50 protein-coding genes and 2 tRNA genes are annotated in these 54845 nt (G+C 61.4%); 33 read left to right on the forward strand and 19 right to left on the reverse strand.

The genetic code is table 11. From position 1 onward, the window contains the following. Positions 1 to 1112: 1112 nt before the first annotated feature. Together VBE63_RS09305 and VBE63_RS09310 are read left to right on the forward strand one after the other, a co-directional pair. Positions 1113 to 4328, forward strand: coding sequence for a M4 family metallopeptidase (locus tag VBE63_RS09305; RefSeq protein WP_323682741.1), 3216 nt, complete (start codon positions 1113 to 1115; stop codon positions 4326 to 4328). Positions 4329 to 4463: 135 nt separating this feature from the next. Then, positions 4464 to 5669, forward strand: coding sequence for a TraB/GumN family protein (locus VBE63_RS09310; protein ID WP_323682742.1), 1206 nt, complete (start codon positions 4464 to 4466; stop codon positions 5667 to 5669). 62 nt (positions 5670 to 5731) lie between these two features. Here VBE63_RS09310 and yacG read toward each other — a convergent pair whose 3' ends face one another. Beyond that, on the reverse strand, positions 5732 to 5953 hold the full coding sequence (gene yacG / locus VBE63_RS09315; protein WP_323682743.1) for a DNA gyrase inhibitor YacG: 222 nt from the start codon (positions 5951 to 5953) through the stop codon (positions 5732 to 5734). Positions 5954 to 5960: 7 nt separating this feature from the next. Next, positions 5961 to 6728, reverse strand: coding sequence for a cell division protein ZapD (gene zapD, locus VBE63_RS09320; RefSeq protein WP_323682744.1), 768 nt, complete (start codon positions 6726 to 6728; stop codon positions 5961 to 5963). Positions 6729 to 6923: 195 nt separating this feature from the next. Between zapD and VBE63_RS09325 the strand changes: the two genes are divergently transcribed. From VBE63_RS09325 to VBE63_RS09360, 8 genes are all read left to right on the forward strand, one after another. Beyond that, the gene (locus VBE63_RS09325; protein ID WP_323682745.1) at positions 6924 to 7673 is read left to right on the forward strand and encodes a YebC/PmpR family DNA-binding transcriptional regulator; all 750 of its coding nucleotides are present in this window, start codon (positions 6924 to 6926) and stop codon (positions 7671 to 7673) included. A gap of 140 nt (positions 7674 to 7813) precedes the next feature. Continuing rightward, positions 7814 to 8347, forward strand: coding sequence for a crossover junction endodeoxyribonuclease RuvC (ruvC, locus tag VBE63_RS09330; protein ID WP_323682746.1), 534 nt, complete (start codon positions 7814 to 7816; stop codon positions 8345 to 8347). A gap of 10 nt (positions 8348 to 8357) precedes the next feature. Then, positions 8358 to 8975 carry a Holliday junction branch migration protein RuvA gene (gene ruvA, locus VBE63_RS09335; protein ID WP_323682747.1) on the forward strand — a complete coding sequence of 206 codons (618 nt, stop codon included), beginning with the start codon at positions 8358 to 8360 and terminating at the stop codon, positions 8973 to 8975. Positions 8976 to 9070: 95 nt separating this feature from the next. Beyond that, positions 9071 to 10168, forward strand: coding sequence for a Holliday junction branch migration DNA helicase RuvB (gene ruvB / locus VBE63_RS09340; RefSeq protein WP_323682748.1), 1098 nt, complete (start codon positions 9071 to 9073; stop codon positions 10166 to 10168). Between the two features lie 306 nt (positions 10169 to 10474). After that, complete coding sequence (locus tag VBE63_RS09345; protein WP_323682749.1) at positions 10475 to 12433, forward strand: dynamin family protein; 1959 nt, start codon at positions 10475 to 10477, stop codon at positions 12431 to 12433. Further along, positions 12426 to 14309, forward strand: coding sequence for a dynamin family protein (locus VBE63_RS09350; RefSeq protein WP_323682750.1), 1884 nt, complete (start codon positions 12426 to 12428; stop codon positions 14307 to 14309). Before VBE63_RS09345 ends, VBE63_RS09350 begins: the two co-directional genes overlap by 8 nt. Next, complete coding sequence (locus VBE63_RS09355) at positions 14306 to 16003, forward strand: dynamin family protein (protein WP_323682751.1); 1698 nt, start codon at positions 14306 to 14308, stop codon at positions 16001 to 16003. The genes VBE63_RS09350 and VBE63_RS09355 overlap by 4 nt, the downstream gene beginning before the upstream one ends. Beyond that, positions 15978 to 16334 carry a hypothetical protein gene (locus VBE63_RS09360; RefSeq protein ID WP_323682752.1) on the forward strand — a complete coding sequence of 119 codons (357 nt, stop codon included), beginning with the start codon at positions 15978 to 15980 and terminating at the stop codon, positions 16332 to 16334. Before VBE63_RS09355 ends, VBE63_RS09360 begins: the two co-directional genes overlap by 26 nt. Positions 16335 to 16392: 58 nt before the next feature. Here the strand turns inward: VBE63_RS09360 and VBE63_RS09365 are convergent, their stop codons facing one another. The 3 genes from VBE63_RS09365 to VBE63_RS09375 all read right to left on the reverse strand — a co-directional run bounded on the left by VBE63_RS09365 (position 16393) and on the right by VBE63_RS09375 (position 18438). Beyond that, positions 16393 to 16656: a type II toxin-antitoxin system HicA family toxin gene (locus VBE63_RS09365; protein WP_323682753.1), complete on the reverse strand. Its 264-nt coding sequence runs from the start codon at positions 16654 to 16656 to the stop codon at positions 16393 to 16395. After that, entirely contained in the window at positions 16653 to 16985 is a 333-nt protein-coding gene (locus tag VBE63_RS09370; RefSeq protein ID WP_323682754.1) for a hypothetical protein, read from the reverse strand. The genes VBE63_RS09365 and VBE63_RS09370 overlap by 4 nt, the downstream gene beginning before the upstream one ends. 169 nt (positions 16986 to 17154) lie before the next feature. Further along, positions 17155 to 18438 carry an ATP-binding protein gene (locus VBE63_RS09375; protein ID WP_323682755.1) on the reverse strand — a complete coding sequence of 428 codons (1284 nt, stop codon included), beginning with the start codon at positions 18436 to 18438 and terminating at the stop codon, positions 17155 to 17157. A gap of 245 nt (positions 18439 to 18683) precedes the next feature. Here VBE63_RS09375 and ybgC point away from each other — a divergent pair, with 245 nt between their 5' ends. The 11 genes from ybgC (at position 18684) to VBE63_RS09430 (ending at position 30044) form a co-directional block, all read left to right on the forward strand. Next, positions 18684 to 19151 (forward strand): tol-pal system-associated acyl-CoA thioesterase, encoded by a 468-nt coding sequence (gene ybgC / locus VBE63_RS09380; RefSeq protein WP_323682756.1) that lies wholly within the window; start codon positions 18684 to 18686, stop codon positions 19149 to 19151. Further along, entirely contained in the window at positions 19141 to 19815 is a 675-nt protein-coding gene (tolQ, locus tag VBE63_RS09385) for a protein TolQ (RefSeq protein WP_200240277.1), read from the forward strand. Before ybgC ends, tolQ begins: the two co-directional genes overlap by 11 nt. A 56-nt stretch (positions 19816 to 19871) precedes the next feature. Continuing rightward, the gene (tolR, locus tag VBE63_RS09390; protein WP_323682757.1) at positions 19872 to 20324 is read left to right on the forward strand and encodes a protein TolR; all 453 of its coding nucleotides are present in this window, start codon (positions 19872 to 19874) and stop codon (positions 20322 to 20324) included. Between the two features lie 10 nt (positions 20325 to 20334). Then, positions 20335 to 22011: a cell envelope integrity protein TolA gene (tolA, locus tag VBE63_RS09395; RefSeq protein WP_323682758.1), complete on the forward strand. Its 1677-nt coding sequence runs from the start codon at positions 20335 to 20337 to the stop codon at positions 22009 to 22011. A 23-nt stretch (positions 22012 to 22034) separates the two neighbouring features. Then, positions 22035 to 23414, forward strand: coding sequence for a Tol-Pal system beta propeller repeat protein TolB (tolB, locus tag VBE63_RS09400; protein ID WP_323682759.1), 1380 nt, complete (start codon positions 22035 to 22037; stop codon positions 23412 to 23414). Positions 23415 to 23489: 75 nt separating this feature from the next. Beyond that, on the forward strand, positions 23490 to 24008 hold the full coding sequence (gene pal / locus VBE63_RS09405) for a peptidoglycan-associated lipoprotein Pal (protein ID WP_323682760.1): 519 nt from the start codon (positions 23490 to 23492) through the stop codon (positions 24006 to 24008). Positions 24009 to 24021: 13 nt separating this feature from the next. Next, a complete protein-coding gene (ybgF, locus tag VBE63_RS09410) occupies positions 24022 to 24882 on the forward strand; it encodes a tol-pal system protein YbgF (protein WP_323682761.1) in 861 nt (286 codons plus the stop codon). 109 nt (positions 24883 to 24991) lie between these two features. Further along, positions 24992 to 25897 carry a D-hexose-6-phosphate mutarotase gene (locus VBE63_RS09415; RefSeq protein ID WP_323682762.1) on the forward strand — a complete coding sequence of 302 codons (906 nt, stop codon included), beginning with the start codon at positions 24992 to 24994 and terminating at the stop codon, positions 25895 to 25897. A 22-nt stretch (positions 25898 to 25919) separates the two neighbouring features. Beyond that, positions 25920 to 28754, forward strand: a complete 2835-nt coding sequence (gene glnE, locus VBE63_RS09420; RefSeq protein ID WP_323682763.1) for a bifunctional [glutamate--ammonia ligase]-adenylyl-L-tyrosine phosphorylase/[glutamate--ammonia-ligase] adenylyltransferase — start codon at positions 25920 to 25922, stop codon at positions 28752 to 28754. Positions 28755 to 28864: 110 nt separating this feature from the next. Next, entirely contained in the window at positions 28865 to 29785 is a 921-nt protein-coding gene (locus VBE63_RS09425; RefSeq protein ID WP_323682788.1) for a branched-chain amino acid transaminase, read from the forward strand. A 28-nt stretch (positions 29786 to 29813) separates the two neighbouring features. Further along, positions 29814 to 30044, forward strand: coding sequence for a zinc-finger domain-containing protein (locus VBE63_RS09430; RefSeq protein WP_323682764.1), 231 nt, complete (start codon positions 29814 to 29816; stop codon positions 30042 to 30044). Between the two features lie 39 nt (positions 30045 to 30083). Here the strand turns inward: VBE63_RS09430 and VBE63_RS09435 are convergent, their stop codons facing one another. Next, complete coding sequence (locus VBE63_RS09435) at positions 30084 to 30545, reverse strand: DUF2177 family protein (RefSeq protein WP_323682765.1); 462 nt, start codon at positions 30543 to 30545, stop codon at positions 30084 to 30086. Positions 30546 to 30728: 183 nt separating this feature from the next. Here VBE63_RS09435 and VBE63_RS09440 point away from each other — a divergent pair, with 183 nt between their 5' ends. Further along, a complete protein-coding gene (locus VBE63_RS09440; protein ID WP_323682766.1) occupies positions 30729 to 31298 on the forward strand; it encodes an H-NS histone family protein in 570 nt (189 codons plus the stop codon). A 28-nt stretch (positions 31299 to 31326) separates the two neighbouring features. Here VBE63_RS09440 and VBE63_RS09445 read toward each other — a convergent pair whose 3' ends face one another. Beyond that, positions 31327 to 32217, reverse strand: coding sequence for a cobalamin biosynthesis protein CbiX (locus VBE63_RS09445; RefSeq protein ID WP_323682767.1), 891 nt, complete (start codon positions 32215 to 32217; stop codon positions 31327 to 31329). Positions 32218 to 32372: 155 nt separating this feature from the next. Continuing rightward, positions 32373 to 32684 carry a cupin domain-containing protein gene (locus VBE63_RS09450; protein WP_323682768.1) on the reverse strand — a complete coding sequence of 104 codons (312 nt, stop codon included), beginning with the start codon at positions 32682 to 32684 and terminating at the stop codon, positions 32373 to 32375. A gap of 140 nt (positions 32685 to 32824) precedes the next feature. Here VBE63_RS09450 and VBE63_RS09455 point away from each other — a divergent pair, with 140 nt between their 5' ends. The 3 genes from VBE63_RS09455 (at position 32825) to VBE63_RS09465 (ending at position 35550) form a co-directional block, all read left to right on the forward strand. Beyond that, a complete protein-coding gene (locus VBE63_RS09455) occupies positions 32825 to 33823 on the forward strand; it encodes a zinc-dependent alcohol dehydrogenase family protein (protein ID WP_323682769.1) in 999 nt (332 codons plus the stop codon). 13 nt (positions 33824 to 33836) lie between these two features. Next, positions 33837 to 34619 carry an ATP-binding protein gene (locus tag VBE63_RS09460; protein WP_323682770.1) on the forward strand — a complete coding sequence of 261 codons (783 nt, stop codon included), beginning with the start codon at positions 33837 to 33839 and terminating at the stop codon, positions 34617 to 34619. Between the two features lie 298 nt (positions 34620 to 34917). After that, complete coding sequence (locus tag VBE63_RS09465; RefSeq protein WP_323682771.1) at positions 34918 to 35550, forward strand: chemotaxis protein CheW; 633 nt, start codon at positions 34918 to 34920, stop codon at positions 35548 to 35550. An 11-nt stretch (positions 35551 to 35561) separates the two neighbouring features. On the opposite strand, the gene VBE63_RS09470 is transcribed toward VBE63_RS09465, so the two are convergent. Further along, positions 35562 to 37049, reverse strand: a complete 1488-nt coding sequence (locus VBE63_RS09470; protein ID WP_323682772.1) for a phosphomannomutase — start codon at positions 37047 to 37049, stop codon at positions 35562 to 35564. A gap of 188 nt (positions 37050 to 37237) precedes the next feature. On the opposite strand from VBE63_RS09470, the gene VBE63_RS09475 reads away from it, so the two are divergent. Together VBE63_RS09475 and VBE63_RS09480 are read left to right on the forward strand one after the other, a co-directional pair. Then, a complete protein-coding gene (locus VBE63_RS09475) occupies positions 37238 to 37999 on the forward strand; it encodes a hypothetical protein (RefSeq protein WP_323682773.1) in 762 nt (253 codons plus the stop codon). A 171-nt stretch (positions 38000 to 38170) separates the two neighbouring features. Further along, positions 38171 to 38749, forward strand: a complete 579-nt coding sequence (locus VBE63_RS09480; RefSeq protein ID WP_323682774.1) for a DUF302 domain-containing protein — start codon at positions 38171 to 38173, stop codon at positions 38747 to 38749. A gap of 89 nt (positions 38750 to 38838) precedes the next feature. Here the strand turns inward: VBE63_RS09480 and yihA are convergent, their stop codons facing one another. From yihA to VBE63_RS09495, 3 genes are all read right to left on the reverse strand, one after another. After that, positions 38839 to 39507 carry a ribosome biogenesis GTP-binding protein YihA/YsxC gene (gene yihA, locus VBE63_RS09485; RefSeq protein ID WP_323682775.1) on the reverse strand — a complete coding sequence of 223 codons (669 nt, stop codon included), beginning with the start codon at positions 39505 to 39507 and terminating at the stop codon, positions 38839 to 38841. Continuing rightward, entirely contained in the window at positions 39504 to 40037 is a 534-nt protein-coding gene (gene moaC, locus VBE63_RS09490; protein ID WP_323682776.1) for a cyclic pyranopterin monophosphate synthase MoaC, read from the reverse strand. Before moaC ends, yihA begins: the two co-directional genes overlap by 4 nt. Before the next feature lie 114 nt (positions 40038 to 40151). After that, positions 40152 to 40225 (reverse strand) — tRNA-Cys (locus tag VBE63_RS09495). Between the two features lie 147 nt (positions 40226 to 40372). Between VBE63_RS09495 and VBE63_RS09500 the strand changes: the two genes are divergently transcribed. Then, positions 40373 to 40449, forward strand: a tRNA-Arg gene (locus VBE63_RS09500). A gap of 32 nt (positions 40450 to 40481) precedes the next feature. On the opposite strand, the gene VBE63_RS09505 is transcribed toward VBE63_RS09500, so the two are convergent. Both VBE63_RS09505 and VBE63_RS09510 read right to left on the reverse strand, forming a co-directional pair. Beyond that, a complete protein-coding gene (locus tag VBE63_RS09505) occupies positions 40482 to 41987 on the reverse strand; it encodes a L,D-transpeptidase family protein (RefSeq protein WP_323682777.1) in 1506 nt (501 codons plus the stop codon). Positions 41988 to 42597: 610 nt separating this feature from the next. Further along, positions 42598 to 42852 (reverse strand): tetratricopeptide repeat protein, encoded by a 255-nt coding sequence (locus VBE63_RS09510; RefSeq protein WP_323682778.1) that lies wholly within the window; start codon positions 42850 to 42852, stop codon positions 42598 to 42600. 297 nt (positions 42853 to 43149) lie between these two features. Here VBE63_RS09510 and VBE63_RS09515 point away from each other — a divergent pair, with 297 nt between their 5' ends. Continuing rightward, positions 43150 to 43959 (forward strand): DUF4198 domain-containing protein, encoded by an 810-nt coding sequence (locus VBE63_RS09515; RefSeq protein WP_416274531.1) that lies wholly within the window; start codon positions 43150 to 43152, stop codon positions 43957 to 43959. Positions 43960 to 43976: 17 nt separating this feature from the next. Here VBE63_RS09515 and VBE63_RS09520 read toward each other — a convergent pair whose 3' ends face one another. Genes VBE63_RS09520 through VBE63_RS09535 form a run of 4 tightly spaced genes read right to left on the reverse strand, consistent with a single transcriptional unit; the run spans position 43977 to position 50745 of the window. Then, positions 43977 to 45794: a DUF4340 domain-containing protein gene (locus tag VBE63_RS09520; protein WP_323682779.1), complete on the reverse strand. Its 1818-nt coding sequence runs from the start codon at positions 45792 to 45794 to the stop codon at positions 43977 to 43979. Positions 45795 to 45797: 3 nt separating this feature from the next. After that, on the reverse strand, positions 45798 to 48767 hold the full coding sequence (locus tag VBE63_RS09525; protein ID WP_323682780.1) for a Gldg family protein: 2970 nt from the start codon (positions 48765 to 48767) through the stop codon (positions 45798 to 45800). Further along, positions 48760 to 50040, reverse strand: a complete 1281-nt coding sequence (locus tag VBE63_RS09530; RefSeq protein ID WP_323682781.1) for an ABC transporter ATP-binding protein — start codon at positions 50038 to 50040, stop codon at positions 48760 to 48762. The genes VBE63_RS09525 and VBE63_RS09530 overlap by 8 nt, the downstream gene beginning before the upstream one ends. 57 nt (positions 50041 to 50097) lie before the next feature. Continuing rightward, on the reverse strand, positions 50098 to 50745 hold the full coding sequence (locus VBE63_RS09535; protein WP_323682782.1) for a tetratricopeptide repeat protein: 648 nt from the start codon (positions 50743 to 50745) through the stop codon (positions 50098 to 50100). A gap of 553 nt (positions 50746 to 51298) precedes the next feature. On the opposite strand from VBE63_RS09535, the gene VBE63_RS09540 reads away from it, so the two are divergent. From VBE63_RS09540 to serS, 4 genes are all read left to right on the forward strand, one after another. Further along, positions 51299 to 51772, forward strand: a complete 474-nt coding sequence (locus tag VBE63_RS09540) for an AMP-binding protein (RefSeq protein ID WP_323682783.1) — start codon at positions 51299 to 51301, stop codon at positions 51770 to 51772. A gap of 143 nt (positions 51773 to 51915) precedes the next feature. Further along, on the forward strand, positions 51916 to 52293 hold the full coding sequence (gene crcB / locus VBE63_RS09545; RefSeq protein ID WP_323682784.1) for a fluoride efflux transporter CrcB: 378 nt from the start codon (positions 51916 to 51918) through the stop codon (positions 52291 to 52293). 110 nt (positions 52294 to 52403) lie between these two features. Continuing rightward, a complete protein-coding gene (locus VBE63_RS09550) occupies positions 52404 to 52715 on the forward strand; it encodes a DUF190 domain-containing protein (protein WP_323682785.1) in 312 nt (103 codons plus the stop codon). A gap of 127 nt (positions 52716 to 52842) precedes the next feature. Further along, entirely contained in the window at positions 52843 to 54129 is a 1287-nt protein-coding gene (serS, locus tag VBE63_RS09555) for a serine--tRNA ligase (RefSeq protein WP_323682786.1), read from the forward strand. Between the two features lie 159 nt (positions 54130 to 54288). Here the strand turns inward: serS and VBE63_RS09560 are convergent. Further along, a partial coding sequence (locus VBE63_RS09560) for a Uma2 family endonuclease (RefSeq protein WP_323682787.1) occupies positions 54289 to 54845 on the reverse strand: 557 nt, incomplete at its 5' end.

Here is a 54845-nt window from a genome sequence, read left to right on the forward strand (position 1 = left end):
AATCAGGAGCAGCAACAGCAGTACGGCTAGCTGATCGATCACGCCGGGCTTCCTCGAGCAACGAACCGTCGGGTGGCAAATTCAGGATCGAATTGTACGTTTCGCCGTATGCCATAGCGATCTCTTTCATGGCGATCATGAGTTACTCCGCGATAGCCTCCTATTTTTATCAGAGCGCCTTCTTGCATGCAAACCTAAATCTATCCAGGAAAAGAACATAAATTCAATAGCTTACAGAGTAAAGCAATTGCTTCGTTAAGTTACTTTTGATCGATATCAAAAATAAACCATAATAAATATAGGGAGAAACCCGCTTTGAACTATACTGAGCATTCGGTGGAATGCCTTGTACGCCTCGTACCTCGTTGGCCGTAGCAGTTGCACATGGTCAACAAACACTAAGCGTCAGCGATACCCATGCAGCCACCATGCGGCATCGAATATCGTTGCCGCCGCGTCGGTTATCGCGCGTTAACCGAAGGCACAAACTAATGTCCCATTTGCGAGCGTTCAGTTACTTTCTTCTTGCTCTGGGTCTAACCACTCAAATCGGTTTAGCCAGCACCCAGGGTGTAACGGGAAGCACTCTTCCGTCTACTACAGCACCATCGATCAAGCCCCGAGCGGCGTTACCTCTAGCCGACAATGTGACCGAGCGGCTTCGGTTGCTACCGATTGCGGTGTGGCCACAGTCATTGGCCCCACCTCAGAACAAAGTCGATGACAACGATCAGACTGCCTCGCTCCACCCGCAAGCACAGGCCTTACGCGATCAACTCAAGTCATTGCTGGCCGGCGAAGCCGTTGGTGATCCTCCGGCCAGCCTATCGACCCCACACCATGCGCAGCAGCAACCGGCATCCTCCGGGCCAACTGGGCTGCCGCCCGGAAAACCAGTGCCCCACGGACTGGCCAGCGGTCAATTGGTTTCCCACGCAGCCACACAAGCCAATGGCGATGATTGGAAGGCTATTAGGCCACTGACTCCGGCGCGGGAACTACATGTGACTCCGGGGCCTGCGGGGACACCACGAGAACTGTCTCGAATACCGGGCAAGACAGTGCTCAACAACGCTAGACAGGTGACTGGTCGCGGCATTTTGCAACCATCGGTGAGCACCACCCGCGCCGCGCGTATCACCGAGTCGGAACACCTAGCGACCGCGCGCGCCTTTCTCCTCGCCTATCAGGCTTATCTACGCCTAGACGCCCCCGATGCAGAGCTGGTGGTGGAACGCGTCATCACCGACGAACTGGAGCGTACTCATATAGGCTACAGCCAACAATATCAAGGCATCCCGGTCTGGCCCGCCGGTTTAACCGTACATCTTGATCCAGCTGGAAATGTCGATCTATTCAACGGCACCTATATTCCGACGCCGTACCAGGTCGATATCGAACCTCGTATCGACGTGGCAACAGCCGAGGCCACGGCACGCGCAACGGTTCCGGAGGGCGAACAAGCCAACCTGTACCAAGACGACCTGATCATCTACGCCGAAGAAGATGCCCCACCCCGTTTAGCTTGGCGTTTGCGCCTTGCAGCGCGATTAGACGCCGACTGGCTAGTGCTGGTAGACGCCCACACTGGCGCGGTTTTACAGGCTGGCAACGAGGTGCGCTTCAGCCCGGTCAGCGGCTCGGGGGTCGATCACCAAGGTGCCACTCGGCCATTGGACGTCTGGCTCCACAGTGATGGGCGCTATTATATGATTGATACATCGAAAGCGATGTACGATCCAGCCTCAAGACCACCTGATATCAGAATGACTCAGGGCACTATCGAGATTTACGACCACAGGAATCAGCCTGATGAGTTGATTCCTGTAGTGCCTTTGTCGTTGGCATTTTCGACTAGCCTGAATTCGGGTTGGTTGGGCGATGCAGTGAGTGCTGCTGCTAACCTATCGTTGATCTATGATTATTATCTGGAACGTCATGGCTACAGTTCCTTTGATGATGCGGGCACTAAGGTAGCAACCTTTGTTCGAATCGGTGAAGATTTTGCTAACGCCTATTGGAATCCTAACTTTAAAATAATGGGCTATGGGGATGGCATGACTTTGTTGGATACCGTTGCCCACGAATTCCATCACGGGGTAACTCAGTCCACTGCTAATCTAGAATACCGTAATCAATCTGGAGCCCTCAACGAAGCATTTTCTGACATCTTCGGCGAAAATGTCGAGGCCTACGTAAGAGGCGATGCCGACTGGGTCCAAGGTGGTGACCTTGGAAGCCCGGTGCGTTCTCTACGCGATCCTGGATCATTAATTGAAGATCGGCAAACGATGCTTCCTTATCCAGCCAAGGCCAGCGAGGAGCGCAGTGATTTGTATATCGACTACGGGGCAGGCGTGCATTATAATTCTACCATCGCTAGCCATGCCTATTATCTTCTCGCTGCAGGTTTGCCCGATGCTATCGGCATTGATCAGGCCGAACGCATCTTCTTCCGTGCCCTCAGGGTCCACTTAAGTCCACGAGCCAGATTCGTCGATTTACGCTTAGCAACCCTGCGCGCGGCCGAGGAACTTTTCGGTGCTAGCTCACGCGAGGCGGCTAGGGTGGCAGAAGCATTTGATGCCGTCGAGATCTATGGTGCCGCGCCGACTCCACCACCAGCCCCGACACCAGCTCCGGCCGGGGAGGACAGCACTTTATTCACCCGATGGGACGGCTGGAACTGGCAGCTCTGGCGCCGCAATCCAACCCTTGGCGATCCACAATCCGGCATCCAGATAACGACTTCCGGCATCGCCTACCAAAAAATTTCGGTGAGTCGCGACGGCCAGACCGCACTCTACCTAGACGCCGGCAATCACATCTGTCTGATCACGCCAGCGTTGGGTGAGCCAGAATGCCTTGGCGAACTCGTCGTAAGTGCTGCGGCAATGTCGCCTGATGCTCAGCATTTCGCGGTTATTTTCCCAAGTGTCTTCGGCAATCCGGAGTCCGATCCAGAAGCGGTGATCCATTACTTTAGCCTTGATGGTGAAAGCGAACTCAGCATTGAATTGACGTCTCCAACGATCGGTGGCTCTAATCTCGCCACGGTTCTACACGCCGATGAAATGACGTTTGAGCCCAACAACCGCTACCTAATCTACGACGCTCTCAACCGGCTGGAGATTGAGACTGGTGGTTATCTATACGCTTGGAGCCTGTACGCCGTCGATCTTCTCAGCGGCTCAATTCTCCATATTGTGCCAGCGGCATCTGGCCTGCAAATCGGTAACCCGTTCATGTCCGCTAACAGTGACAGACTGTTGACCTTCGAAGTCTACGAAGAGGCGACCAACACTACCAAGGTCTATACGGCTGATCTGCAAAGCGGTGAGACCGACTGGCTCGTGCAACTCGGTGGGGGGATATTCGGCCGACCAGTTTTTGCTCGGGACGACCGGGGGCTGCTGTTCTCGGCGCACAATCCTAATACATGGAGTGGAGTCGATCTTTACCGGCTTGACCTCGATAGCACTGGCCTCGTTGGGGTCGGCCAGTCCCGTTTGTGGCTAGCAGATGCCGACCGCGGATTGCCCTATCGCGAGGCCGACTACCAAGAACTCAGTTTGGCATTCGTCGGCGGTGGCAGTGGCAGGGTTGTCAGCGATCCAGCCGGTCTTGATTGCAGCGCTGATTGCCGTAACAGCTTCCTCAGCGGACAGCAGATCAAACTGAACGCAATCCCTGAAACTGGCTCTAGCTTTGGTGGATGGAACGGCGCTTGCAGCGGCACCGCTCAATGCTCCCTATCTATGTCTCGTTCGCAGGCGGTCTCGGCCCGGTTCAACAAAAATACACGGCATCGAGTCGAAGTCTCGAGTTCAGGCGATGGCACCATACGAAGCATACCGGCAGGTATTTTATGTGGGCGAGTCTGCACTAGCCCATTCACTGAAGGAACAAGTGTTGTGCTAAAGGCGACACCGGTCAGTGGCGCACGTTTTGTCGGTTGGGATGGTGCTTGTAGTGGCGACGGTGATTGCACACTGAACATGAGCGAGAATCAGAAGGTGCACGCTAGTTTCGAGCCGCTTGAAGATATTGATATGTTGGTGTTTGCAGATGCAGTGATTCGGTATTTGGCTGGTGATGCAGTTCTTTCCGAAAATCTGCTGGCTGTTTTTGCCCGTATATTGAGTCGCCAGGTGACCTTTGATACAGAGAGTGGAACGATTGAATACGGTGCTGCTTTTGACAATCTGCTATCCGTTTTCACCTTTGTCGCGACTACGAGCCTGATTGATCGCCCCAGCTCTCCTTTCGGTTATGGAATTCGAATTGCAGAAGCTAAGGAACGGGCAAAGGCAGAACTTTTGAGGTAATCGGTCAACGCCCCTCTGCCTGCAGGCGGGGGGCTTGTCTGAACACGAAGCGCGGGATTCGTTAGCTGTCCGGCAGCGACAGACGCGCACGCTGGGTATATCATGCGTGTTCGATTTGCACCCGCCGCTGTATTCGTGAGTACTCAACAGCCAGAAGAACCCATTCGCGAGGCCCAGGTCGGTCCGACGCAGATCACACTGCTTGGGACCGCGCATGTCTCCAAGGCGAGCGCTGATAAGGTAGCCGAGCTGCTAGGCCCAGAGGGTCTTGAGGTCGATGCGGTGGCCGTGGAACTCTGCCGCAGCCGGGCGCAGTCGATGACCGATCCCGATGCGCTGGCGCGCCTAGACCTGTTCGCCGTGATTCGTCAGCGGCGAGTCTACATGGTTGCCGCCAGTCTGGCCTTGGGCGCCTATCAACAGCGCATTGCTGACCAGTTCGGTATCGAGCCGGGGGCCGAGCAGCGCATGGCGATGCGGTTGGCGGAGGCGCGCCGCTTGCCCTTGCTGTTGATCGATCGTGAGGTCGGCACCACGCTGCGCCGCGCCGCGCACAACCTTGGCTTCTTCCAGCGATTCAGCCTGTTTAGCGGCCTGCTGGCTGGCTTGCTGACGCGCGATAAGGTGACCGAGGAGGAGGTCGAGTCTCTCAAGCAGGGAGACATCCTCGAGACCGCCTTTGCCGAATTTGCCCAGGATCGCACCAGTCTGTATGCGCCGCTGATCACCGAGCGCGACCGGTACATGGCAGCACGCTTGCGGCAAGAGGCCGAGCAGCAGGGCTACCGGAAGATCCTAGCGGTGGTCGGTGCCGGGCACCTGAAGGGCCTGTCAGAACAGCTCGAGCGGGATGCTGAGCCACCTGAGATGATCATCGCCACGCTGGACCAGGTTCCACCCCCGTCGCGCTTCTGGCGCGTCTTTCCTTGGGTGGTGGTGGTGGTGATTCTCGGTGTCTTCGTCTATGGGTTCACACGAAATACCGAGCTGGGCTGGCACATGGTTGCCGACTGGGTGTTGATCAATGGCGGTCTGTCGGCCTTGGGGGCGGCGTTGGCCGCTGCGCATCCGCTGACCGTGCTCGGCGCCTTTTTTGCCGCGCCGCTGACCTCACTGAATCCGACCATCGGAGCAGGGATGGTCGCTGGAGCCTTGGAGCTTTCGCTGCGGCGACCAAGCGTGGGTGACTTCGGCAGCTTGCGTGATGATGCCACCAGTCTGCGCGGCTGGTGGCGGAACCGCGTCTCGCGGGTGCTGTTGGTGTTCATCTTTAGCACCATTGGCTCAGCACTGGGGACCTATCTCGCCGGCTTTCGGATCATCGACCGCCTCGTCACCTGATCAACCCGCCTACTGCGGAGGGTGTGGCGCCGGCCCGGAAGAGACCACTCGGAAGAGGTCACTCAATGACGCGGCTCGACATCCCCCTCATCGAGGCTTGGCCAGTGCTCTGCATCCGCCCCGCCATCTGCGCTGTCGAGGCTTTCGCTGATACGGTGCGTCTCATCGAGCCAATCGCCGAGGTCGATGAGCTTGCAGCGCTTGCTGCAGAAGGGGCGCCAGCGTGAGTCTGGCTCCCAGATCACCTGCTTGCCGCAGGTTGGACAGGCAACGGCCATGGGCATGGTTCGATCAGAATACGCAACAGGTGAGCATGAAGGGCACATCTTCCTGCGCTTGCAGTGGTCGGCCGGCCTGATTGGCCTGCATGAACCGGATGCTGAAGCGGTTCTTATGGCCGCTGATCTCCGGATACACTGGCCAGTCTGGCGTGATGGCGACCCGCAGTAGCTGAGCGGGTGCCTGAGTGTCTAGCGCCTCCTGGAAGAAGGCTTCCGGCGCGACCAGCTTGCGTGGTCTGGCGCTGGTGCGGGCCAGCGAGAGCACCAGCCGAATGGCTTGGCTCACGGAATGCATCTCATCGGTCCAGCCGTCGATTCGGGCGCGCCGCTGCTCGACCGGCTGAGTGAGAAAATGGTGATAGAGTGGAACGTCGAAGCTACAGGCGCCACCGGGGATGCTACTGCGTTGGGCAACTGCCTTGAGAAAGCTGTCATCACGCGCTCGGCTGCAGATCTGGCCGTTGATCTCATGAATATCCGATGCGGCACGCTCCAGCTCTCCGAAGACCTCCTTGAGGGCGGTCGGGTCGACGCCGGGCTGATTGCGCACGCGGGCGAGGGTCGAGAGGTTGCGGTCGATCTCCTTGAGCAGCTCGGTCTTGATATCGGCGCGGGCGGTGATGGCGACGATATCGAGCAAGCACTCAATCGCCGCGCGCGTGCTCCATTGCGCCGGCTGCGCGACGAAGTAGTCGAGCTTCTCGAACAGGTGCTCGAGCCTCAGAAAGGTGCGAATACGCTCGTTCAGGGGATGCTCGAAGATCATTTCTTGCGACACGATGCGGCTTCCGTTAGTCGCTTCCGGTAGCGGTGATGGCGATAGATTCTGCGGCATCCAGGGTTCAGGGTAAAGGCACCAATCTGACCGCTGCGCTGCCGTCGCACTGGGGCCAGTGATAGACTGGCGCCGATTTCCGTATTCCATATTTGCTGAGGCCTCCGGATCACTGGGGGCCCGAATCGAGGGAGCCACATGGCCGGTCATAGTAAATGGGCCAATATCAAGCATCGAAAAGCGGCGCAAGACAAGAAGCGCGGCAAGGTTTGGACCAAGCTGATCCGAGAGGTCACCGTTGCGGCGCGTGAAGGTGGCGCTGATCCAAACTCGAATCCTCGGCTGCGCCTGGCAATGGATAAGGCCTTTGGCGCCAATATGCCACGTGATACCGTCGACCGTGCGATCAAGCGCGGTGCGGGCGCCGATGATGCCGACAATTACGAGGAGATCCGCTACGAAGGCTATGCCCCCGGTGGCGTGGCCGTGATGGTGGATTGCATGACCGACAATCGTAACCGAACCGCCTCCGAGGTGCGCCATGCGTTCAGCAAGTACGGTGGCAACCTAGGCACCGACGGCTCGGTGGCCTACCTGTTCTCGAAGCAGGGTGTGGTCAGCTTTCAGCCTGGCACCGACGAAGATGCGGTGATGGAGGCGGCGCTCGAGGCCGGTGCCGAGGACGTGGTGGTGAACGATGACGGCTCACTCGATGTGATCACCGCGCCCGAGGAGTTCAGCGCCGTCTGTGATGCGCTGAGCGCGGCGGGTTTCGATACCAGTGTCTCCGAGGTCAGCTTCAATGCGGCGACCCAGATCGAGCTTGATGCCGAAGGCGCCGAGAAACTGCTGAGGATGGTCGATGCGCTTGAAGACCTCGATGACGTGCAAGAGGTCTACAACAACGCCGACATCCCCGACGAGGTCATGGCTGCGCTCGACGGTTGATGCGGATGCAGATGCAGATAAATAAGCAGACAGCTGAGCAGAGCACTGACACAGTCAACTGCACAGCCTACTGAACGCCTACTGGGCAACCACCCTGATCGTCCTGCAAGCTCCTATGCCCTTAGTCAGTCAGTTCGCCCATGGCACAGTCGCCGCTTAGGCATCGCGTGCTTGGCATCGATCCTGGCTCACGCAATACTGGCTATGGCGTGATCGATACCGATGGGCAGCGCAGCGTCTGCATCGCCAGTGGCTGCGTGCGGGTCGGGCAGCATGCCTGGCCAGATCGGCTGGGTCTGATCTTCGATCAGGTCGCGGCGGTCGTCGCTGAGCATCGCCCGCACGAGATGGCTGTCGAGCAATTGATCTTTGCGCGCGATGCGACCGCGGCGCTGAAGATCGGTCAGGCGCGCGGCGCGGTGCTTTGTGCTGGGCTCAAAGGCGGTGTCGTCGTCCACGAATACAGCCCTAAGTCGGTCAAGCTCGCCGTGGTCGGCTCCGGCAATGCGGAGAAGCGTCAGGTTCAACACATGGTGCGGATACTCTTATCGCTGAGCGATCAGCCGGGCGAAGACGAGGCCGATGCGCTCGCCATCGCCCTCTGTCATGCGCATTCGATGGGCATCCCGCAGCGCAAGCGGGCGGCGGCGAGCTGGCGGGATTTCCGGCCATGAGCAACCACTTATGATTGGCCGTCTGCGCGGCGAGATCATCGCCAAACATCCGCCACAGGTGCTGATCGACTGCGCCGGCGTCGGCTACGAGGTCGAGGCGCCGATGTCGACCTTCTACGAGTTGCCCGCGGTTGGCGAGACGGTGACGCTGGTCACCCATCTGCTGATCCGCGATGACGCGCATGTGCTCTATGGTTTTCGCAGCGAGCATGATCGGGCGCTGTTCCGGGCCTTACTGCGGGTCACCGGTGTCGGCGCCAAGATGGCGTTGGCGATCCTCTCCGGCATGGATGCGGCGCGCTTCGCCCAATGCGTCGAGCAAGAAGACATCGTGATGCTGAGCCGGCTGCCTGGCATCGGCAAGAAGACCGCGCAGCGGCTGGTGATGGAGATGAAGGATCGGATCGCGGAACTGGGTCAGGTGCCGGCTGCGAGGCAGACCTTAGGCGCAGAGCGGGCGACGGCGCTGGCCGCGCCTGATGATCCGTTAACCGACGCCGTCAGCGCGCTGGTCGCGCTCGGCTACAAGCCGGCTGACGCGAACCGCATGGCGCGCGCCGCCGATGATGGTGCGAAGACCTCGGAGGAGATCATCCGCACTGCGCTGCGGGCGGTGACGCCGAGCTAGCAAGGCGTTGGTTGCCCGATCGGTGCGCGTCCTCAGTGCCAACGGAATTCCTCATCAACGAAAGCCCTTTAGGGTTCAAGCTTTAGGATTCCACAGTGACCGAGCCAGAGCGCCTGATTAGCCCCGCAGCCGCAGACGATGATAGCGCCCTGGATCGCGCCATCCGTCCGCGTCGTCTCGCCGATTATGTCGGTCAGCCGGCGGTCTGCGAGCAGATGGAGATCTTCATCGGCGCCGCGCGCGGTCGTGGTGAGGCGCTCGACCATACCCTGATCTTCGGTCCCCCTGGGCTCGGCAAGACCACGCTGTCGCACATCATCGCCCACGAGATGCAGGTCAACCTGCGCCAGACCTCGGGCCCGGTGCTGGAGAAGCCCGGTGATCTTGCCGCCCTGCTGACCAATCTCGAGTCCGGCGATGTGCTCTTCGTCGACGAGATTCATCGCCTGAGCCCGGTGGTCGAGGAGGTGCTCTATCCGGCGATGGAGGACTTCCAACTCGACATCATGATCGGCGACGGGCCGGCGGCGCGCTCGATCAAGCTCGATCTGCCGCCGTTCACGCTGGTCGGCGCCACCACCCGCGCGGGGCTTTTGACCTCACCGCTGCGCGACCGCTTCGGCATCGTGCAGCGGCTCGAATACTACTCGGCAGAAGACCTGGCGCGGATCGTCCGCCGTTCAGCCGAGATCCTGGCGATCAAGACCGATGTCGATGGCGCCGCCGAGATCGCCCGCCGCTCGCGCGGCACGCCGCGCATCGCCAACCGGCTGTTACGCCGGGTGCGCGACTTCGCCCAGGTGCGTGCCGACGGCGAGATCAGCCGCGAGGTCGCCGACCTAGCGCTGGCGATGCTCAAGGTCGACGCGCGTGGCTTCGATCACATGGACCGGCGGCTGCTGAGCGCGGTGATCGAGAAATTCGACGGCGGGCCGGTCGGGGTCGAGAGTCTCGCCGCCGCGATCGGCGAGGAGCGCGGGACGATTGAGGACGTGCTCGAGCCGTTCCTGATCCAGCAGGGCTATCTGATGCGCACCCCGCGCGGGCGCATGGCCACCAAGACCGCCTATCAGCACTTTGGCCTGATGCCGCCGCAGCCGGATTTGCTCGATGTTGAGCCAAGCCAGGCGGGGCAAGCAGCGCCGTCAGGCTTGACGGGGGGGACGGATCTGTTCGAATCGCCGCTCGATTGAAGAGCTTGGTTGGCTCTTAACTGCTACTTGATGCAGGTGATGGTTGCCCATCTAAGCTGAGATGCTGCGCGTGGGCGGTCTTGTCTTGCTTCATCTCGTCAGGCGGGGCAGCGCGATGCCTCCTTAAGCTGTTGTGGTGACAGAACTTGGCCCGCCCTCTCTGCTTGTCGAGCTGTTGGTGGGCCTGGAGGCCGGTGTCCTAAGCGGGTTGATGGCGCTAAGATTGCGGATGGCGTCGTGGTCGCGGCGGTTTTTGGCGCGCGGCCCGTCAATTCAGGATCTCACTCGCAAGGTATGCCTATCGTCATGGAACCTGCTCATCGCGTCGACAACCACCTAGACACACTGACCGGCCTGATCGATGAGGCCGCCAACATCGACGGACTCACCCCGCTAGAACTCTCTGCTGAACGTGCACTGCTAGAGCAGTTGCGCGAACACCAGGACCGCCCGCTACGTGTTGCGATCATCGGCGAGTTCAGCACCGGTAAATCGACGTTCATCAACGCCGTGCTCGGTCAAGAACTGCTGCCCGCTCGCTATGTGCCCACCACCCGTCAGCTAATGTGCATCTGTCACGGCGCAAGTCCGGGTCAGGTCTCCTTGGCGATGACAACGGCTCACGCAGCGGAACACATCGCTGATAACAGAGAGGATGTCCTGCCGGTTTCGGCGGCCTCGATCGAACCACCTGAAGCATTGCGGCCCAATGCTGATTTAGCTCGGCCCCTGTCAGCGCAAGCGATCATCGATCTCGCGGACACTGGCCAGCCGTTGGAGATCAAGCTGCCAATCCCGGCGCCTTGGTCAGATTTTCACATCTACGACACACCCGGCGTGAACGATGCGACCAGCATGGCGGAGTCGGTGATCTTCGACCTCATGGATCAGGTGGACGTGGTGCTCATGATGTTGCGTGCGCAACAGCCCCTGACGGCGTCGGAGTCCGACTTCCTCAGTCACCTCGTGCGCCACAAGGATCTCGATAAGTTCTTCTTCAACATCAATTTCTGTGACGGCATTCCGGTTAGCGAAGCCACTTCCGTGCGCGCCTATGTGGTTGAAACGCTAGGCGAGTTGCGCAATTGGCCGATGCAGGCGTTGAGTGAGCGCCTTTTTCTGTGCAGTGCGCGTCAGAGCCTGGATGCCGCTCTCGGTACGGCTGATCCGCTGGCCAGCGAGCATCCGAACGAGCATGGGCTCCTGCTCACGGCCGTCCACGGTTATGCCTCGGCACGCAAACAGGCGCTGCTGAGAGAGGCTACTGACAGCCTGCTGCGCTTCGTTGCGGAGTCAGCGGCAGACAAACTGAGCGCGGCGTTACAGATCGTCGATGATGAGGACGCGAGTCACGGTCAGGCGCTGATAGAGATCAACCAAGCCATCACCGACTTCCGGGTGGCGATTCGCGAGGAAGAACTGGCGCTTCGAGTGCGCATCAGTGACCGCAAGGCAGTCCTGCTGCGTGATGTCGATAGCGCCTTCGATGATATCGCACGAGACTTGCAAGACTGGGTCGCCAACACCCCCGTTCAGATGCTTGCCGGCGATGGTGCTGGCAAGCGCTTGCGGATGGCCGTGGAAGAACGCTTGACGCGCTTATTGGAAGACTTCCGCGAGGATCTAAGCGGCGCTTTCCAGGATCTGGATCAGCGTATCCTGCCGATGGTTGCGCGCGCGAGCGCCCGCATCGATGGCATTCGCCAAGACTTTGACCTCGGACCCTTGTTGGCAACCACCAGCCTCGCCACGGCAGGCTATCTTGTCGTCAGCGCGGCGTTACCCTGGGTGCTCGGAGCGACCGGTGTCTTTGCTGTGACGGCGGGTCTTGCCAGCCTCATCCCTGGCGTTGGTGTCACCATCGGCGCGCTGCTCGGTGCAGGGGCAGGCGCAGCCGCCAGCAACGCGCCGCAGTTGTTGCGCGGAGCCGCAGGAGGCGTTGCGAGCGGCTACGGCTGGATACGCGATCTCATCCGCGACTGGCAGGAGCAACAGAGTCGCGCTGCCTACGCCCGACAACTCGCCACCTTGATCGATGATTTGCGCCCACAGGTGAAGGCGCGTCTCGATCAGGCCATCGACCCAGAGCAGATCACCGACGGTGTGCTCAATGCCCGCTTCCCCGAAGCCTTGATATTGGAGGAGCGCCGCTTGCTCGCCAAGCGGCTAGAGCGCGACCAGCTCCGCGAATCGCGGCAGCGCATCGAGGCCCTGCGTGCCGGTTTCATCGCGGCGATCCCGCCGGTGAGGGCGTCCCATGACTGAGCGAGTGAGCTTTGAGCCGCGCAAACAGCAGTTGCAGGCGCACTATGATCGGCTGCTTGCGGTGCTCGAAACCGGCGATGTGATGCCAGACCCAGCACCGGATCTGGCCTTGCTGCGCGCCGCACGGGATGCGCTCGATGGCGACTTGCGGCTCCGTGTGCTGCTGGTCGGGGACTCCAGCACGGGCAAGAGCAGCTTCATCAATCGCTTCTTGCTCAACCAGGATCTGTTGCCGGCCTGGTCCACGCCGACCACCACCTTCCCGACCCGCATCCGCCACGGTCAGCAACTGCGCGCCATCCGCTATCAGCCGTCAGCACGGGAGGGCGTCGACCTGGAGGAAGAGGTTGTCACTGACGACATCGCCGAGACCCTCAAGGCCTGGGTCTCGACTGCGGGGAATCTGGTGGCCGACGGGAGTTCGCCCGTCTTTGTCGAGACCCCGACGCTGCCTGCCGGACTCGAGATCGTTGACGCACCCGGACTCAATGACCCCAACCCCGAGCGCATGAAGTTGACGCTCGACTACCTCAATCAGGCCGACGGCGTCCTGTTCTTCATCAACGCGATGCGGCCTTGGACGCGCTATGAGGAGACGGTCTTCGAGGGCGAAGTCCTGAGCCGTGAACTGTTCGGGCGGCTCTCTATCGTGGTCAATTACTGGGATCAGATTGAGGCCTCGCAACGCGACGAGGTGATGGCGTATATCGATCAACGTGTTCAGGCATCGTTGGCCAAGCGAGCCGCGGCGACAGGCGCTGCTCAAGCCATCCCGATCCTGCCCGTCTCAGCTAAAACTGGCGAGAATACGGCGCTGATCCAAGAGCAGGTCTGGGACGTCCTCAGCGCCCGCAAGTCACAAGAGGTGCTGGCGTTGCGGATTCGCCGCTTCAACCAGGAACTGACAAAATACGCGAAGATCCTGGATGACCGCCTCATGCTGCTGGGGTTGGATGCCCAGGGACAGGCTCGGCGACGGACCCAACTGCAACAAGAGATCAAGGACTATGAACAGCAGCGCGAGGCCTTCTTGCGCAACCTTCAGCGTCTACTCGTGCCCGACTTCCAGCAGTATCAAGCGCAGTTCCAGCGTCTGTTTGAAGGCATGAAAGACGCTGTCATGGATCTGGAGAACGACGCCCTGGCCTTGTGTTCCGCCGAGGAGATCAATGCCCTCTTGTCACAACGGCTAAGCCACCTCCAGAAGCAAACCGTTCGCAAGCTGGAGGCCATGGATGCCGCCTTCTTGGAGCGTCTTCGGGCAACCATTGAAGGCCAGAAGGCCAACATTGGCATCTTGCCGAGCACCGCCCTGACCATGGAGGAGTATGTGCTGCGCTGGCAAGGACTCGATGGCGCACCTCTTGCTGAGAGCGCGCCGATCGCCATGGGGGGGATGGGGCTCGCGGGGCTGCTGGTTGGAGCTGGCACCGCCTGGCAGACGGCAACCGTGGCCACGGCGACGCCGGGTGCGTTGGCAACGATCGGCGCCTTTTTCACCGGCGCTCCGGCTGCGGCGGCGTCCAGCTTCATGCTCTTCGGCGTGCCGGCGATTGCGATCGGTGCTCTGCTGCTCGGGGGTGCCTACCTGATGAAAGCGAAAGGAAATGACAACCTCAGAAAACAGGTTCGTGCCGCCTGCATCCAGTTGACCGAGAAGATCGATGATGAGCAATGGAAGACGCTCGATCAACTCAAGGCAAATCAGTCTCAACGCATCTCACAAATCTGCGCTGACGTTGACGATGACATCGCGCGAGCGTTGCAGGAGCGGCTCACGGAGCTTGAAGCGATCCAGCAGATCGAGGATCAGGGGGCTGCACTGAAGGCCCTGCGGGACCAGATCGCTGGATTAGAATTGCGGGTGAATGGATGAGTCAGTCCAATAAGGTTGAGGTGCTGCGCTGCGATCAGCGCGTTGTCGCGGCGAAGAAGATCGAGAAGGTGTTCGCAGGGCATCATGCATCGATGACCGCGATCACCAGACGCATCCGGCATCTGGCTGAGGCCCCGCTCAGCGTGGTGGTGCTGGGCGAGTTTAGCGCCGGCAAGTCGAGCTTTCTGAACCGCATCCTGGCAACCGATGCCTTGCCAATGGCCATCTTGCCCAAGACCGCGACCCTGACCCGGCTCGTCCATGCCAACCAGGACGAGATCGGCCGGGTTGAGATCGACCGTCGGGGTGCGCTGGGCATTGAGACCGAGGTCATCAGTCATCAGGACTTTGCCGAGCTACAACGCGCAGCGAAGGTGCATGATATCCATGTGGCGCAGGATCTCGGACGTATCCTTGAGGTCCGGGTCTTTCTCGATGACCCATTGCTGACCAAGCTACAACTGGTCGATACCCCTGGCTTCAATCATGATCAGGCCATGGATGAGCGCACCCTCGGCATCCTGGATCGCGCGGATATCGTGCTCTGGATCACCGACGCGGTGCAGCCGGCCAAGCAAACCGAGTTCGAGAAACTGCGTTTGTTGAAGGCAGGCGGTAAGCGTATCTGGCTGATCGTCAACAAGGCGGATATCAATGTGACGGATGCGGAGACCTGGGAAGAGTCTCGGCACAGCCTGGAAACCTACTTCAACGACATCGGCTTCCTCGACTTCTTCGAGGCCAAGACCATTGAGCTGATCTCCTGTCGCGAGACGGGGTCGTTCTGGGATGACAAGTTCGCGCAGACCAAGGCCCGTTTGGGAAACGAGATCTTCAATCTGGACCTGCTCTGGTCCCATCGGCTGGTAAGCGATGAGTGGGAGCGGCTCAGGCAGACCTTGGAGGATGAGGCGGAACGCTATCGGGAACTCGAGCGGCGATGCGATGCAATGCAGGCTTTGACCCAGGCGCAAGCTCGGGCGGATCAAAGCCTGGCGGATGTGCATGCGGCACTGGCCGAACCCCTTGAGGATCTGCACAGCGCTTTATGGAAGCATGCTCAAACTGGGCGAGAGGCGGCTAAACAAGGAACGCCATCCATGACCGCCTTTGTCATGGACTATACGCGCGAACCGGTCGTGCGTGCATTCCAGGCGCTAGCAAGCGCTTATAAGCAGTTCATTCGAGAGTGGCAGGCCCAGCAGCTGAGCGAATCCATCCAGTTGCTTGAGGTGGTTCAGGGCGCCTTACCGCAAGCCCATGCAGACTTGCGCGCGGAGGCGCTGACGCTACGGGATTATCATCGGCTGCTGTGGCAGCGGTTGTCAGAATCCGACCGACGCCTCGGGTGGTATGGCCTTCCTGCGCTGGATCGGACGGTTGAAGTGCTTGATCACATCAGTATTCAGTTCGAGGCCATTCAAGAGTGGCGGTTTTGTCTGACCATCGACGAGGATGACGTGCTGCCGGTTGGGATCTCAGGAACGGTGATGACCCTAACGAAGTACCGCGAGCGCCAACTTCGAGCGGCCTTGGAACAGGATTTCCGTGCTGAGGTGGAGCGTATCGTTTGCGATCCGGCCTATCTGAACCTGTTGGCAAACCTGAAAGCCCTCTGCAACGGGGCCAGCGAGCGTCAAACGGCAGCCCTGACCCTCTGGAGAGACCATGCAGCAAGCCCTGACTCTGACTGAACAAGAACGTTTGTACTTCATGCAGGCGCTCAATGCGGTGGCCTATCACAACAAAAATCCGGCGAGGATCTGGCTGGAGTTGCTGCGCCAGTGCCGCGAACTCTTGAATGTGGCCAAGGCTGACTATCAGTTCCAAGCCGGCGTGCCTGGTATTGTCGAAAAGGTTAATAAGATCAAGAGCCCACGTGCTCGCCTGTATTTTCTTCGACTCATTCATGATGCCCATCTCCGAGAGGTGGAGGATATATTTTGGAATGGCGACAAGATGGCATCGCTGACGTCATTTAAGCGCATCTACAGCCAGCTTGCGGAAGCCACTCAGCTTTACTAATCGAGGCGCTGCCGCATCTTCGTGAGCCGAAGGGGTGGACTGCTAGCGACCAGGGCCGCTACCAGAGCCAGTGCCATTTTCGACGCTTATCGACAGCACGATAGAGGCCTTTGCGGGTGGTGCCGGCCTGTTTCGCCATGGAGTCGATCAAGTCGAGGCTGAAGGGAGCCTTTGGGCAATCGACCGTCACCTTGTAGAGTTGCTGCGGATCGCGGCGCTCCCACTGTTCATGCGATGTTCCGCGTCCTGGTGTTGGCGCAAAGCCCAGGGTTTTGAGTGCGCGCTTGACCTCCGCGCAGGTCAGCGGAGGCCAACGGCTCACGGACGCTGTGATGAGATCGTGAGCGGCATGTCACGGATGAAGTCGTGTACCGAGCGGTGCAGCAGGACGCTCGCGATGTGGAGATGGGCGAGATAATATTTAACGGGCTGTCGAAGGGGCGCCTTGCGCGGGATGAGCTGATCGAAGTAGGCGCGGTCGACCGTGAAGGCTTCTTCGACATACTGGTCGATCTGGGCATCGAGTTTATTGCGCGCCTCTTCGCAGGTTTCGCCTTGAGCGGCAAGACAGAGATCGATACAAACAGCAACCCAAAGCCTTGGCCCTTGGTGTTCTGCGTAGCAGCGCAGGCGGAGTTGGTTAGGAAACATGAGGTTGGCTACTGGCTACTGGCTACTGGTTGCTGGTTGCTTTGGCTATGTGTTGACTGACGAGATTCTCGTTTTTAATACCTGCCGGCGATTGGCGAGACAGTGAGGCGGGTTATGTTAGCCACAATCGACAGGGGCGACCGATTGTTCGGTTCGCAGGGGGTCGCCCCTAACGACCACAGCCAAGCGAACCAGGCGCACCAAGCGCGCCGATCGGAATCGCTGTCACGCTGGCCGAGAGCGGTGCCGGCGTCTGCTTTAGACAGATGACCGCACCATGGCCGCTTTCGCGCCCCAGCGATTCAACCAGGCTGAAGCTCCGGCTGGCATGCTGGCTCGGTGTCGCGGTCTTCTTGATCTCAATGGGATAGAGTTTTTGATCCCGCTCGATGAGCAGATCGATCTCGCGGCCATCACGATCCCGGTAGAAGAAGAGTTGAACCGCCTCGCCGTTGTGCCAATAGCTCTTCAAGACTTCAGCGACGGCATAGGTCTCGAGGATCGCGCCTGACATGGCGCCGGCCTCTAAGGCTTCCGGCGTGGTCCATTGCGCAAGATAGGCGCAGAGCCCGGTGTCGAGAAAATAGAGCTTCGGCGTCTTCACCAGCCGCTTGGTCAGATTCGAATGCCAGGGTGGAAGCAGATAGACCAAGCCAGCGCCTTCTAAGATTCCAAGCCAGGCCTTGGCGGTCTTCTGGTCGATATCGACATCGCGGGCTAGATCAGCATAGTTGAGCAACTGACCGGTGCGCACGGCAGCGGCCCGCACCAAGCGCAGAAAGGCACCAGTGTCGCCAACGCGCGCCAGCGCCTGGACATCGCGTTGTACATAGGTCTGCAGATAGGAGCTGAAAAACAGGTTATGCGGGATGTTCTCATCTAGAGCGAGCCGCGGAAAGCTGCCACGCCAGATCCTGCGATAGAGGTCGAGCAACCCGGTCGACGCCGACTCCGACCTGTGATCGATCCGCTCGTTTCTCTCGATCCGCTCGATCCAGTCTGGCGAAGGCAGGAAGGGCGTGGCCTCCTTAGCATGCCCAGCGCACTCCGCAGCCGAAAGACCGAGCAGATCGAGAATCGCGACCCGTCCGGCGAGCGATTCGCTGACGCCATGCATCAGATGAAACTTCTGCGAGCCGGTCAGCCAGAACTGACCTGGCATCTGGCTCCGATCCACCTGAAGCTTGATCGCGCTAAACAGCTGCGGCGCATACTGGACCTCGTCGATCAGCAGCGGCGGCGGATAGCGCTGCAGGAACAGCGCCGGATCGCGCTGAGCGAGATCGCGCGCGTCGAGATCATCGAGCGTGACGCATCGGCGCTCTGGGTCAGCGCATTGTTCGAGCAGCGTGGTTTTGCCGACTTGCCGCGGGCCAGTGAGTAGCAGAACCGGGAAGCTCTGCGTGACCCGCCTGATCGTGCTGGAGAGCGTGCGTGAGAGTAGCTTGGGCATCAACGGTTCGACTGATCAGGAGTATTAATCCAGATTAGCCGAGGATGCGCTTTTCTACAATCAAACATAACCCGACAGGCGCGTCGATTCGCATTAAGGTGCCACTGCGGGATGAGTCCGAAACTGCGATCACGCAAGCCATGGCTTTTGTAGCGAATCAAGGTACACTCGTCGGCTGTTCCGAGCAGTATCCGAGCGCGGCGACCGGCGTGCGCCCTTCAACCGCTGTACCTTGATCCGTTGCTATGTCCCCGCAGGCCCCTGCATTCGAATGGCCGGTGCGTGTCTACTATGAAGACACCGATGCCGGTGGCGTCGTCTATCATGCGCGCTATGTTCAGTTTCTCGAGCGCGCCCGGACCGAATGGCTGCGCTCGCTTGGCGTCGAGCAGACGCGATTGCGACGCGATCAAGGCATTCTGTTTGCGGTCCGCAAGCTGTCTCTGGATTTCGTGCGGCCGGCTTGTTTGGATCAGGCGCTCCGGGTCACGGTAAGGATTGCTGATCGGCGCGGCGCCTGCCTCGATTTCGACCAGCAGGTGTTAGATGCCGCCGATGGACATCTGTGCTGCCGTGCCCAGGTGAATGTCGCTTGTATTAACGCTGAGCGGATGCGCCCAATGCGGATTCCAGAGGCCTTGCTGGACGCCTTTTCAACCGCATCAACCAACACAGACGCCCTTGCCAACGGAGACATCGCCCATGGGGTCTGAGCTGTCACTGATCGATCTCGTCGCGCAGTCCGGGCTTGTCGTCAAGCTCGTCTTGCTGCTGCTCCTGCTGGCCTCGATCCTTTCCTGGGCGGCGATCTTCGATCGCGCGCGCGTCCTGCGTCAGGCGCGCTCGACGGCCGATGCCTTTGAGCAGAAGTTCTGGTCCGGCGGCGACCTGAGTGCCCTCTATCGCGATCTGGGCCAGGAGGAGCGGCGGTTGACCGGTCTGCCGCTGATCTTTCGCAATGGGTTCAAGGAATATGTGCGCCTGCGCAAGGTGACACCGAACGATCTTCAGGGGCTGATCCTGGGCGCTGAGCGCTCGATGCGGGTCGCGTTGAGCCGCGAGGTCGATCGGCTTGAAACCAACCTGCCATTCCTCGCCACGGTTGGCTCTACCAGCCCCTATATCGGTCTGTTTGGCACGGTTTGGGGCACCATGCACGCCTTTCAGGCGCTCGGCAACATGCAGCAGACGACCTTGGCGTTGGTCGGACCAGGCATGTCCGAGGCGCTGATCACCACCGCTGTCGGGCTGCTCGCAGCGATCCCGGCCGTGGTCGCCTACAATCGCTATGCGAGTCAGGTCGAGCGCCTGCACAATCGCTACGAGGAGTTCATGGAGGAGTTTTCGATCCTCTTGCAGCGTCAGGGTCGAGGCTGAGCTCTAGTGTTCCATCCAGCTCCACGTCTAGCGCGACGCCTGATCGAGCCAGCATCATGACCAGGAAAGCGCGCCGCCAGCGTCGCGGGCCGATGGCCGAGATCAACGTCGTGCCTTACATCGACGTGATGCTGGTGCTCTTGGTCATCTTTTTGGTCACCGCGCCTTTGATCACCCAGGGCGTCAAGGTGGATCTGCCGGAGGCTAATGCCCAACCGCAAGCCGGCGAGGGTGCGCCGCCGGTGATCATCCATATCGATCGCTTCGGGGATACCTATCTCGATTTCGGCGATGCCGACCTTGCACCGGTTGATCAACAGCTGCTCTACGAGCGCTTGCGCGCGGCGCGCGCGGCTGATGCGACGCTGGCCGTGGTGGTGCGTGCTGATGCCAGCGTTGATTATGGCGTTGTGATCGAGGCCATGGTGGCCGCTCAAGCCGCTGGTATTGCGAGTGTGGGCCTGGTGACCCAGCCTCCCGTTGGTGGCTTGGGCGAGGAGCGCCGCTGACAGGCGTGCCATGTGGGAGATCCTGCAGCGTTTTCCGAGGGCCTATCTCTGGTCGACCCTATTGCACCTGGTGGTGGTTGTGCTGCTGGTGGTGGGTATCGATTGGCGGGTGCAAGATCGGCGTCTCGGTGCCTTCGAGACGATGATCCAAGCGCAGATGGGTCAGTCGGCTGAGATCGCCGCGCAGGTTGCCGCGCTGCAGGCTGGCGCCGATGAGGCGCCGGAGATTGAACAAGTAGAGCCTGATTCGTTGCCGGAATCCGAGCCTGAGTCTTTGCCGGAGCCGGAGGCCAAGCGCGAGGCCGAGCCAGCGCCTTTGCCGCAGCCTGATCCGTTGCCCATCCCGGAGCGGGTGCCACCAGAATCCGAGCCTGAGCCTGAGAGGGCAGAGCAGCGCTCTCAGTCTGAGGTGGATGCAGCCGCGCAGAGAGAGGCCGAGCGTCTGCGACAAGCTGAGCTTGAGGATCAACGTCGCGCCGAAGAGGCGATGCGTCTTGAGGCTGAACGTCAGGCCGAGCGTCAGGCCGAGCGTCAGGCCGAGCGTCAGGCCGAGCGTCAGGCCGAGCAAGAACGCCAACGTCAGGCTGAACAGGAGGCGCAGCGCCGTGCTGAAGCAGTAGAGCGCCGCGAGGCTGAGCGCCAAGCGCAGCTCGAGCAGCAACGCCAGGCTGAATTAGAGGCTCAGCGTCGGGTTGCGGAGGAAGCGAGACGTGAAGCTGAACGTCAGGCCAGGCGAGAGGCGCAGCGGCGGGAGGAGGAAGCGGCGCGCCGAGAAGCCGAGCGTCAGGCGGAGTTGGAGCGCCAGCGTCAAGCCGAACTGGAAGCCCAGCGCCTAGCAGAAGAGGCCGCGCGTCGCGAGGCCGAGCTTGAGCGGCAACGCCAGGCCGAGCAAGAGGCCCAGCGCCTTGTAGAAGAGGCCGCGCGTCGCGAAGCCGAGCTTGAGCGGCAACGCCAAGCCGAACTAGATGCGCAGCGGCGTGCTGAGGAGGAGGCCCGTCGAGAGGCTGAGCGTCGGGTTGAGCAAGAGCGCCAGCGTCAGGCTGAACTAGAGCGCCAGCGTCAGGCTGAGCAAGAACGCCAGCGCCAGGCCGAGCGGGAAGCGGCACAACGCCGTGCCGAGGAGGAGGCGCGCTTGGCGGCTGAGCGCCAAGCAGAACGGCAGGCCGAGCTTGAGCGCGAGCGTGAAGAGCTGCGCCGCATTCGCGAGGCCGAGCAGGCCGAGGCCCGCCGCCGTGCGGCTGAGGAGGCTGCGCAGGCCGAGCGCGAGGCGGCGGCCAACGCGGAGCGAGAGCGACGGATGTTGGAGGCACTGCAGGCGGAGGAGCGTCGCCAGTCAGGCTCCAGTGGTCAGACTGGCGGTCAAACAGGTGGCCAGTCTGGCGCCCAGCCGAGCGCGGCGACGCAGGCCCAGATCGCCAGCCGTTGGGTGCCCATGATCACGAATAAGGTGCGCCAGTATTGGGTGCGGCCGCAGGCTGCCAGTGCTGACCTTCGAGCCGTTGTCAATCTGCGCCTCGAGCCTGGTGGGGCGGTGATCCCTGGCAGTGTCCGCATCGTCGAGGGCAGCGGCCAGGCGGGTTTCGATCAATCGGTGGTCGCCGCCATCTATCGGGCCTCGCCGCTGCCGGTGCCCATTGGCGACGAGTTTGAGCTATTCCGCGATTTCAACTTTGTCTTCCGGCCTTGAGCCGGCGACCCGAGGGAGATGAGATGATGCAACGCTTACGCCTCGCACTGGCCCCTGTACTTGCTTGCCTTTTCGTGCTCTTGAGCGCCCAGGTGCACGCCAAGCTCACGATCGAGGTCACCGGCGGTGTCGAAGGCGCGCAGCCGATTGCAGTGGTGCCGTTCGGCGACATCGATGGCGCGCGACCTAGCGTCGATCTCGCCAAGGTGATCAGCGACGACCTCGCCCGCAGCGGTCGTTTCCGCTCAATGCAGCGTAGCGAGATGCTGAGCCTGCCGCATCGTCAGGACGACGTCGACTTTCGCGAATGGCAGCTGCTGGGGATGAATACTTTGGTGATTGGCGAGGTCAGCCCGGGCGAGGGTGGCGGCTTCAGCCTGCGCTGGAGCCTGTTCGATGTCTTCAGCGGCAATCAGTTGGCTGCCGATTCCTTGCGCTCGACCGAGCGCGGGCTGCGCAATGCCGCGCATCGGATCGCCGACCAGATCTATCTCGCGCTGACCGGCGAGCGCGGCGTGTTCGCGACCCGGATCGCCTATGTCACCTCCGGCAGTCGCCGTGCTGATGCGCGTGTCACGCTGAGGGTCGCAGACGCCGATGGCTTCAACCCGCAGACCATCGTCGACTCCGCCGAGCCGATCATGTCGCCGGCCTGGTCGCCCGATGGTCAGCGCTTGGCCTATGTCTCTTTCGAGAAGCGCAAACAGGCTATCTTTATCCAGGAGCTGACCACGGGGCGACGTGAGCGCGTCGTCAGTTACGATGGCATCAATGGCTCGCCGGCCTTTTCGCCGGATGGGAGCAAGCTAGCGATGACGCTGTCGAAGGACGGCAGCCCAGACATCTATGTGATGGATCTCGCGACGAAGGCGTTGACACGTTTGACCGATCATTTCGCGATCGATACCGAGCCCGCTTGGTCGCCAGATGGGCGCCATATCATCTTTACCTCGGATCGCGGTGGTCGCCCGCAGATCTACCGGGTGGGGGCCAGCGGTGGTCCAGCGCAGCGAGTGACCTTTGAGGGCGATTACAATGCGGCCGCCAGCTACTCACCGGATGGCCGCTCGATGGTGATGGTGACGCGAGTCGGCGGTCAATTCCGTGTCGTGATCACCGATGCCAACGGCGGCTCGCGGCGCCTCTTGAGCAATGGCGCGTTGGATGAGTCACCCAGTTTCGCGCCCAACGGCAGCATGGTAATTTACGCCAGCCAAAACAATGAGCGTGGCGTGTTGTCAGTCACTCCCATCGCGGGTGGCGCGGGTCAACGCCTATCGCAAGAGTCTGGTGAGGTCAGGGAGCCAGCCTGGTCGCCATTGTCGCCATTGTCGCCATTGTCGCCATTGTCGCCATTGTCGCCATTGTCGCCATTGTCGCCATTGTCGCCATTGTCGCCATAATCCAGCATCCTCCAGCATCCATGAATTGGCCTAGAGGGTCGAGACGATGCTTTACATCACTATTGCAGGGTTCTCATGATCGAACGTCCGCTTTCGTTGCTGTTCATCGCGGCCTTAGCGCTGAGTGGTTGCGCGACGAAAACCGCGCCGCCGACCCCAGACAGGCCGAGCGCTGATGAACTCAATGCAATCAACGGGCGGCCTGTCGTGGAGACAGGTCCGATCGAGCGGGTTGAGCGCTCACCACTTGATGACCCATCGAGTCCGGTCTACCGCAAGGTGATCTATTTCGACTATGACGCCTCGGAGATCAAGCCTCAGTATGCCGATCTGCTCCGAGCCCACGCCAACTACATTTTCAATACCCCTGGCGTGCAGGTGACGCTCGAGGGGCATAGTGATGAGCGTGGGACGCGCGAGTACAACCTGGCCCTGGGGGAACGGCGCAGCCAGGCGGTGCAGCGTTTCCTGGTGGCAGAGGGTGCGCCCAGCGAGCGGCTGAGCACCCTGAGCTATGGCGAGGAGCGCCCTGCTGATCCGCGGCGCAGCGAAGCCGCCTGGGAACAAAACCGTCGCGTTGAACTGGTCTACTAAGAGGTAAGACAGCATGCTGCATGCTCTTTTTGGCGCGGCGATGGCCAAGCGTCTACTGGTCTTGATCGCTTGTTGCATCCCCGCGACCTCTGTCTTTGCCGTGGAGTCGCTGTTAGAAACGCGCATGTCCCGGCTCGAGCGTATGCTGAGCGAACGCTCGCTCTCTGATCTCGTGCTGCAGATCCAGCAGCTTCAGCAAGAGATGCAGGAGCTGCGAGGTCAGGTCGAGACCCAGCAGTATCTGTTGCGCCAGCAAGGCATCATGGCGCCCTCCTCGTTTGGTGATGAGCCCGGAGGGACGGAGCGCTTCCCTGCTGAGCCGATATTCCCCTTCGATGCCGCCCGCGACGAGGGCTGGGGCGGCGCGACCGATTCTGCCGTGAACGGGGGCTTCGCGCTGCCGGGGCAAACGGTTGGCTCGGAGCAGCAGCGTAGCGGCTCAGGCAATGCCGGCATCCTAGCGCTGCCTGCGCCAGAGACCTCTGCCGGCGGTGAGCGCGACCTCTACCGCGCGGCCTTCGATCTGCTCAAGGCGCGCGATTATTCAGCGGCTCGCGATGCCTTTAGTGACATGGTCGAGCGCTATCCGCAGGGTCAGTTTGCCGACAATGGTCGTTACTGGTTGGGTGAGATCGGCTATGTGACCCAGGATTATGCCTTGGCAAAGGAGGCGTTTAGCCTTCTGGTGCGCGAATACCCGTCGAGCCCGAAGGTGCCGTCGGCGATGCTGAAGCTCGGTTATGTGGCCTATGAGCAGGATGCATCGCAGGACGCGCGCAGCCTGCTTGAAGAGGTCGTGCGGCGCTTCCCAGAAACGACCGAGGCTCGGCTCGCTCAGGGCCGCCTGGACCGCATGGAGCGCGAGGGGCAATGAGGCCGGCGCCGACTCGGCCTTGTGACTCATCCTCCATCCATTCTCCCCCCATATTCCGGACGCGATTCGCGTTTAGATCACCCCGTTCGCTGACCTCGAGGACCCATTGATGGATATCGCTCAAGCCAATGATGCGCTCGGCATCCCGGGCGTGCTCGTGATCTGCGAAGGCAGCGGTGGCCTGCCACTGATTCGGATCGAGAATGCTTACGCCAGTGCGTCGATCTCGGCACAGGGTGGCCAGGTGCTGTCCTACTGCCCGGTGACGACCGACAACGACCTGTTGTTTGTCAGCAGCCAGGCCGCTTTCCAACCAGACAAGGCGATCAAGGGCGGGATTCCAGTCTGCTGGCCCTGGTTTGGGCCTGATCCAGAGCAACGCGGCCGCCCAGATCATGGTTTCGTGCGCAATCGTGGTTGGCGGCTCTTGGCCACCGAAGCCTGCGTCGACGGGAGTACCAAGGTGCTGCTGGGCACGCACGATGACGACCGCAGCCAGGCCCTGTGGCCGCATCCGTTTTCCTTGGAGCTCGTGGTCAGGGTCGGCGAGACCTTGGACTTGGTGTTGATCACCCACAACAGCGGATCGGCACCGATCTTGGTGACCCAGGCATTGCATGCCTATTTCAGCGTTGGTGATGTACGCCAGGCGCAGGTGCTTGGCCTCGCGGGCTATGATTACATCGACAAGGTTGCCGATGGCACGCGCGCGACCCAGTCGGGCCCGATCAATATCGACGGGCCGGTTAACCGGATCTACCTGGACACTACTGATACCCTGATCATTGATGATCCAAGCCTTGGTCGCCAAGTCGCGATTGAGCGCGAAGGCAGTCGCTCCGCGGTGGTCTGGAATCCCTGGATCGAACAGTCGCGGGCAATGGGGGACTTTGGCGATGACGAGTATCTACGCATGATCTGCGTCGAGACCACCAACGCCGCCGAGGACGCGGTAACCATTGGCGCTGGTGAGCATTATCAGCTCAGCTCCAGCTATCGTCTTCACCAAGAGTGAGATGCTAGAGTCCCAGCACTCCATGAACGAGGGTCATTGGCAGCAATGGCTGGATTGGGCAGCGGAGCAGGGGGTTGCCCTGCCTGAAGACCCTGTCTTCGCTGAGGCGCGGGCTCGGGTTTGGGATGGCAGCGAGTTTGTCGCCCTCACGGCTGCCCGCGATCCCGGCACCCTTGCTGGCCTGCTCGAGACCGGCGATCTGCGGCGCTCATTGAATGCCGACGCCTTCACCGAGCAGCTGAGCAGGATGCTCGCCGAAGTCACCGATGAAGAGGCGTTACAACGCGCCCTGCGCCGCTTCCGCCGCCGACAGATGCTACGCATCCTGTTTCGCGACCTGGCCGGCTGGGCCGAGCTGGACGAGACGCTTGAGGATCTCACCGCGCTCGCCGACAGTTGCATCCGCGAGAGCCTGCGCCTGCTCGAGCAATGGACCCGGGCCGAGTTGGGGGTGCCACAGGATGGCCAGGCGCGGCCGCAGTCGCTGCTGGTGCTGGGTATGGGCAAGCTCGGTGCGCGCGAGCTGAACCTGTCGTCGGATATCGACCTAATCTTTGCCTTTCCGAGCGCTGGCCGCGTCGAGGGTGGTCCGCGCGAGCTGACGGCCGAGCAGTTTTTCAGCCGGCTCTGTCAGCGGCTGGTGAAGTCGCTCAATGCCAAGACCGTTGATGGCTTCGTCTTCCGCGTCGATACCCGGCTGCGGCCATTCGGCGACTCTGGCCCGCTGGCGATGAGCTTTGATGCGATGGAGGGCTACTACCATTCACAGGCGCGTGAATGGGAGCGCTATGCGATGACCAAGGCGCGGGTAGTGGCTGGTGAGCCCGAGGCGCGTGCCGAGCTCGAGGCCATGCTGCGGCCCTTCGTCTATCGCCGCTATCTCGACTTTGGCGCCATCGCCTCGCTGCGCAACCTCAAGGTGCTGATCGACCGCGAGTTGCGGCGCAAAGGGATGGCCGACAACATCAAGCTCGGCCCTGGCGGCATCCGCGAGATCGAGTTCATCGGCCAATCCTTCCAGCTCATTCGCGGTGGGCGCGAGCCAGATCTGCAGATTCGGCCCATCCAGCAGGTCTTGGCGCTGCTGGGCCAAAAGGGCTTGCTCGAGCCCGAGACGGTCACCGAGTTGACCGACGCCTATCGCTTCCTGCGCTTGACCGAGAACCGCCTGCAGGCTTGGCGTGACGAGCAGACGCATTCATTGCCGTCGGCGTCGCCCGCCCGTGAGCGGCTGGCGCGCTCGATGGGCTACGATGACTGGCCAGGCTTTGAGGCGGTTCTAAACGCGCATCGAGCGCGCGTCCAGCAGCATTTCGATGCGGTTTTTGCCGATCCAGATGAGCCCGAGCATGCACCGACCTCGGTTGCATTCCTATGGGAGCGGGCGCCAGAGCAGGCAGAGGCGGTCGCGCTGTTGCAAGCGGCGGGTTTCGACGATGCCGAGGCGGCCTGGCAGCAGCTGCTTGATTTCCGCGACACCGCTGAGCGCAAGGGGCTGTCGAGTCGGGGCGTCGCTCGCTTGGGGCTGGTGATGCCGCGGCTCCTGGAGGAGGTTGCCGCCTGCGGAGCAGCTGATCTGACGTTGAGCCGCCTGCTCAAGGTCTTGGAGGCGGTGCTCGGCCGGACCGCCTATCTCGATCTGCTCGCCGAGCATCCCGATGCCTTGCATCAGCTGGTGCGGCTCAGCGCCAAGAGTCCCTGGTTTAGCGAGCGCACCGCGCGCCAACCGCTGCTGCTCGATGAATTGCTCGATCCGCGCCGGCTGTTCGAGCCGCTTCACCGCGCGGATCTGGAGCAGGAGCTCGATCAGCTGCTGTCTGGCGTTGAAGCCAGCGATCTCGAGCAGCGCATGGAACGCCTGCGGCAGTTCGCCCAAGGCAACCGGCTGCGGGTGGCCGCGGCCGATGTGACCGGCGCCATCCCGCTGATGGTGGTCAGCGACTATCTCACCGAGATCGCTGAAGTGACCACCTCACGCAGTCTGGAGATCGCCTGGCAAGACCTGGTCGAGCGGCATGGGTGTCCGCCCGGCACCGATCAGGCATCCCCCGGCTTCAGCGTCATCGGTTATGGCAAGGTCGGTGGCATCGAGCTTGGCTACAACTCTGATCTTGACCTGGTGTTCCTCTACGACGAGGCGACCGCTGGCAAGATGACGGACGGCCCGCGGCCGGTCGTCAGCGAGCAGTTCTATGTTCGTCTCGGCCAACGGCTGATCCATGTGATGACCACGCCGACCTATTCCGGCGTGCTCTATGAAGTCGACATGCGCCTACGCCCGGATGGCAATAAGGGCATGATTGCCCGCTCGCTGTCCTCATTTGCCGATTATCAGGCTGAGAGCGCCTGGACCTGGGAGCATCAGGCACTGGTGCGTGCGCGGCCGATTGCCGGTGATCAGGGGCTCGCTGAGCGGTTTAGACAGGTGCGCGCCGAGGTGCTGCAGCGACGGCGTGATCCAGAGCAGTTACGCGAAGAGGTCCGTTCGATGCGCGCGAAGATGCGGGCCAATCTGGATAAGACCCGCGATGGCTGGTTTGATCTCAAGCAGGGCGCAGGTGGTATTGCTGACATCGAATTTGTGGTCCAATACTCGGTTCTGCGCTGGGCCTGCGATTATTCCGATCTGACGACCTGGACCGATAATATCCGCCTGCTCGAGACACTGATCAAGCAGGCACTGCTCGCGGCCTCGGTGGGTGCGAGTCTGACCCTGGCCTATCAGGCCTTGCGCGCGGCCTATCACCGCCATGCCTTGCAAGACGCCGCTGGGCTGGTCGAGGATGCACAGCTCCGCTCGGAGCGGCAGTCTGTGATCGCCGCTTGGCAACAGATGATGGAGTCCAACGCGGAGTGACCTTGGCTGGGCCTGCAATATTCAGCGGCTGCGGTGTCGTTGCCCGATTGCACTCTTAATAACGCCTGCGCTGCGCGGGCCTGCGGAACTGGAGTTTCACAACGATGGCGATGACGATGCATGATCGTGATGGTCTCATTTGGCATAACGGCCAGGTTGTGCCCTGGCGTGAGGCTCAAGTGCATGTGTTGACCCACACGCTGCACTACGGTATGGGCGTGTTCGAAGGCGTTCGCGCCTATGCCACCTCGCGCGGCCCAGCGATCTTTCGTCTGCGTGATCATACGCAACGGCTGTTCAACTCGGCGCATATCCTTGGCATGCGGATTCCTTATGACCGCGAGACCCTCGATGAGGCGCAATGCATCGCTGTCCGCGAGAATGGCCTGAGCTCGGCCTATATCCGCCCGATGTGTTTCTATGGCTCCGAGGGCATGGGCCTGCGTGCCGATAATCTTCGCGTTCACTGCATCGTTGCCGCCTGGGACTGGGGCTCCTACCTGGGCGAAGAGAACATGACCAAGGGCATCCGGGTGCGCGTGTCCTCATTCACCCGTCATCACGTCAATGCCACTATGTGCCGAGCCAAGGCGAATGGCAATTATATGAACTCGATGATGGCCTTACAGGAGGCGATCCGCGACGGTTACGATGAGGCCCTCCTGCTTGATACGGAAGGCTATGTTACCGAAGGCAGTGGAGAAAATGTGTTTTTGGTTCGTGATGGCGTGCTCTACACGCCCGAGTTGACCTCAGCGCTAGACGGGATTACTCGGCGCACCATCATGACCCTCGCGGATCAGATTGGGCTGCAGGTGGTGACGAAGCGGATTACCCGCGATGAGGTCTATATCGCTGATGAGGCCTTTTTCACCGGCACCGCCGCTGAGGTGACGCCGATTCGCTCGGTCGATGGCCGAGAGATTGGCGCCGGAATGCGCGGTCCCGTGACTGAGCGACTGCAGTCGATGTATTTTGATGTCGTGCAGGGCAATAGCGAGGCTCATGCCGACTGGCTCAGCTACCTCTGACGACAGACTGTTTAACGAGCAAACACCTATGCAAGAGCAGATCGTCGATGCCGCACTCGATACCGCAGGTGTCAAACCACCGCCCCAGGACAGCGAAGCGCGGGTCGTGACGCTGAAAGACCTGCCATTGAGCTGTCCGCTGCCCGCGGACGAGGTCTGGAACATGCACCCTCGGGTCTATCTGCCGATCAACGATGAGCCGAGCGGCGAACTGACCTGCCCTTATTGCGGCACCCGCTATCGGCTACAGCGCGACTAAGCTAGGAGCGCGCAGCTGACCTTCTATCTTCGCTTGGCCCTAAGTGAGCTGCTTGCTGATGAGATGAGCAGCAATGGCCACCAGCGTGCAGAGTGCGATGCCCCACAGGGTATCAACGATCACGATCTTGATCGGCCAGTTGGGCAGTGTTGCGCGATTGGTGAGCTCATAGGTGGCGTAAGTGAAAAAGCCAAAGCCGGCGGCCCAGAGAGCTGTTTTGCGCAGTGAATCTGCTGCTAATCCCGGCGCGACCGCGAAGAGTAGAATGCCTGCGATATAAATCAGGTAGAACAGGATCGCTGCCGGCCAGTCGACTTGATCGGAGAGCAGATGATCAAGGTTGCTGCGATAAAAGTTGCGCGCCACGACCCCAAGCCAAAGTAGGTCGATGAGAAAAAACACCGGTACCGTTAGCAGGTAGAGCTTTAGATAGAACAGCACTGCAGATTGACCTCCAAGCGGGCTCAAGTCAGGATCGGATAAGACTGAGGATTCGTTCACATAACGGATACATGAGTTCAGTTTTGACTTGACTTTTTGTTATTTCTGTTTAGATTGATACTGGTGACTAGGAGCAAGCCGCAGGAACAGAGTAACCGGCGGCATCAATAACGCCCATAAGCCTGATCAATCGTTTTGGTTATCGCACTGCGTGCGGTTAGCCGTCGAGCGTGATGAGCGGTGTTGTGTTGTCGCCAGCGCGTCTTTTCCGAGACGTCTCTTCCGAGAAAGTTCCGCCGCATTGCCGCTGTCCACACTGATCAAACAGGGCAACATCCGCCCGGCAGGCTTGAAACGCTTGCTGGGCGGTTTGCTTTTTTAATTCATCCGCCCCGGAGGCGAGTAGTGGAATATCAACATCTTTCGGCAGAAGAGCTGAAAAACCAGATCGAACAGACCAAGCAACGCGAGGCTGAGCTCCAGAAGGCGCTCAATCAGCGCTGGCAGGCTGAAAAGTCTGAGCTGGCAAACCAGATTCGCGATCTCATCGAGTCGCGTGGTCACGATGTCGAGGACATCATGAATCACTTGTCGCCGACGAATCGGCGACGTCGCACGGGCAATGCAGGCAAGAAAGCGGGTACTGGGAACTACACGCGTTATTTTGATCCAGAAAACCCGAACAACGTCTACTCCCGTGGCGTGCTCCCTCGCTGGATGAAGGATAAGATGGCGTCATTGGGGCTGGATTCGAGCAACAAAGAGGATCGTGAGTCTTTCAAGGCCAATCACCTGCAGCCCATTGGTGATTGATTGATGGTATAGGATGCATCAAACGCCGCTATGCGGCGGAACAGGGTAGGGACACCCTGTCGCATGCTTGCAATGCCAAGGTGGCCCGATCGGCCAAGATGTCGATCAACCCCTCATCCTCGCCGACCAATCCTGAGATGCTCACCCCTAGGCCAGGGAATCGCTTCTGAGCCTCCTGACAGATCGAGACGACATCGCCATCCTTCCCAGCATGGCGCCCCGGCCCGATGAACTGCATGCCAATCACCACCTGAGCCTGAGGCTCTGAGTGGCCAATCGCGGCGAGCGCCTCTTCAAGCAAGGCGCCGTTGAACGCGTATTCCGGCCCTGAGCGCCGTTCCATGGCTGCTTCGCTGATTCGGTAATCTCCCCTCGCTAAGGTCTTGAGCTCAGCCGTCAGCCAGCGCCGAACCGCGGTCACCTGCGGGATGGGTGAGCCGTGATCGACCAAGACGGCTTGCGGCGCTGCGTCATGCTTACTAGAGCGACTCAGGTTAGGGTGATTTAAGCCACGTATCGCAGTGCGGATGGCGCGGTCGAGGATCGCCGCAAGACGCGGCTCTCCGATAGGCAGAGGGCAGAGCTCATCGGCGACAGCAACCTGCACCGGGTGTCCGGCTGCGCTGACCTTGGCAGCCGTTTCAGGGATCGCCTTGGTCAAGGCCCGGCTCGGTCCAAAAAACAGCGGGACGGCGAGAAACTGGCTGTGACCCTCAACGGCCTTGCGCGATAGAAAGGACTCTAGGATGTCAGCGGGACGGCCATTCAGGGCCTCGGCTGGCACCTTCGATGAGTGCAGCAGGGAGACTGGATGCACCGGCCGTTCTAGCCGCTGCGCGAGTGCTGCACTGATCCGGCGTAGCGCGAGCGTCGCGTCGGCACGGCGCGAGCCGTTGTCGACAAGCATGATCGTCGTCATTGGATGCGTTCTCCTGCAGCAGCGTTGATCACAGGGCACCGTATGCTGGGCCCCTACCGCGAGCCTTGGAGGTCGCGACGCTTGTCGTGGTTTCAATGGGCTGCTGCGGAGGTGACTGGTGCGCAAGGGCGCGATGGCGACCCTTGCCGCTTGCGTTAGGATAGACGCACGGCGTCAAAGCTCACCACGGGCTCGTCGCCGACTACCTCGGCGGTATGGATCACATGCTTGGGTATCACCACCAGATCACCAGCCATCAGCAGGGCTTCTTGCCCTTGCATGGTGATCCGGAAGCAGCCGGATACGATGGCGTCGATCTTGTCATCGGCATGATCGTGGGCGGGAAAGAACATGCCGGGCGAGTATTCGTAGCGGGTGACCTGATAACCACGCCGTTCGAGCTTGTGGCGTAATGCGAGCTCGCTCAGCGGTCCATCGTGATCGGAATGCCAATGTTCGATCTGCATGCGGTTCTCTCGTAGAGTACTGATCCTGATCCGGTACCAAGGCGATATCGGCGAATCCGTTCAAGTTTAGTGTATGCAATGGGCCTTGATGAAGGCGCACTCTAACGCAACGACCTGCCAACGAACCGAGAGGAGAATCCATGAAGGCGATACAGATGCGAGAGCCCGGCGGGCCAGATGTGCTAGCGTTGGTCGATCTGCCGCAGCCTGAGATCCAATCCGCGACCGATGTCTTGGTCCGGCTGGAGGCGGCGGGAGTAAATCCCGTGGATACCAAGATTCGGGCTCGCGGGCCACTCGTGCCTGAGACCCTGACTGCGGTGCTGGGCTGTGATGGCGCTGGCGTGGTCGAGGCAGTTGGTGATGCGGTGACAGGCTTTCAGCCTGGCGATGCGGTTTGGTTTTGTCAGGGAGGTTTGGGTGGGCTGCGGGGTAACTATGCCGAGTACATCGTTGTCGACGAGCGCATTGCCCAACCTAAGCCGGCTTCCCTGGATTTTGTCCAGGCCGCGGCTGCGCCCCTCGTCTTGATCACCGCCTGGGAGGCGCTCTACGACCGCGCCGCACTGCACGAAGGGCAGCGCGTCCTGATCCATGCTGGTGCCGGTGGCGTGGGTCATGTCGCGATCCAGCTCGCACGCCTGGCGGGTGCGCGGGTGGCCACCACGGTCAGCAGTGCGGAGAAGGCGCGCTTCGTGCAAGATCTCGGTGCCGAGTGCGTGATCAACTACCGGCAAGCATCACTCCGCGAGAGCCTGGCCGATTGGACTGAGGGGCAAGGCGTGGATGTCGCGTTCGACACTGTAGGGCCGTCGGTTTTGCGGGATACCATCCCGCTGATGGCGGTCTACGGCGATCTGGTGACCCTCCTCGATCCCGGCCCTGATCTCGATCTGAAAGAGGCGCGCAACCGCAACCTGCGCATCAGTCTCGAGCTGATGCTGACCCCGCAGCTGCGGGGTCTGACCGATGCGCTCGACCATCAAGGAGAGATCCTGCGCCGCTGTGGGGAACTGTTCGATGCCGGCAAGTTGCGCATCCAGGTCGCTGAGCGCTTCCCGCTCGAACAAGCGGCTGCGGCGCACCGCCGGCTCGAAGCCGGCGGTGCGGTTGGCAAGTATGTGCTACGTCTGCGCTGAGGAGTCAGCAGCGATGTCGGAAAGCGCCGCGCGTGCAGAGCCGGCTGCACCCATGCAGCCACGCCATCTGCCACGTCCGCCGAAGTCGTTACTGCGTCAGGTAGGACGGGCGCTCGCGGACTTTGAGATGATCCGCGACGGCGATCGCATTCTGCTCGCGGTCTCGGGCGGCAAGGATTCGCTGTCATTGCTCGAGGTGCTGCGGCATCTGCGAAGCTATGCCCCAGTGCGCTTCGAGCTTGCGGTGCTGACCATCGACCCTGAGGTGCCCGGCTTTGATCCAGCGCCGCTCACCGACTGGTACCAGCAGCGCGGCCTGCCCTGGCACTACGAGCGGCAACCGATCATGGAGCAGGCGCGCGAGCACATGGATGGCGACTCGTTTTGTGCCTATTGCGCGCGGATGAAGCGAGGCATCATGTATCGGCTTTGCCGCGCCCATGGCTATAACGTTCTGGCGCTCGGGCAGCACCTAGACGACCTGGCCGAGAGCCTGCTGATGTCGATGTTCCATGGTGGCCAGCTCCGTACGATGAAGGCGCATTACCGCAACGATGCCGGCGACGTACGCATTATTCGCCCCTTGGTCTACTGCCGCGAGCGGCAAATGCGTGACTTTGCCAGCCATGCCGGGCTGCCGGTGGTGCCAGACAGTTGCCCCGCCTGCTTTCAGATGCCAAGCCGACGTGAGCAGATGAAGGGGCTGCTGGCGCGCGAAGAGGCCGATCATCCTCATCTGTTTGCCAGCTTGCTGCGCGCCATGCGTCCGTTGCTGCGAGAGGGCGCGGTCGACTGAGCGGCTGCGCTGCTCCCGGTGAAGGCTAGCCAGTACCTGGTGGCGTCCAGAATCTGGCTGACCACCGCAAAAATATCAAAATTTCGACTAGGCTTACCCTGAGGCAGGTACTTCATCTTTCGGGATGATCAGGCGCAATCAGCGTTAGCTTGAGCGGGTTCTCCATCTATCAGGCTAGCGGCGCGCTATGAACTCGCGCTTGGAACCTGAGCTCAGTGATACCGAGAGCTGCGATTCGAGTGTGCCTGCCGCGGTTTTCAGGATGGTCAGTCGGCTGCTATGGCCCGGAGGCCCGTCAATGATCTCTGCTGAGCGCCGCGCGATACCGATCTCCGGATCGCCCTGGTTAGAGTTGGCCCAGGAGTGTGTGGTCTTTGCGCTCGGCGCCCAAACCTATGCCGTCGCCGCCGAGCGTCTGCGTACCTGTTTGTCCTTACCGCGTCTGACCGCCCTCGAGGACACCCCGCCCTATCTTGTCGGTGCCTTCGATCTACGTGGGGAGCTAGCGCCGGTTGTCAGTCCGCCCGTACTCGGCGGCGCACCGCTGCAGCCGGCTGCGAGCGGTGATGTGCTGATTGTGGTCGATGCCGGCGGTTATCCGCTGGGGCTGCATGCGGATACCTTGCTTGGGATCGAGCCGCTCTGTGCTCAGCCCTGGGAGCGATGCGCGAGTTCAGCAGGGGTCTTGCAGATCAGCTTGAGCGGCGGGCAGGCTCGGTTGATCGATCCGTCCTTGATTGGGCTGGTCGCTGAGTCAAGCGGCTGGACTGAGCAGTCTGCCACGCAGTCCGCCGACGAACGCTTGCAGCAGTTTGAGCGTGAGCTCGATGCCGCCGCCCTGCTGCTGCTGGAAACGCGCGCCGAGCGCTATCGGAGCTTGGCGCGGGTTGATGATTGCCTGACGCTGGTGCTCGACTCAGGATATCTTTGATAGACACTAGCTTAGTGGCGCCATCGCTCCAAGATAGCTAGGCAGCGCTGATTGAGTTCCCGCGCCCGCTCGGCGCTATTGGCTTCGGTATAGGCGCGCAGCTCAGGCGCATTGCCTGACGGGCGCAGATGCAGGATGTCGCCATGCGCGAGGGTCATGCGGATGCCGTCGGTATAGTCGACCTCGGCAACGGGCCCAAACTCGGCGGCGAAGACCTGATTCAATGCGGCGCGATCTGCGGCTAGGTCGCCGGTCTGGAAGGCAGCAAAGCGGGCCGCGCTCAGCGTCGTCGGAAAGGCCTTGAGGCGGCCGCTGTAGGTGAAGCGCTGGGGGAGTGATTTGGCCAGCGCCGAGAGCGGCTGCCGGCTGGCGCGTGCAGCACCGATCAGCGTGACCGCGACGATTACCGCATCACGGGTCGGTAGCGCTGGCAAGGTGCGGCCTTCGCGCTCGATGTCGGAATCGGTCAGAAAACCACCATTAGCCTCATAACCGACCACCGGCGCCATCCCCCGGGCCGATAATGCTTGCATGCCGGCGATCACATAGGGCGAGCCGATGCGGGTACGCAGCGTCTCTTGGAACCAGCCGCTGGCTTCCAGTGCGGTGTTGGAGCTGATGGGCGTCACCACGGCAGTGGCGCCCAAGGCTTGCGCGCAGAGCACGCCGGCAATGTCTCCGCGCAGCCATTCACCTTGCTCGTCGCCGACCAGTGGTCGATCGCCGTCGCCATCGGTGGAGACCAACGCCGCGAACTGTCCATCCGCGGCCCAGTCGCGCGCGAGCGCGATGTCCTCGGCGCGGATCGCCTCGGTGTCGACCGGCAGAAAGGTCTCTGAGCGTCCGAGCCGCACGACCTCCGCACCAAGCCCGGTAAGGACGCGAAACAGCGCCTCACGCGCGACGCTGGAGTGTTCATAGAGGCCAATGCGCAGGCCGGCAAGCCAATCGGCGGGGAAGAAACCAAGGTAGCGTGCGATGTAGTGCTCAAGTGCGGCCGGGTCTTCTGGCGGCAGGGCGCTGTGCTGTGGATCGACGAAGGCGCCCGCGGCGTCGAACAGTCCATCGGGCAGCTCAACCGGCTGCGCGCGAATGCCGTCCTCATCCGCCTTTAGGATCTCGCCGCGGTGAAGATTGAACTTGATGCCGTTGCGGTCGTCGGGGATATGGCTGCCGGTGACCATCATCGTCGGCCAACCCTGGGCAATGCCATAGGCCGCAAGGGCGGGCGTTGGGATTCGGCCTAGGTAATGTGGTCTGCAGCCGCTATCGCTGACCGCCTTGGCGCAAGCGCCAAGGATGCCTGAGGTGCTGGCGCGAAAGTCGCCCGCAAGCCCGATATCGGCGCCCTGCGATAGTGATCCGGTTCCCAACAGGTAGCGCATGAACCCTTGCGCATAGGCGTAGCAGACCCGGTCGGTCATGTCTTCAACACGCCCGCGTGCGCCGCTGGTTCCGAACTTGACGCCCGTCTCGGCCATCAGGTCGCCAATCTGCATGCTGTACTCTCCCAGGATTTCGTTCTCGCCTTTATTGGCTGCATTCTATACGCTCTATGGCGGTTGTCTCGGATCTTGCGTGTTGGCCACAGGGTGGCCGACGTCGCTTTCTCGCCCCTGGCAACCGTGATATGGTCGCCACGTTCTTCCATCCACAAAGCAACCTAAAGATGAGGAGTTCCACCACGATGAATCAGAAAAACCTGTTCCTGTCGGCTGTCTCTGCTTTCGCATTGACCCTGAGTCTCAGCAGCGCCGCACTGGCGCAAGAAGCGGCAGCACCCACTGCGCCTGCAGCAGCAGCCCCCGCCGTTGAAGACTCAGCGCCTGCGCAGACGCCAGAAGCGGCGCCTGCCGGTGAAGAAGCGGCAGCGGCTGGAGAAGAAGCAAGCTCTGCCGGAGAAGAAGCAGCGCCTGTGACGGAAACAGCAGCGCCAGAGGCAATGCCATCGGCTGAATCGATGGAAGCCATGCGCGCCGAGATGCAGAAGCGCTATGAGGAGGCGATGGCAGAGCGGGCTCAGCGCATCGAGGAGATGCGTGCAAAGGCCGAGCAGCGACGCCAAGAGATGTTGGAGCGCTATGAGGCTTATCGTGCGACCATTGAGGCCATGAGCGACGAGCAGAAGGAGGCCATCTCAGCCCTCTTCGGTGGTGCGGCGCAGCAGCCCGAGGTGCCGCCGATGGGGCCTGGCTACGGTCAGCCGCCACAGGGTGGGTATGGATACGGCTACGGCCGCGGCTATCCTGGCCAGGCCTACCACTCCATGCATCCGAACTGTGGCGAGATGGGCGTGGACTGCCCGCGTATGCATCGGCGCCCGCCGATGATGATGCGCGACATGCCTGAAATGCCAGCCATGCCGGAGATGCCCCCGATGCCAGAGCCTCCGGCGATGCCTGAGATGCCAGCAGCTCCTAGCAATGGTCCAGCTGCTTCAGCCAACTGATTCGATCACTGAATTGACTCTAGGCTGAGATCTGGAGCCCAGGCCTGCACGGCGCATGAGCCGGCGCGGTGCCTGGGGCATCACGCGTTTGCCTGACTGACGGCAGATGAAAGTCCTGGTCTTGCCTGGCCCCCCGTTAGTCAATCAAGTCGTCCCTTGTCGGAGCTCGGCATGTCCCTGATTCGCAATCTGCTCGCGGTCATCGGCGCGTTAACCTTGATCGCTCTGCTCGTGGCAGCGATCTGGCTCGGCCCGCGCCTCGCCAGTTTTGATCCGGAATTCCTGCCAACCTATTCGACCTTCGCCGCGAACCTTCTCGAGACTGGCGACCCGGGCGGTGCCATGATGTGGTCGGTTCCAGTCGAAGAGGGGCTGAGTCCGGAAGAGGTGATCGATTCCCTGAAGAGCCTCGCAACCACCCATAATCTGCTCTACGTCGGGGAATCACCGTTCTATCAGCAGGTCGAGGCGGTCACAGGCGAGGACTATCGCTATGTCAACTTCCTCTCGTTCTGCGATGCGCAAGTCGGCAAGATGATGCTCGAGTACCGGAATCATTACAGTGGTTTCATGCCCTGTCGGATTGCGCTGGTTGAGGATCGCGAGGGCAAGCTCTGGCTGTTCTCGATGAACTTGGATTTCATGATCTATGGCGGCACAGAGCTTCCGGAAGCGCTAAAGCTGTCGGCGATCAAGGTTCGCGACACCCTGTTCGGGATGATGCAAGGCGCTGCTGCCGGCGAATTTTGAAGCCCGCTCAAGGCGAGCGGCGATGCGGACATGAAAGTCGGATACAACGCGCTGGTGCGCGCAGACAGCTGCGGTGTTGCTGAGAGCGGCTAAGTGTTTGCTGCGGTTGCAAGCCCCCGCTCATCCTCTGCCTCAGAGGCCAAGGCTGAGCAACCGAGCCAGGCCATCACCTGCGCTTGCACTGGGTTCAGACCAAGCCGGCTGACAGCCGAAAAGGCCATCACATCAACCGGCACTGGCGCCTCAGCCAGCGCTTTGCGAACCGCATTGAGGCTGCGCGAAACGCCGCTACGCTTGAGTTTGTCGGCCTTGGTCAACAACAGCAGCAGGGGCAGCCCGGCGGCGATCCCCCAATCGATCATCTGCTGGTCGATGTCGGTCAAGGGATGGCGAATATCCATCACCACGACCAGCCCCTTGAGCGAACTGCGGCGCTCGAGATAACGCTCCATCAGCTGCTGCCAACGCCGCTTGATGGAGAGCGAGACCTTAGCGAATCCATAGCCGGGCAGATCCACTAGCCGGCGCTCATCATCGAGCCGAAAGAAGATCAGCTGCTGCGTGCGCCCCGGTGTCTTGCTCGTGCGTGCTAGCCCGCGTTGATGGCAGATGGCGTTGATAGCACTCGATTTGCCTGCGTTCGAGCGGCCGGCGAAGGCGACCTCATAGCCACTGTCATCCGGGGTGGCCGCCAAGTCCGGCGCCGAGTTGAGGAAGGTCGCGCGTTGGAACAGTGGGTTGGTGATCGGCTCGCTCATGCGGTGCTTGTCCAGTGCCCACTGCGGCCGCCGCGCTTCTCGAGCAGGCGAACCTGATCGATGATCATGCCACGGTCAACCGCCTTGCACATGTCGTAGATGGTCAGCAGTGCGATCTGCACCGCACAGAGGGCCTCCATCTCAACACCCGTTCGACCGCGCGTTGCGACGCTAGCGCGACAGATGACAGCAGCTTTAGCGCCTGCTTCAGTCCAGGATGCTGCGCTAGGATCATGGCCGGCCCTGGTGGCTGCCTGCTGGATCTCGAAGTGGCATTCGACCTTGGTCAGCGCCAATGGATGGCAGAGCGGAACCAGTTCCGCGGTGCGCTTGGCGCCCATGATAGCAGCGATGCGGGCGATGCCGAGTACGTCACCCTTGGCGTGGCCACCGTGCTCGATCAGGCGCAGCGTCTCGGGCTGCATCCGGATGCAGCCTTGGGCCTGGGCGACGCGCTCGGTCTCGGGCTTGGCGCCAACATCGACCATCCGCGCTTCGCCCGCGCGGTTGAAATGGGTTAATTCGTTCACATCGCCTCGCCGGCAAGCTCAAAGGACGCCAAAACCACAGCAGCAGCAACAATTAAGTCGGTGGCGATCGGGCACAAAAAAGCCGGCATTAAGCCGGCTAAGTCTTTGAAAAGATGGAGGCTGAGGTCGGAATCGAACCGGCGTCCACGGCTTTGCAGGCCGCTGCATAACCACTCTGCCACTCAGCCAGACCGCCTAGTGTAAGTGCAATCGCTTGGCTTGTCACGCAACCGACTCGCTTTGGGTTTGGTTATCAGGGGTCGCGCGCGGTAACATGGGGCGATGGCTAAACGGCAGCGCTTGCAACTGTCAACCGTCTCTCAAATCCATCCTTTGCCCTCGTAGCTCAGCAGGATAGAGCAACCGCCTCCTAAGCGGTAGGTCACAGGTTCGAATCCTGTCGAGGGCGCCATCTGCACCATCAGCTGCAGGACTCCGCGTGCGCTAGCCTTGGTCGTCGCTGGACTCGCCACCGTCCGCTGAGCGGATCTCGGGCGCCTTGGGCGTCATCGTTCTCGGTGGTGCCGTCTGTAGGGGTTGTGGCGCTGGGCTGGGTCGGTTCGCTCGAGGGCTTGCTGCCGGTTCCGGGTGATCCGATGGCGGCGATTCTGCAGCTGTTGATGTTGCATCGATAGGAGTTGACCTTTGCTTTTGCGGCTGTGCCCTGGGCTCTTCCGCCGGCGCCGCCGAGGTCTCTGGAGCGGCAGCCTGAGACCTTGATTCCGCTGATCCTGACCCGGATGCGGCTGATTCTGCTGGGCCTGAGCCTGTTGGGGCCGACCTGTTGGCTTCTCCTGTGGTCATCGCATGGGCACCTTCGCGATCCTCGTTGGCGTTGCTATTGCTTGCCGACTCCGGTGAACTGCTTTGCGACCGAACCGCTGCTTGAGGCGTGTCGGCCGTCTCTGCGTCCGTGCTGGCGTTGTTCTCATTGCTGGCTAGCCTATCGTCCCTGTTGTTGCTGCTTTCATCGTTCCTGGCCGGGATTGTGGCTGCGTCCGTCAATGTCCGCTCAGGGCGCGCAAGCTCTTGGCTAGCACGGCTCGCCGTTTGCGTCGGTTCCGCTTCGCTCGGGTTTGATGCGCGCTCACTGGATGAACTGGATGAGTCGGCGCTGCTCGTCCCGCGAGTCTCTGATGTGGATCTGGGGCGCCGAGGCTCGGCGTTGGTATCGGCATTCGCGCTGGCGACGGCGACGCGATCGCGCTGTGCTTGCTCGCGTTGGCGGCGAATGCGCTCGGCGTAGTTGCCGTAGTCTGGGCCGTTGCCAATCACGGTCACACGGGTGCCGATATTGGTGTGCGCAAAGAGGCTTGAGGCGACCTCGTTCGGAAGGCGAATGCAGCCATGTGAGGCAGGTTGCCCGGGGTTGGGGATAGCGCCAGCGTGAATGCCAATGCCGTCATAGGTCATGCGCATGAAGTTGGGCATGTTTGCGCCAACAAACTTGCCCCCGGCAGGGATCGGGTCGCTGGAACGGGCGTTCCGCTTGTGCAGGCCACCCTTGGCATTGTAAATGCGCCCATAGAGGTTGGAGCGTTTCTTCGCCACCTTCTCCATGATCTGGAATTCACCGCTTGGGGTTGGATGCGCTGAGACGCCGGAGGCGATGGTGGTCCAGCCTACCTGCTCCCGACCGTCGTAGAATCGCGCGCGCTGCGCATTGGTATCGATCACCACATGCGAGATACTGCGTCCGGCGCCATTCCATTCGTAAAGCTTCTCGGGCTCTGGGTCTTCCTGTGGCTCGGGAATGGCCTCCGGCACCACCTCTGCGGTCTCGAGCTCAATCTCAGCATCGACCTCAGCGAGCGTTGAAGTCTCGGGGCTGCTCGGCATCGAGAGCTGGGCGCAGCCGGCAAAGAGCAGCAGGCTGCTGAGCGCGAGCAGTTGCAGCGGGAGTGCTCGGCTCAGGAGGAGTAGGAGTGTTGTTTGCTTCTGATTACGCATGACTCAAGGTAAGGGTCACGGAGACCGGCAGCGTCTAAGACAAGACATGGTAACCCATCGAGCCACGGAGACTCGATGGTGATGGTCATCGATCCTGCCATGCTCGTCAGGGATGATCAAAGCATAAGTGTTTCTGTGCCTGTTAGGGAGGAGCTTATTCCGCATGCAATGCATGGAGTAACAGATATAATTTGCATGGGATACAGGTTCCTGAATCAGAACCCTTGTACGTATCGAGGAGAAAACATCATGCGCACATTGTTGATCACTGCCGCAGGTGCTGCGGGAGCCTTGGGGCTATTCTGGCGCGCCCTATCCCTACCATGACCCCGGCACGGCCTATGCCGCTCCTGCCCCGCGGGCGCCTGCTGAGTCTGACAAGGCGCGCTGAGCAATGCGATCTCAGAGGCTCACTGAGCCGAATCAGCCCCTCTAAACAGGATTGCATGCTCCATGGTTCGGGCCGGATGATTGACCTCGGCAGCGCTGGCGACCGCAAGCAATCTCGCCTCGGCATAGGTGAGCCGGTCATTTCCGGGGTCGGCTTCCCTCAAGGCCTGGATGCGTTTGGCGACGAGTGTTTCGTTGGTCCCCGCATGGGCCTCGGCAATCAGCTGAAGCAGCCGCGTGAGCGCAGCAGGAACTGCTTCATCTGTGCCTTGGCCTTGTCCTCGAGCCCAAGACCTTGGTAAGCCCGCGCAAGCGGGTAGTGCACCTCAGTGGCATCCGGATTCGCCTCCAGCGCGGCCTCAAGGTGGGTACGCGCATCCGCGTAACGACGCCGGCGTAATAGGGCCAGCGCAGCTCCTGGGGGTCGAGGCGCATGGCATTGCGCAGACAGGCATCGGCGAGCAGGGGTCTGCACAAGCAGCTGGCGCCACAGAGGATCAACAGCGAGACGCCCCCGATGCCTGTGAGCCACCCGGTCTGCGTGATCAAGCGTCGTCAAAAAGACATCGAAGGTAAACCGCGTATGCTCTAAAGAGGCATGTTCAAGGATGCGCGATCGAGGATCATCTTTCTCTGCGCCTCCCTCCGCCTCTCTGCGTCATCTGCGGTTGAAAAGCGCTTCTTGGGACAATGCAAAAAAGTATGAAAAAATCCTAAAATATCTTATTTTAGGATATCCAATGGCTTGATCAACCAACCCTGGAGGCCTTCCATGACGTCACCCCATGTTCATACGCATGACAAGCGCGATCACTCGCTGCCCGCTAGGCGGCATTGGCTCGCCGCGCTGACGCTGATGATACCGCTTGCAGTTCAGGCGCATTTCTTGGAGCTGATCCCCTCGACCGAGAGTCTAACCGCAGAGACGGGCTCGACGCTGACCTTGGACCTGAGCTTCACCCATCCTATGGAGCGCGGGCCGGTGATGCCGATGGGCGAGCCGGTGCGTTTTGGCGTACTGACCCCGGAAGGCGCACAGGATTTGACGGATCGGTTGCAAGCGGTGAAGCGCGAAGGCCAGGCCGCCTATCAGGCCGAGTATCAGGTTTCGGGTCCTGCTGACTACCTGTTTTTCGTCGAGCCGGCACCCTACTGGGAGCCGGCCGAGGGGGTGATGATCATTCATTACACCAAGACCGTGGTTGATGCCTTTGGCGCAGAGGAGGGCTGGGATCAGAGGGTCGGCCTCCCGGTGGAGATCGAGCCGCTGGTGCGTCCCTATGGGCTCTGGGCTGGCAACCTGTTCAGCGCTGTGGTAACTCGCGGTGGGCAGCCAGTGCCTTTTGCCAGGGTTGAGGTTGAATGGCGTAACGACGGCTCGGTTGAGCCACCCGCGTCGCCCTTTGTCACGCAGGTCGTGAAAGCCGATGCCAATGGCGTCTTCAGCTACGCGATGCCACGGGCTGGCTGGTGGGGCTTTGCCGCTCTACTCGAGGGCGAGGAGACCATGGCCAACCCCGATGGCGAGCAGGTGCCGGTCGAGCTGGGCGCGTTAATCTGGGTGCGAGCACGGGAGATGTGAGCGACGGGCCGTTGTCCTTATCGCCAAGTGGGCGCCGTCTGTGGTGGTGAGCCCTGTGCAGGACTCTGCGAGGAGCTCCCTGGCGGCCAGGGTTGGCGGTTCGGTGGAGCATAACGCTGATAAGGCCACTGCGGCGGCACTGGGAGCTGAGTGGGTGGCTGTGCCGGCGGCTGCCGTGGGCGGAATTCGGGTTGATCTACCGGCTCGGTCGCCGCGTTGGTTGCGGGCTCCCTGGGTGCTTCGCTGTCTGGAATGGCAACCTCCGGTCCTGGCATGCCAACGCTTGGCTCAGGTGTGGTCATTTCCGAGTCTGGCGTGGCAATCTCCGATGCTGGCGCGGCAACTTCGGGCGAAGGTGTCCCTTGGTCTTCGGCTGTTGCCGTTTGGGGCGCGGCCGACTCCGATGGGTGATCAGCCTCGCTGTCAGAGCGAGAGTGGGGCGCGGTCTGGGCCTTAGGCTGGACCTCTGACTGGTCCTCAGTGTTGATCGCAGCAGAGTTATCCCCCGACCCTGCTTCAGGGGCGCTCGCCTTCTCGGTCGGCTCAGCGGCACGCTGGACCATCAGTTGCTCCAGCTCGAGATCGATTAGGCCGTCGAGATCGTACTCGGACAGCGCATAAAGCTGAGGATCGCTGTCGGTTTGTAGCAGATAGCCGCCGTTCGGGTCGGCAAAAACCCTTCGGATGAGGCTGTCGCCACCTTGGATGCCAATCTCGAGTTGCAAAAGCGGCTCCGATCGCAGCTCAATCGCGGTTGACGTTGCCTCAAGGGTGGCCGCGGCAGCAGTACCATTGCTGAGATCAGTGGCGGCATTGGGGCTGCTCGTCGCGAAAGTGTCATCGGCATCTGCGCTCGCAGCATGGTGATCCCGCATTGGATTCGCGAGGGCCGCAGGCATCCGAACGCCCCGGTAGCTAAGCTTCGCGATACGCCTCACCAGCGTCTCTGCCTTAGCCGGGTCTAGCTCGCTCGGTTGCAGCTCGTCCGTTTCCAGCTTGTCCGATTCCAGTTCGCTCGGCTCCAGCTCCGATAGGCTCGGCTGAGGCGGATCTCGATCGGTCTCTGTTTGCTGGTTTTGGTCCAAGGCAAGGGGCGATGCCGCCTTTGCAAGCTTTGCAAGGCCAACGGATGGACCGGACTTTGTCGTGAGCTGCCAGTCGCCATGCTGGCGGCTCAGCGTCCAGTCATGGTGACCATGGTAACTAATGCGCAGGATTGCCTCGGCATCGAGCCAAAGCTGGTCGTGGCGGACCCAATCATCGCTGTCACTGGTGATCTGGACGTTGGCCAATGGCAGATCGTAGACCGCCTCTTCTCCGGCCAGCCGAGCATAGAGGCGGCGGAAGCCGGATGAATCGCCGAGCAGAATCTGCGCCAGCTCGCCGGCATCACCGAGCAGGCGGATACGGCGCTCGGCATTGTCGTCGGCCACCTTGAGCCGTTGTTGCGTCTCGCTGCTGGCGCCGACTGGCAGCGGCCGCTGGAGGGCCATTAGCCTGCTCAGCAGCTGATCGACCTTGTCCGCGTCGGCTGGGAAGTCAGCGAGCGCAGGCAGCACCCAGCCCTCGGCTGCGTGCGCGAGCTCGACGTGCTCATCAGCGCTGCGGATCAGGATGCGCGTGATCTGCTCGCTGGACAGCGCCAGCAGTGGTGCATGATCGATGTTGGAGCGGATCGTGTTACCGGCGAGCACCAGAGCGGCGACCAGCTGAGCAACCAGCAGCGTGATCATCAGACTGACGGCGGGATTCAGCAGCGCCCGGCGCCAGCTTGGATCAAGCCGGCTCCCGGGGTTGCGGAGGAAGCTTGGAAATGGATTCAATCGCGCGCTCATGGCTCAACCCTCCAGGATCGCAGCCAATGCCCGTTCGCGGCGCTGATGCAGCCGTCGGTGCAGTGCGAAGACCAGCACCAGACCCCCGAGCGCGAGCAGGTAGTTCAGCGCTTCCAGCAGGATGCGTTGCTCGCGTCCAACGGGCTCGAGCAGGCGACTGTACTGGCCGCGGCCGCGCAATGCGAGCAGCCCGCGGTCCTCAAGCGACCAGTCGATGGCGTTCTGAATCAGGCTCAGTGGCGCCAAGTATCGGCTCTGGGTGGCCTCGGTGGCGAGGCTGATGGCGGTGTCCGAGAGGAAGCTCGAGGAGCCGAATAGGATCAGCCGGGCCGAGCGAGGTGAGTGATCGACGACGCCAGTGAGCCGTGGTGAGTCGAGCTTCGACGTATCGGCCTCCGCGAGGGCTGCCACATCGTCCCAGGAGATTCCGTTACCCAATGCGCGATCCTGCCCTGCTTCCACGCTCGCTGGCTTGCCGGGGCGCTGCTCGCTGAGCAAGGGCGAGCGCTGGTTGGCGAAGGCCGACTCGAAGCGGCCCTCGAGCAAGACCCCGAGCAGCTTGCGCCCAGTGTCATCGCCAGGCGCGAAGCCGAGCTCCGGATAGGTCTCCAGATCGGGCTGTAGATCGCTGTCCTCGCGCGTCCAAGCAGCCGCGGAGGATTCGATCAGTCGCACCACCCGGCGCTCAGCGTTGGCCTCGACATCGATGTTGATCGGCGCTGCCCAAGTCATGGTCAGTTGACCCAATCCGGCGGTGATGCCGGAGGCCTCACTCAACCCATTGTCGCGCACATCCGGGAAATAGGGATAGGGCAGCATCTGGATTTCTTCGATCAAGAAGCCGCCGAGCTGTCGCTGAACAGGGATCGGGAACGGAGTGTTCTGTGGGTCCAGAACCAGCCCTGGCCCAAGCCGAACGCCGTGTCCCCGGAGCCAGTCCTCGAGTCCAGTAGGCTGTTCGATGGCGCTGATGCGCCCACCGCTGAGATCGACACTGAGCGGCTCGGCGGCGAGGATCAGGGTGCCGCCCTGCATCAGGAATTGGTCAATGGCAAAGCGCTGGCGTTCGTCGAGAGCCCTGGGCGCGATGACCAGTAGCAGATCGGCCTGTTCGGGTACCTGCCCGTCGCGCAGATCGGTCGCGAGCAGGTTGAAGTTGGCTTGTAGCACCTCTTCGAGCAGGCTGTAGCCTGGGTCGCTGACGCTGCCACCAAGGTTGTCCATCCCCAGCATGCCTGGGCTAGGTTCGGGCCGATAGAGCGCGATGCTGCGCAGTACGCCGGGGGTAAAGCGCTTGATCGCCGCGCTCAGGCTGCGGCGCAGCCCCGCGGCGTCGAGCTGCTCGGGCAGTGCAATCGAGATTGCTTGCTCGCCCTGCTCGAGGACAAGCCCGAAATAGAAGGGAAGTGGATCGAACAGATCCAGGATCAGTGGCTGCAGGCCATAGCGCTCGGCGATTTCTTGCTCGAGCGCCGGGTCCTGCGCTGGGTCGTTGATCTCCCAGTGGAAGCGCCCTTGGGACTCGCGCGCCAGGTCATCGAGCACTGCTTCCAGGGCTGCGCGCAGCTCGGGTAAGGGGTCCGGGAGGGCCTCGGGTGCGGAGATAAACCCGCGCAGGTGCAGTGGCGGGCTGATGCCGGCGAACAGATCACCGCCGGCCTGCCAGCCATAAAGCAGCTTCTTGATTGCTCGGGTGATGTCGTACTCAGGGTTGCGCAGCATCACCTCGAGATCGGTCTCGCCACGCACCTTCACATCGATCAGATCCTGAAAACCGAGCACCTCGTGACTGTCGCCATACTTGACCAAGATATCGAAGTAGGAATTGACAATGCCGGCCTGGTATTTGCTCGCGGTCTGGAAGGCGACCGGCTGAATACCATAGTGCTCGCCGGCCTCGCGCTCGCGCTCAGCGTTGGTGTGTGGATCGATCAGCTCGACGATGAGGCGTCCGTTGCCTGCGGCCTGGTACTCATACAGCAGATCGCGCAGCTGTGGCACCAGGGGTGCGAGCAGTGGATGGGTCTCGGCACTGAAATAGCCGCGGATCAGCAGCGGCTCTTGGAGCTGATTCAGATAGGTCCGGGTGGTTTCGGAGAGGCTGTAGACCGCACCACGGGTCAGGTCGGCGCGCAGGGTCTCGACCTGATGCAGCCAGAGGTTGGCAGCGAGTAGGTTGGCCACCGCAAGCCCAATGAGCAGCGACCAGCGGTGATGGACAATGCGGCGTTGGCTATTGGGCTCGCAATCGGACGCCCAGCGCAGGCGCTCTAGGCTATCGATGGTCAGCAGCAGGAAGGCACCGACCAGACTCAGGTAATAGTAGAGGTCACGCAGGTCGAGAACGCCGCGCGTGATCGATTCAAACCTGGAGCCGGAGCCGAGCAGGCGCAGCAGTTCGCCGCTGCCGTGCCCAACCAGGCTGGTCAGCGCCGGCGAACCGAGCAGATAGAATAGCGTTGCAACCAGGGTGGTGCCGATCAGCGCGATGATCGGGTTATCGGTGCGCGCCGAGACGAATAGGCCGATGGCGATGTAGGCCGCTGCGAGCAGTAGCGTGGCCAGATAAGCGCCGGCCACTGGTCCCCAGTCGAGTGGTCCGATCAGGGCGACGCTGAGCGGCAAGGGTAGAGTCAGCGCCAGCGAGATCGCCACCAGCGTCCAGGCGGCGAGGAACTTGCCGAGCACCAGCCGCCAGGTCGGCACCGGCAGTGTCGCCAGCAGCTCCAGGGTGCCGGCGCGCCGCTCTTCGCTCCAGAGACGCATGGTCAGCGCCGCGGCGAGGAAGATCAGCAGCAGCGGCATCCAGTCGAACAACGGACGGGTATCGGCGATGTTGCGGGCGAAGAAGGCCTCGACCCAGAAGAACAGGAACAGGTTTGCGGCGAGAAAGGCACCGATGAACAGATAGGCCACCGGCGAGCCAAAGAAGGATGCAAGCTCCTTGCGGGTGATGCGCAAGATGTCAGTCATGGGTTGGCCCTTCCTTGGCGGAGCTCGCCGACCTTGGCTTGGGCGCAGCCTTTACCTTTGCCTTTGATTTTGGTGTTGGCTTGGGCGCCGCCTTTGCCTTTGATTGCGATGCTGGCTTTGGACCCAGCTTGACCCTTGGCGCCGGTTTTGCCTTTGCCTGAGGCTTTAGCTCCCGCTTCGCTTGCGGCTTCGGTCTCGCCTTCGTTTGTGGTCTTTTCTTGCGTGTGGTTGTCGTTGCCTTTGCGTTCGCTGGGCGAGCACTCAAGTCTGAGCCTGAGTCCCTGGTTGAATCCGGCGTCGGTACGGAATTTGCTGCCGCGCTTGGCGCGGATCTAGACTCAGCGGCTTGGATCTGCTCGCCGCTCGCAACCGCTCTGAACAGGGCCTCAAGATCTTGTCGCTCGGGTGTGAGCGCATAGAGCGCCCAACCGCGCTCAGCGGCGATCTGCGCAACGCGTGGGGCGAGCCGTTTGGGGTCGGCTGTCTGCAGCGCAAAGCGCCGGCGCGCTCCCTCATCGCCGAGGTGGGTCACTGCGCCAACCGTCTCGATCGCGCCAAGGATCTCGTTGACCTCGGAGAGGGGACGGTCGAGCGTGACCAGCAGTCGTGGATCGGTGCTTAGTGCGTCAAGGCGGCTATCGATCGCGAGCTGGCCAGCGCGCATGATCAGCACCCGCGAGCAGAGCGCCTCGACCTCTTGCAAAACGTGCGTTGAGATGATCACAGTGGCCTGCCGCGCCAGCTCGCGGATCAGGGCGCGCATGTGCTGGATCTGCGAGGGATCGAGACCGTTGGTCGGCTCGTCTAGGATCAGAATTTGCGGCTCGTGGAGGATGGCCTGTGCAACCCCGAGACGCTGCCGGTAGCCCCGCGAGAGGGTCGCAACCGTCGCCTGCGCCTTGTTGCCAAGCTCCGTGCGCTCGATCGCGCGGCGGATTGCATCGGCGCGATGCCGCAGCGGTATGCGATGCAGGGTTGCTTGATAGTCTAGGTGCTCGAGCACGCTCAGGTCTGGGTAGAGCGGGCAGTTCTCCGGCAGGTAGCCGATGCGCCGCTGGACCTCGCGACGGCGGCTAGCCAGGTCAAGCTGGTCGATGACGATCTGCCCCGCGCTGGGCTCCAGGAAGCCAGTCAGCATCTTCATGATGGTGGTCTTGCCGGCCCCGTTTTGGCCGAGCAGGCCGACGATCTCGCGGCGGCCGATCATAAACGACACCCGGTCCACCGCGGTCAGGGTGCCATAACGGCGGCTGATCTCATGAGCCTCGATCATCCGTTACTCCGGTGACGGTGATGTGGGGGAGCTCCATTCAGCGCTGCAGCGGAAAGGTCATAGGCCCGCAGGCAAGATAAAGGGTGCCGCCATGCGATGGGGTAACTCCTGATCATAGGTCCTAGACTGTTGCTGCGCCGCCTTGATCTCCTCATCGGAGAGCATCTCAGCGACCCGATTGCGGTCGATGACGGCCCCCTGATAGCCGCGCGCTGCGGCGATGTTGCACCAGGCATAGGCTTCAATCAGGTCTTTGTCGGTGCCGATTCCCCGGCTCAGCATCGATCCCACTCGGTACATCGCCATCGCCTCACCTTGCATGGCCGCACGGCGGTACCATTCCAATGCCTGTTCGTAATCCTGGATGACACCGCTGCCGTTTTCGTGCAAGACGCCGAGCATCAACTGGGCCCTGACGTGACCTTCCTCGGCGGCTTGGCGTAGCCTTTTTGCTGCGCTGGGGAGCGTGGAACTGTCTTCGCGATAGGTTGAGCGACGAAGCAGTTCGAGGCCTTTTCGGAAGTGTTGCTCAGCCTCATCGAGCGTCTCCGCCTCGGTCTCTGCGGCGACGATCGTTTCACTCTGTGCGGCGATGCTCGATTCGTTTCGGAAGGCGATGCTCGATTCGTTCTGGGCTTGCTCGGCGATGTCCGACTCCGAGATTGCGCGCTCATAGCGCACCGCCAAGGAGACAAAAATGCTCATGAGAAGGAGGGCAAAGGCCCCAGTGCCCCAGGAATAGATGACCAAGAGGTCTCGGTCCAGAAAACGCAAGCGACAGTCGCGGCAGCGAAAGAACCGATTGAGCAGGGGTAGGCTCTTGCGGCTCGGGTCCGACGCCATTCGCTGGGAACGACGGACATTGCTGCTTCCGCATTGAGGGCATTTCACAGTGGCCATGGACGGAACGGTCAAGGTTAATGGGCTGTAGAGCCAAGCATGGGATCGCCATTGGATCGAGCGAATCGCAACAATCCTCAAGATTAGCGAGGCTCACAGGGGCGGTCAACGCGAAGTCTTTCGTCATCTTGGATGCTGGATGCCGCCGACGGGAGATCTCTTGCTCTGCAAGAGACAACAATCTGCAAGAGGCATTGATCGGCAGGGCCCCTCGGCAGTGGTGCGATCGCGATGCATGATCGAGCAACCGGGTAGGCTATCATCGCGGGCAGCGATGACTGCGTAGCCGTCTCAGTGTGCGCTCGCGCATACCAGCCCTCCATGTCCGCGAATCAGCCAAAGACCAAGATCAACTCGCATGCTTTTGCAACAACACCAAGGACCCGCGCTCATCTGGAATGACCAACGCATCAGCTATCCTGAATTGCTGGCGCGTATCGATGCGGTGTCGCGGCTTTTCCCGGCCGCGCCCTGCGATCAGGTGGCGATCTTCTCCGAGAATCGCCTCGAGTGGGTCTATGCCTTTTATGCTGGTTTGAAGCGGGGCTGCACCCTGGTGCCGATCGACTTCATGAACTCGGCAGAGGATGTCGCCTATATTCTGCGTGACTGCGCGCCGTCGCTGGTGTTCTGCTCCAACAGTACGCGCGAAGTCTTGGCGATCAAAGGCGCCTGCCGAGCCTTGCCGAGCGGCTCCTGGCTACCGAGGATCTCGGCACCGATCAGCGTCAGCTTCCTGCCTGCCGTCCTGCCTGGCGAGCGCAGCTATGAGGACTTGAATCAGGCGGTGATGGAGCAGGTCGTGGCAGCCGTTGACGGGTCCGGGAGCTGAATGCTTTGAGCGTCTGCGATGGCAGCCTACTTGGATCGGGTGCGATGTCTCCGGCATCCTCAGGCACCAAAACCGAGGTTAACGGCGACTGATCCGCTCGATCAGTCGGCAATTCGAATGAAAGGACGAGCGCGGCAAGGCGAATGATGTTACAGATCCTGGCGATCGCTAGCGGTGGGGCACTTGGCGCCGTGGCGCGGTTTGGCGTCTCAACCGGCGTCTATCGGCTATTTGGGCGCGATTTTCCCTGGGGAACCCTGGCCGTGAATGGCCTTGGCTCCTATGCCATGGGTCTGCTGTTCGTGCTCTTTTTGGAGCGCGGCCTGGTGGCACCTGAGCTACGCGCCGCGGTGCTGGTTGGCTTTCTGGGCTCCTTCACCACCTTCTCGACCTTCTCGCTTGAGACACTGACGCTGGTGGAGCAGGGTGAGGCGGTACGGGCGCTGCTCAATGTTGCCGGCAGTCTGCTGCTCTGTCTTGGAGCCTGCTGGGCCGGTATCATCAGTGCGAGGCTGTTATGACTAAGCCAGGGTTTGTGCGTCAGCAAGAAGACATTAAGACGCTGGGGTCGGAGTCCAAGCCGGATTCAGATCCTAGGTCTGAGTGCGAGCATGCTGTGATTTGGGCGACCATGGTCCGTGTCTACCTGACCGAGTCGGATCACGGACTGAAGCCGCTGTTGAAATGCCTGCATGATGAGCTTGGCGTGCTGGGTGCGACCGTGACGCGCGGCGTTGCCGGCTTCGGCGCCTCTGGCGTGGTGCACAGTGCCGGCTTGGTCGATCTATCGACCGATCTTCCGCTCGTACTGGAGTTTTTCGATCGGCCAGACCGAGCGCGTATCGCGATCGAGCGCATCAAAGATTTCGTTGATCCCGGGCATCTGGTGTCCTGGAGCGTGCGTGTCGAAGGTGATGAACGTGCCTCAGCATCACCTGGCTGACACAGACGCGAGATTGGTTTCTCGATGCGGTGCTTGAGCACAAGACAAGGTCCGCTTCCGCGTGACCTCATCCTTCACCGAGCGTGCAGGCGTTACCAACGCGCACGCCCTGACCGACAGGCTTCACATGCTTGATCCCAAACTTCTTCGCAGCGAGCTCGAGCAGGTGGCTACTCAGCTCGCGCGCCGCGGCTTTCATCTTGATACCACCCGCATTGAGGCCCTAGAGACTCGCCGCAAGGCGCTGCAAGGCGAGGTGCAGGAGCTGCAGAACCAGCGCAACGTCAAGTCCAAGGCGATCGGCAAGGCCAAGGCCGCCGGCGAGGACATCGCGCCGATCATGGCCGAGGTGGCTGCCTTTGCCGATCGGCTGAAGGCGATGGACGCCGAACTCGAGGCCATCCAGGCCGAGCTGCGCGAGATCGCCCTCGGCATCCCCAACCTGCCCGATGCCAGTGTGCCGGATGGCCGCGACGAGAACGCCAACCGCGTCGAGCGCACCTGGGGTGAGCCGCGCGTCTTCGACTTCGAGCCCAAGGATCATGTCGATCTCGGCGTGCCGGCGGGTTGGATCGACTTTGATGCCGCGGCCAAGCTCACCGCCTCGCGCTTCGCCGTGCTCAATGGCCCAATGGCCCGGCTGCACCGTGCGCTGATCCAGTTCATGCTCGATCTACACACCGAAGAGCACGGCTACAGCGAGACCTATGTGCCCTATCTGGTCAACGCCGACAGCCTGCGCGGAACCGGTCAGCTGCCGAAGTTCGAGGAGGACCTCTTCCGGGTGCCGGGGCCGGAGCGCGACTTCTACCTGATCCCGACCGCCGAGGTGCCGGTCACCAACCTGGTGCGCGATCTGATCTGTGATGCCGCTAGCCTGCCGCGCAAATGGGTCGCGCACACGCCCTGCTTCCGCAGCGAGGCCGGCTCCTACGGCAAGGACACCCGCGGCATGATCCGCCAGCATCAGTTCGAGAAGGTCGAGCTGGTGCAGGCGGTGCGACCAGAGGAGTCGTTCGCTGCACTCGAGCAGCTCACCGGCCATGCCGAGGCGGTGCTGCAGCGGCTCGGGCTGCCCTATCAGCTGGTCACGCTCTGCACCGGCGATCTCGGCTTCTCGGCGGTGAAGACCTACGATCTGGAGGTCTGGCTGCCCGGCCAGCAGCGCTATCGCGAGATCTCCTCCTGCTCCTGCTTTGGCGACTTCCAGGCGCGCCGGCTGCAGGCGCGCTGGCGCAATCCCGAGACCAACAAGCCCGAGCTGCTGCACACGCTGAATGGCTCCGGGCTCGCGGTGGGTCGCACGCTGGTGGCGGTGTTGGAGAACTATCAGCAGGCGGATGGCAGTCTTGAGATTCCGGCCGCGCTGCAGCCCTACATGGGTGGCTTGACGGTGCTTAAGCCGCCGCGCTGATGAGGTGACGCCCGTGCGTGCTCATACCGCCTTGCTTGTCTTTTCGCTCGCCTTTTGCGTCGCATCGCCGGTCGCATAGCTCGGCTATGCTGCCGGCGACGCTCTTTGAAGGCAAACGAAAATCCTGCGTAATTCGGTACGAGCTTTTCCGGCAATCGCCTAAGAGGCGCCGCGCAGCCGGGTCAGTTCCGCGAGCAGCGCCTCTTTCTCGGCGCGTTCCCGATGCGCGACTTGCTCGGCCTGTTGGCATGCTTGATCGGCCTGTTGGCGTTCCTGCTGGGCCTGCTCGCGCGCCTGGCGCTCTGCTTCTAACTGCTGCCGATCTTGCTGCCAGGCCGCGCGCTCGCGCTGCCAAGCCGGCAGCACAAAGGACGCATAAACCGCATCCTCAATCAGCGCTTCCGGGCCAGGCTGGCGCTGCAGATCCTCGAGCCGAAAGCGCAAGCCGGGCACCACCTCCGATTGAAGTATCCCGTCTTCGCTTGGGATCGGCGTGTAACGTCCAAAGACGTTGCGCCGATAGAACCGTTGCCATTGCGGTTGATGGTGCAGGATGTAGTATTCGCGCACCCCGGCGGCTTCATATTCGCGCCGCTTCTGCTCGGTGTCGCGGGCGATCTCCGCCGGGCTGCTGTCGGAGAGGGCTTCGACGCAGAGGTCGAAGGTGCCTTTGTAAGAGCGGTCAAGATCCGCGAGTGGGATCGGGTTGCTGTCGA

Source organism: Lamprobacter sp. (genome assembly GCF_034860625.1).
Taxonomy (GTDB): domain Bacteria; phylum Pseudomonadota; class Gammaproteobacteria; order Chromatiales; family Chromatiaceae; genus Lamprobacter.

What these genes read in the sequence shown, in the direction of transcription:
- yacG (WP_323682743.1), bottom strand. Translation starts at nt 5,953, where the DNA reads ATGCCCATGGCCGTTGCCTGTCCAACCTGCGGCAAGCAGGTGATCTGG.
- VBE63_RS09325 (WP_323682745.1), top strand. Translation starts at nt 6,924, where the DNA reads ATGGCCGGTCATAGTAAATGGGCCAATATCAAGCATCGAAAAGCGGCG.
- ruvC (WP_323682746.1), top strand. Translation starts at nt 7,814, where the DNA reads ATGGCACAGTCGCCGCTTAGGCATCGCGTGCTTGGCATCGATCCTGGC.
- ruvA (WP_323682747.1), top strand. Translation starts at nt 8,358, where the DNA reads ATGATTGGCCGTCTGCGCGGCGAGATCATCGCCAAACATCCGCCACAG.
- VBE63_RS09345 (WP_323682749.1), top strand. Translation starts at nt 10,475, where the DNA reads ATGGAACCTGCTCATCGCGTCGACAACCACCTAGACACACTGACCGGC.
- VBE63_RS09350 (WP_323682750.1), top strand. Translation starts at nt 12,426, where the DNA reads ATGACTGAGCGAGTGAGCTTTGAGCCGCGCAAACAGCAGTTGCAGGCG.
- VBE63_RS09355 (WP_323682751.1), top strand. Translation starts at nt 14,306, where the DNA reads ATGAGTCAGTCCAATAAGGTTGAGGTGCTGCGCTGCGATCAGCGCGTT.
- VBE63_RS09360 (WP_323682752.1), top strand. Translation starts at nt 15,978, where the DNA reads ATGCAGCAAGCCCTGACTCTGACTGAACAAGAACGTTTGTACTTCATG.
- VBE63_RS09370 (WP_323682754.1), bottom strand. Translation starts at nt 16,985, where the DNA reads ATGTTTCCTAACCAACTCCGCCTGCGCTGCTACGCAGAACACCAAGGG.
- VBE63_RS09375 (WP_323682755.1), bottom strand. Translation starts at nt 18,438, where the DNA reads ATGCCCAAGCTACTCTCACGCACGCTCTCCAGCACGATCAGGCGGGTC.
- ybgC (WP_323682756.1), top strand. Translation starts at nt 18,684, where the DNA reads ATGTCCCCGCAGGCCCCTGCATTCGAATGGCCGGTGCGTGTCTACTAT.
- tolQ (WP_200240277.1), top strand. Translation starts at nt 19,141, where the DNA reads ATGGGGTCTGAGCTGTCACTGATCGATCTCGTCGCGCAGTCCGGGCTT.
- tolR (WP_323682757.1), top strand. Translation starts at nt 19,872, where the DNA reads ATGACCAGGAAAGCGCGCCGCCAGCGTCGCGGGCCGATGGCCGAGATC.
- tolA (WP_323682758.1), top strand. Translation starts at nt 20,335, where the DNA reads ATGTGGGAGATCCTGCAGCGTTTTCCGAGGGCCTATCTCTGGTCGACC.
- tolB (WP_323682759.1), top strand. Translation starts at nt 22,035, where the DNA reads ATGATGCAACGCTTACGCCTCGCACTGGCCCCTGTACTTGCTTGCCTT.
- pal (WP_323682760.1), top strand. Translation starts at nt 23,490, where the DNA reads ATGATCGAACGTCCGCTTTCGTTGCTGTTCATCGCGGCCTTAGCGCTG.
- ybgF (WP_323682761.1), top strand. Translation starts at nt 24,022, where the DNA reads ATGCTGCATGCTCTTTTTGGCGCGGCGATGGCCAAGCGTCTACTGGTC.
- VBE63_RS09415 (WP_323682762.1), top strand. Translation starts at nt 24,992, where the DNA reads ATGGATATCGCTCAAGCCAATGATGCGCTCGGCATCCCGGGCGTGCTC.
- glnE (WP_323682763.1), top strand. Translation starts at nt 25,920, where the DNA reads ATGAACGAGGGTCATTGGCAGCAATGGCTGGATTGGGCAGCGGAGCAG.
- VBE63_RS09425 (WP_323682788.1), top strand. Translation starts at nt 28,865, where the DNA reads ATGACGATGCATGATCGTGATGGTCTCATTTGGCATAACGGCCAGGTT.
- VBE63_RS09430 (WP_323682764.1), top strand. Translation starts at nt 29,814, where the DNA reads ATGCAAGAGCAGATCGTCGATGCCGCACTCGATACCGCAGGTGTCAAA.
- VBE63_RS09445 (WP_323682767.1), bottom strand. Translation starts at nt 32,217, where the DNA reads ATGACGACGATCATGCTTGTCGACAACGGCTCGCGCCGTGCCGACGCG.
- VBE63_RS09450 (WP_323682768.1), bottom strand. Translation starts at nt 32,684, where the DNA reads ATGCAGATCGAACATTGGCATTCCGATCACGATGGACCGCTGAGCGAG.
- VBE63_RS09455 (WP_323682769.1), top strand. Translation starts at nt 32,825, where the DNA reads ATGAAGGCGATACAGATGCGAGAGCCCGGCGGGCCAGATGTGCTAGCG.
- VBE63_RS09460 (WP_323682770.1), top strand. Translation starts at nt 33,837, where the DNA reads ATGTCGGAAAGCGCCGCGCGTGCAGAGCCGGCTGCACCCATGCAGCCA.
- VBE63_RS09465 (WP_323682771.1), top strand. Translation starts at nt 34,918, where the DNA reads ATGATCTCTGCTGAGCGCCGCGCGATACCGATCTCCGGATCGCCCTGG.
- VBE63_RS09470 (WP_323682772.1), bottom strand. Translation starts at nt 37,049, where the DNA reads ATGCAGATTGGCGACCTGATGGCCGAGACGGGCGTCAAGTTCGGAACC.
- VBE63_RS09475 (WP_323682773.1), top strand. Translation starts at nt 37,238, where the DNA reads ATGAATCAGAAAAACCTGTTCCTGTCGGCTGTCTCTGCTTTCGCATTG.
- VBE63_RS09480 (WP_323682774.1), top strand. Translation starts at nt 38,171, where the DNA reads ATGTCCCTGATTCGCAATCTGCTCGCGGTCATCGGCGCGTTAACCTTG.
- yihA (WP_323682775.1), bottom strand. Translation starts at nt 39,507, where the DNA reads ATGAGCGAGCCGATCACCAACCCACTGTTCCAACGCGCGACCTTCCTC.
- VBE63_RS09505 (WP_323682777.1), bottom strand. Translation starts at nt 41,987, where the DNA reads ATGCGTAATCAGAAGCAAACAACACTCCTACTCCTCCTGAGCCGAGCA.
- VBE63_RS09515 (WP_416274531.1), top strand. Translation starts at nt 43,150, where the DNA reads ATGACGTCACCCCATGTTCATACGCATGACAAGCGCGATCACTCGCTG.
- VBE63_RS09520 (WP_323682779.1), bottom strand. Translation starts at nt 45,794, where the DNA reads ATGAGCGCGCGATTGAATCCATTTCCAAGCTTCCTCCGCAACCCCGGG.
- VBE63_RS09525 (WP_323682780.1), bottom strand. Translation starts at nt 48,767, where the DNA reads ATGACTGACATCTTGCGCATCACCCGCAAGGAGCTTGCATCCTTCTTT.
- VBE63_RS09530 (WP_323682781.1), bottom strand. Translation starts at nt 50,040, where the DNA reads ATGATCGAGGCTCATGAGATCAGCCGCCGTTATGGCACCCTGACCGCG.
- VBE63_RS09535 (WP_323682782.1), bottom strand. Translation starts at nt 50,745, where the DNA reads ATGAGCATTTTTGTCTCCTTGGCGGTGCGCTATGAGCGCGCAATCTCG.
- VBE63_RS09540 (WP_323682783.1), top strand. Translation starts at nt 51,299, where the DNA reads ATGCTTTTGCAACAACACCAAGGACCCGCGCTCATCTGGAATGACCAA.
- crcB (WP_323682784.1), top strand. Translation starts at nt 51,916, where the DNA reads ATGATGTTACAGATCCTGGCGATCGCTAGCGGTGGGGCACTTGGCGCC.
- VBE63_RS09550 (WP_323682785.1), top strand. Translation starts at nt 52,404, where the DNA reads ATGGTCCGTGTCTACCTGACCGAGTCGGATCACGGACTGAAGCCGCTG.
- serS (WP_323682786.1), top strand. Translation starts at nt 52,843, where the DNA reads ATGCTTGATCCCAAACTTCTTCGCAGCGAGCTCGAGCAGGTGGCTACT.